We start from the raw sequence: 56,717 nt of genomic DNA on the forward strand, positions 1-56,717 counted from the left end.
GGTTGCCATATCGACTCCTGTCGATCGGAGCGGGCGCTGAAAAGCCCACTTCGATCCCATGCACGGCGGATTGAGCATAGTGCGTGGGTGCCGTGTCTCCTATCGCCAGCGCTATAGGAGAATCAACGGCCAACGGCACCCGCTGCGTTACACCCGACCCTTACGAGATCTTCTTGGCCTTTTCGAAGGCTTCGTCGATCGTGCCGACCATGTAGAACGCCTGTTCCGGCAGGTGGTCGCACTCGCCGTCGACGATCATCTTGAAGCCGCGGATCGTTTCCTTCAGCGGCACGTACTTGCCCGGCGAGCCCGTGAACACTTCAGCAACGTGGAACGGCTGCGACAGGAAACGCTGGATCTTACGCGCGCGCGCGACCGACAGCTTGTCTTCCGGCGACAGTTCGTCCATGCCCAGAATCGCGATGATGTCGCGCAGTTCCTTGTAGCGCTGCAGCGTCTGCTGAACGCGACGGGTGATCGAGTAGTGCTCTTCACCGATCACGTTCGGGTCGATCTGGCGCGACGTCGAGTCGAGCGGGTCGACCGCCGGGTAGATACCCAGCGAAGCGATGTCACGCGACAGAACGACGGTTGCGTCCAGGTGGCCGAAGGTCGTAGCCGGCGACGGGTCGGTCAAGTCATCCGCAGGGACGTACACGGCCTGGACCGACGTAATCGAGCCCTTCTTGGTCGACGTGATGCGCTCTTGCAGCTTGCCCATTTCTTCAGCCAGCGTCGGCTGATAGCCCACTGCCGACGGCATACGGCCGAGCAGTGCCGACACTTCGGTACCGGCCAGCGTGAAACGGTAGATGTTGTCGACGAAGAACAGCACGTCGAGGCCTTCGTCACGGAAGTGCTCGGCCATCGTCAGGCCGGTCAGCGCGACGCGCAGACGGTTGCCCGGCGGCTCGTTCATCTGGCCGTACACCAGCGCGACCTTGTCGAGAACGTTCGAGTCCTTCATTTCGTGGTAGAAGTCGTTCCCTTCACGGGTACGCTCGCCCACGCCCGCGAACACGGAGTAACCGCCGTGTTCCTTCGCGATGTTGTTGATGAGCTCCATCATGTTGACGGTCTTGCCCACACCAGCACCGCCGAACAGGCCCACCTTGCCGCCCTTTGCGAACGGGCAGATCAGGTCGATGACCTTGATACCCGTTTCGAGCAGTTCGGTCGACGGCGACAGTTCGTCGAACGCCGGCGCCTTCTGGTGGATCGAACGCGTCGTTTCGCTTTCGATCGGGCCAGCTTCGTCGATCGGACGGCCAAGCACGTCCATGATTCGGCCGAGGGTCGGCTTGCCGACCGGCACCGAGATCGGCTTTGCCGTGTTCTTCACGGTCAGACCGCGGCGCAGGCCGTCGGATGCACCCAGACAGATGGTACGGACAACGCCGTCGCCCAGCTGCTGCTGGACTTCGAGCGTCAGTTCCGAGCCATCGAGAATGAGCGCGTCGTAGATCTTCGGCATGCTGTCGCGCGGGAATTCCACGTCGATAACGGCGCCGATGCACTGTACGATCTTGCCTTCTACCAAAGCAGCAGTACTCATCGCTTTTCCTTTAAATACCTGATTCTTTACTCGCGCAAAGGCGCAGTTGTCGTCCCGGGCGCGCGCTTAAACAGCGGCTGCGCCGCCGACGATCTCCGACAGTTCTTTCGTGATCGCGGCCTGACGGCTCTTGTTGTATACGAGCTGCAGTTCGCTGATCACCGTCTTCGCGTTGTCGGACGCGGCCTTCATCGCGACCATGCGCGCCGATTGCTCGGACGCCATGTTTTCCGCGACGGCCTGGTACACCAGCGCCTCGACGTAACGCACGAGCAGTTCGTCGACGACTGCCTGCGCGTCCGGCTCGTAGATGTAGTCCCACGACGTGGCCGGCGTACCATCGTCGGCTTCGAAGTGTTCCGACGACAGCGGCAGCAGCTGCTCGATCACGGCTTCCTGCTTCATCGTGTTGACGAAGCGCGTGTAAGCGATATAAACCGCCGACAGCTTGCCTTCCGAGTACAGGTCGAGCTGCGTCTTCACGGCGCCGATCAGCTTGTCCAGATGCGGGGTGTCGCCGAGGTGCACGACCTGCGACATCACCTTCGCGCCGAAGCGGTTCAGGAACCCGAGGCCCTTGCTACCGATCGCGGTGGCTTCGACCTTCTGGCCCTTCTCTTCCAGCTCCTTGAACTTCTGCACCGTCGCACGCAGCACGTTGGTGTTCAGACCACCGCACAGCCCCTTGTCCGTCGTGACGAGGATGATGCCGGCCGTCTTCGCATCTTCGTTCGCCACCATGAACGGGTGGCGGTACTCCGGGTTCGCGCGGCTCATGTGCGCGGCGATGGCACGGACCTTGTCCGCATACGGACGAGCGGCGCGCATGCGTTCCTGCGCGCGGCGCATCTTCGATGCGGCCACCATTTCCATCGCCTTCGTGATCTTGCGCGTGTTCTGCACGCTCTTGATCTTGCCGCGAATTTCCTTCATTCCAGCCATAGCTTGCTCCTTGACCGAAGCGGCGCGGGCGCATCAGCACCCGCGCGGCCTCAGTGTGTCACTCGCGGATCAATAGGCACCGGACTTCTTGAAGGATTCGATCGCCGAGCGCAGTGCGCCTTCGTCGTCCTTCGAGAGATCCTTGGTGTCTTCGATGCGCTTGATGAGGTCAGCGTGGCTGGTCTTCAGGTTTTCGCGCAGGCCCTTCTCGAACGACAGCACTTGCTTGACGTCGAGGTCGTCGAGGTAGCCGTTGTTGGCGGCGTACAGCGACACGGCCAGTTCCCACACCTGCAGCGGCTGGTACTGCGGCTGCTTCAGCAGTTCCGTCACGCGGCGGCCGCGCTCGAGCTGCTTGCGGGTCGCTTCGTCGAGGTCCGATGCGAACTGGGCGAATGCCGCCAGTTCACGATACTGCGCGAGGTCGGTACGGATACCGCCCGACAGCTTCTTCACGACCTTCGTCTGCGCGGCGCCACCGACTCGCGACACCGACACGCCGGCGTTGATTGCCGGGCGGATGCCTGCGTTGAACAGGTCGGTTTCCAGGAAGATCTGGCCGTCGGTAATCGAGATCACGTTCGTCGGAACGAACGCGGTCACGTCGCCAGCCTGCGTTTCGATGACCGGCAGTGCCGTCAGCGAGCCACTCTTGCCCTTCACTTCGCCGTTCGTGAACTTCTCGACATACTCTTCCGACACGCGAGCAGCACGCTCGAGCAGACGCGAGTGGAGATAGAACACGTCGCCCGGGTACGCTTCACGGCCCGGCGGGCGGCGCAGCAGCAGCGAGATCTGACGGTATGCCCAAGCTTGCTTGGTCAAGTCGTCATAGATGATCAGCGCGTCCTGGCCGCGGTCGCGGAAGTATTCGCCCATCGTGCAGCCGGCGTACGGTGCGAGGTACTGCATCGCGGCCGAATCCGAAGCCGAAGCGGCGACGACGATCGTGTATTCCATCGCGCCCGTTTCTTCGAGCTTGCGAACCACGTTCATGATCGACGAAGCCTTCTGGCCGATCGCGACGTAGATACAGATCAGGTCCTTGCCCTTCTGGTTGATGATCGCGTCGAGCGCCACCGCGGTCTTGCCGCACTGACGGTCGCCGATGATCAGCTCGCGCTGGCCACGGCCGATCGGCACCATTGCGTCGATCGACTTGATGCCCGTCTGCACCGGCTGCGACACCGACTTACGCCAGATCACGCCCGGGGCGATCTTTTCGATCGCGTCGGTCAGCTTGGCGTTGACCGGGCCCTTGCCGTCGATCGGGTTGCCGAGCGCATCGACCACGCGGCCGACGAGTTCCGGACCAACCGGGACTCCGAGAATGCGGCCCGTCGTCTTGACGATGTCGCCTTCCGAGATGTGTTCGTATTCGCCGAGAATCACCGCGCCGACCGAGTCGCGCTCGAGGTTCAGCGCGAGGCCGAACGTGTTGCCCGGAAACTCGAGCATTTCGCCCTGCATCACGTCCGACAGGCCGTGGATACGCACGATACCGTCGGTCACGGAGATCACGGTGCCCTGGTTGCGAACGTCTGCGCTCGCTTCAAGGCCCTGGATCCGGCTCTTGATCAGCTCGCTGATCTCAGAGGGATTGAGTTGCATTATTCGCTCCTGATAGTCAATTCTGTTGCGTGCCGGCGTGGCGCTCAGGCGGTCAACGCAGCCTGCATCGATGCGAGGCGCGCGCGAACCGAGGTGTCGAGCACTTCGTCGCCGACCGTCACGCGCACGCCGCCAATCAGCGACGAATCGACTGCGACCGTCGGTTTCAGCTTGCGCTTGAACTTGCGTTCGAGGCCCGAGACGAGACTCTCGAGATCCGCGCCGTTCAGCGGGAACGCGCTCACGATCTCGGCGTCGGCTGCACCTTCACGTTCGTTCTTGAGCGCCTCGAACTGCTCGGCGATTTCCGGCAGCAGCGCGATGCGATGATTGTCGACCAGCATCTGCACGAAGTTCTTCGCTTCGGCGCCAGCTCCGAGCGGCGACTTCACCGCAGCAAGCAGCAACTCGGCTACTTGCGTGCGCGTCACCTTCGGGCTCGACGCGACCGACAGGACTTCCGGCAGACGCGCAACCTGGGCCAGCTCTTGCACGAGCGTGGACCAGGCGGCGATGTCACCGCCCTCGGCCACGCGGAACAGCGCTTCTGCGTAAGGGCGGGCGATGGTTGCAAGTTCGGCCATGATCAGAGCTCGGCTTTCAGTTGATTCAGCAGTTGGGCGTGGGCCGTTTGATCGACTTCGCGCTTCAGGATCTGCTCGGCGCCCTTCACGGCCAGCGTGGCGACTTCACCACGCAGCGCTTCGCGCGCCTTCACGATTTGCTGTTCTGCTTCCGCCTTCGCCTGGGCGATGATGCGGGCGGCTTCAGCCTGGGCGTTGGCCTTGATTTCCTCGGCGACCGCCTGGGCACGCTTTTCAGCGTCGGCGATGCGCTGCTGGCCGTCATTGCGGGCCTGCGCGAGTTCCTGGTCCACGCGCTTGTGCGCTGCGTCGAGTTCTGCCTTGCCCTTCTCGGCGGCGGCGAGGCCGTCGGCGATCTTCTTCGAACGTTCGTCGAGGGCGTTGATCAACGGCGGCCACACGAATTTCATCGTGAACCACGCGAGGACCAGGAACACGACCATTTGCGCAAACAGAGTTGCGTTGAGATTCACGGTGTTTCCTTATCTGCTATTCCGGAAAAATGAAACGGTAAGGCGCTCATCGAGTTGCATTCGATCAGCGCCCCAAGTCTCCGTTCCGCCCTGCGCCGGCTTGCGCCGGACGCATATTTCCGAGGAACCTTAGCCTGCGAGCTTCGACAGGAGCGGGTTCGCGAACGCGAACAGCATTGCAACACCCACGCCGATCAGGAATGCCGCGTCGATCAGACCAGCCAGCAGGAACATCTTCGTTTGCAGCGGGTTGATGAGTTCCGGCTGACGTGCGCAGGCTTCGATGTACTTACCACCCATCAGCGCGATACCGATACAGGCGCCGATTGCACCCAGGCCGATGATGATGCCGATACCGATGGCGGTCAGACCCTGGATGTTGGCGATGTAAGCTTGCATGATCACTCCTTTGTGAAAAGACTTGGAACTGAGATTTAAAAAACTAAAACGGAAACTCTTTGTTGCACGCCGCGCTTAGTGCTTGTCGTGCGCCTGGCCGAGATACACCAGCGTCAGCATCATGAAAATGAATGCCTGCAACAGAACAATCAGGATGTGGAAGATTGCCCAGACGCTACCCGCGATCACATGACCAACGAAGCCGAGGAACGTTGCGTCGCCACCGAAGCTCCACATGCTGCCGAGCAGGGCGATCAACAGGAACAACAGCTCACCCGCGTACATGTTGCCGAACAGCCGCATACCGAGGGAGACGGTCTTCGCGAGATATTCGACGATGTTGAGCGCGAGGTTCGGGATCCACAGCAGCGGGTGGGCGCCAAACGGTGCCGACAGCAGCTCATGCACAAAGCCGCCCGCGCCCTTGATCTTGATGCTGTAGTAGATCATCAGGACGAACACGCCGAGCGCGATGCCGAGCGTGCCGTTCAGGTCGGCCGTCGGGACGATGCGATGGTGGGAAATCACGTCCGACAGACCGAGCAGGCCGATCACGCGGCCCGGCAGGTCGACCGGGAGGAAGTCGAGGGAGTTCATCAGCGCGACCCACACGAACACCGTGAGTGCGAGCGGGGCGATGAAGGCACGATTGCCGTGAACGATGGCCTTCGATTGGTCTTCGACCATCTCGACGAGCATCTCGATCGCGCACTGGAAACGGCCCGGCACGCCCGACGTCGCCTTGCGGGCGGCCAGACGCAGCACGATGATCGTCACGATGCCGCAAACGATCGACCAGAACAGCGTGTCGAGATTCCAGACGTGGATGTCGAAAATCGACGTCTGATGCGAGGTGGAGAAATTCTGCAAGTGGTGCGCAATGTACTCGGACGGATCCGGACCGCGCGTGCCTTCGCTAGCTGCCATATCGTTAATGCCACCCAAATTGTCGAAAATCGTTTTGCCTGTTCCGCAACACGCTATTGCGGGAACGGGCTGGTGCGGTTCGTTGTCGAAACCGCACGCTGCTTGTTCCTTACCGCCAGGCCAGCGCGATCCAGTACGTCTTCAGCACGACGAGGTACGTGACGAGGAACGGCACCCAGTGCACGCCGGACCAGCCGAACGCCACTGCAGTGAACATCCCGATCGTTAGAGCGAGCTTCAGGGCTTCGCCCATCACCCAGCTCATCACGGTGGCCGAGCCACCTGCCTTCAGTCGTGCCACGAATACCGCACTGGGCACCCAGCCGATCGCTCCGCCCAGAAACGCGGATTGCGCAGCGGCGCCCGGCGACTTTGAAAACAGCCACCACGCCAGCGTTGCAACCAGGGACAGAACCACTTGCGCGAGCACCACCTTATAGGGGGTCACGCGCGAGGGCTTGCTCACGTTCGGGCCGAACAGCTTTTCGGCGTCTGCCCGCGTGAGCGGAACGATGTTGTTATCTTGTTGCTCGGCATCCCAGTCATCGTCGAATTCGCGCCGCTCGCCGGCCGCTGAAGCGGTGCGTTGCGTACGCTGATCATCGTGCCTGTCGTCCGGCGCCTGACCCGCCATCGCAATCTTCCGCAAAATCCTTGAACCCGGCCCCAAGCTTTCTGAAAGCTTTCAGGGGTGCCTAGCTAACAAATCCGGGCGATTGTAAGCGATAGTTGCAAGTGATTCAAGGCTTTAGACGCGACAAAAACCTGCGTAAAACGACGCCTCATCATGTGAAAAAACGGGCGATTCGACGACGTACGATGACAGTTGTAAGGTCGCTTTTTTGCACCGGTATTTCTTGCCCGAAAAAATCCGGCGACGACGGAATGGCGAGGAAACGACGCCCGGCGCAGGCACCGTCGGGGCGGCACGATCACCACCCAGAACCCGCGCTGTGACGCGGCTCCGGCCTCAGGCTCGGCACGAAGCCCCGAACAGCCGAAACACTGTGATCACCGGGCCACGTCCGATGCACGAAATCCGGACTGACGCTGACGCGGCGAATTATCCAATCAGTTGTCATGCCACCACAGTCGAACGACTGTGGATTGCGACACTTATCAACAGGCCGCACCAGCGCGAATGCTGTGCCCCCTCCCCGCCACCCGAATGGCACGCCTGTGCCACACGCATCACGTCGTTCAACCGTGAACGAGCAGCCACGCGCCGAGTGCCGCGCTCACGAGCGCGAACGGAATCGAGACCAGGTGGAACGGCAACCACATGCGCGGCTCCTTCGCGAGACGCACCGCGATCAGGTTCGCCAGCGAGCCGATCGCGAAACCGAAGCCGCCGACCGATACGCCGAACGCGAGCGCGCGCCAGTCATGCGTGAACTCCGACAGCAGGATCGCGGCCGGCACGTTGCTGATGCCCTGCGACAGCACGGCGCCGGCCGCAAAGATGCGCAGCGGTGAATCGAGATTCGCATGCGCAATCGCGTCATGAATGACGGGCAGCGCAGCCGCACTGCGCAGCACGACGAACATCAGCACGAAGATCAGCAGCAGCAGCCAGTCGATCTTCAGGACTGCGTCACGTTTGACGACGAGCAGCACGATCGCGACGGCAAGCAGGCCCGGCAGCGGATGGTGCGCATCGGCGAGCAGCACGAAGGCCGCGAACAGCGCCGCCGCGATCAGCGCGTGCAGGCGTTGCACGGGAATGGCGACGACGTCGCCGGACAGGTCGAGCGGTTTCGCGCGAAACGCGCACGCGGTCAGCACGAGCAGCAACGCCATCAGCGCGATCGCGAGCGGCCCGAGCGTGACCACGAAGCGGCCGAACGACACGCCGCTCAACTGCCACAGGAAAAGATTCTGGGGATTGCCGAGCGGCGTCGCGACGGACCCCGCGTTGACGGCCAGCGCGACGACGATCACGAGCCGCCGGAACGGCAGCGGCGTCAGCGCACGCAGCGACACCATCAGCGGCACGACGACGAACAGCGCGACGTCGTTGGTGAGCCACATCGACAGCAACGCGGCGAATCCGACGAGCAGCATCGCGAGCCCGCGCTCGGAGTGCACGTGATGCACGATGCGGTGGGCGAGCCACATCAGGCAGCCGGACAACTCGAGCGCCTTGGTCAGCATCAGCAGGCCCGCGAGCGTCGCGACCGTCTGCCAGTCCACGCGATCGGCCAAAACGGAAAATGGTTGCGGACGCACCCATTGCAGCACAATCAGCCCAACCACGAGCACCGATAGCACGGGCTCCTGCGCAAGCCATCCCCACCACCGGCGCGGCGCCGGTGCGTCCGTCTCCGCCATGCGCCGCCCTTTACTCTTCGGTTGCGACGTTGCCGCGCAGTCGCACGAGAATGCCTTCGAGTGCGTCGAGGTTGCCGAAGTCGATCGTCACCTGCCCTCGCCCGCGGCGGCCAAGCTTGATCTTCACCGTCGACGCGAGCAGGTCTGACAACTCCTCCTCGAGACGGCGCGTATCGCGACCGCCATCGTCCTTCGCGCGCGCCTTCACCGCCGGCGCTTCCTTCGTCGTGTGCGTGACGAGCTTCTCGGTCTCACGCACCGACATGCGCTTGTTGACGACCTGATGGGCAAGCGTGATCTGCGTGGCCGCATCGACGGCGAGCAGCGCGCGCGCATGCCCCATGTCGAGATCACCGGCCAGCAGCATCGTCTGCACCGGCGAGGCCAGGTTCAGCAGGCGCAGCAGGTTCGACACCGCGCTGCGCGAACGGCCGACCGATTCGGCCGCCTGTTCGTGCGTGAAACCGAACTCGTCGAGCAGGCGCTGGATGCCGTGCGCTTCTTCAAGCGGGTTCAGATCCTCGCGCTGGATGTTCTCGATCAGCGCCATCGCCGCGGCGGCCTGATCCGATACGTCCTTCACGAGCACCGGCACTTCATCGAGACCCGCCAGGCGCGCCGCACGGAAACGGCGCTCGCCCGCGATGATCTCGTATTTGTCTGATGAAATGGGCCGTACCAGGATCGGCTGCATCACGCCCTGTGCGCGAATGCTCGCCGCGAGCTCCTGCAGGCTGCCTTCGTCCATCCGCGTACGCGGCTGGTACTTGCCGGCCTGCAGCTTGCCGAGCGCGAGCGTGTTCGGTGCCCCTTCGATCTTCACCGCTTCGGTGATATCGGCACTGCCGCCGAGCAGCGCTTCGAGGCCACGTCCCAAGCCCTTCTTCTTTGGTACCGCGTTCATGTCTTTCTTCCTCGCTTCGCTCATGTCCGGATCACGACACCTCGAACGCGCGAACGCGGTCGATCATCTCGGCTCCGAACTGGAGATACGCTTGCGCACCGCGCGAGCTGCGGTCGAACACCACGCCCGGCAGCCCGTAACTCGGCGCTTCCGCCAGGCGCACGTTACGCGGAATCACCGCGTCGAACACCTTGTCGCCGAAGTGCGCTTTCAGTTGATCGGAGACTTGCTGCTGCAGCGTGATGCGCGGATCGAACATCACGCGCAGCAAGCCGATGATCTTCAGGTCGCGGTTCATGTTCGCGTGAACCTGCTTGATCGTGTTGACGAGGTCCGACAACCCTTCCAGTGCGAAGTACTCGCACTGCATCGGGATCACGACGCCGTGCGCCGCGCACAGCCCGTTCAGCGTCAGCAGCGACAGCGTCGGCGGACAATCGATCAGCACGAAGTCGTAGTCGTCGGACACGTGCTCGAGCGCAGCCTTCAGCCGGCGCTCGCGGTTGTCGATGCTGATCAGTTCGATCTCGGCGCCGGACAGCTCGCGATTCGCGGGCAGCACGTCATACGTGACGCCGTCCGGACGGATGCGCGCGTCGGTCACCGACACGCCGTCGACCAGCACCTCGTACACGGTCGCTTCGCAAGCAGCCTTGTCGATCCCGCTGCCCATCGTCGCATTACCCTGCGGGTCGAGATCGATCAGCAGGACTCGTTGCTCCTGCGCTGCAAGGCTTGCGGCGAGATTGACCGATGTCGTCGTCTTGCCGACGCCCCCCTTCTGGTTCGCAACGCAGAAGATCTTTGCCATCGTTGGTGTGTTCCCTTTACCTTCAAACAAACGGCGCGCTACCGCGCGCCTGCCCTTCAATTCGCTTCGTCGACGGCCACTTCGATCAGATGCCGTTCGGCATCGAGCATCGGCACCGCCAGCCGTATCGTCTGCTTCACGCGGCTGCCTTCCGGCAATCGCGCAATCTCGTCGTCCGGGTGGACGCCCTTCATCGCCCAGATCGATCCGCCCGGCGCGACCAGATGTCGAGCAAGTTTAACGAAGTCGGATAGATCCGCGAAAGCGCGGGATACGATCATGTCGAATTTATCCGGCACTTCGACACCCGGCTGCAGCGATTCGACCCGGCCGGTGACCACCGACAGGTTCGCGAGCTTCAACTCCGCGCGCATCTGAGTCTGGAAGGCAGACTTCTTCTGCACGGTATCGTTCAGCGTGACCTGCCAGTCCGGCTCGACGATCGCCAGCACGATACCCGGCAACCCGCCGCCCGAACCGACGTCGAGCACGCGGGCCGATGCACGGCCGCGCAGATGCGGGACGATGGAAAGCGAATCGAGGATGTGCTGGATCAGCATCTGCTTCGGGTCGCGGATCGCGGTCAGGTTGTAGACCGCGTTCCACTTGCCGAGCAGCGCGACGTAGTCGAGCAGCTGGTTGAGCTGTGCATCCGTCAGCGTGAGGTCGAGCGCCGTCGTGCCTTCGACGAGCATCTGTTCCAGTACGTCCCGATTAACCGCCGGCGCGCGACGCGCCGTCATTGTTGCGTCGGGACGGCGCCGTCCCCCTGCTCCGTTGCCTCTGCGGCAGTGCCATTACGGCGCCCCAGGCCGCGGCGCTTCAGGTGCACCATCAGCAGCGAGATCGCAGCCGGCGTGACGCCCGAGATGCGCGATGCCTGCCCGATCGTTTCCGGCCGGAACTCGTTGAGCTTCTGGCTCACCTCGAACGACAGGCCGCGGACTTCGCGGTAATCGATACCGTCCGGCAGGCGCGTGTTCTCGTTCGCGTCGTTGCGTTCGATCTCGGAGGCCTGACGCTCGATATAGCCCTGATACTTGATGCCGATCTCGACCTGCTCCTTGATCTGCTCGAGCATCACCGGATCGTCGGCCAGCGGCTCTGCGGGGCCGCATTCCCCACCCTTCAGTCCACACACGCCGTCATAGCTGATACCCGGGCGGCGCAGCAGCTCGGCGAGGCTGTATTCGTGGTCGATCGCCTTGCCGAGGAGCGCGGTCGCCTCTTCCGGAGGCAACGTCTTGGGCGTAACCCACGTCGACTTCAAGCGTTCGGTTTCACGTGAAACAGCGTCGCGCTTCCGGCTGAATGCATCCCAGCGCACGTCGTCGACGAGCCCCAGTTCGCGGCCGATCTCGGTCAGGCGCATGTCGGCATTGTCTTCACGCAGGCTGAGGCGATACTCGGCGCGGCTCGTGAACATCCGGTACGGCTCGGCCACGCCCCGCGTCACGAGATCGTCGACCAGCACGCCGAGGTAGGCCTGGTCACGACGCGGGCACCACGCGTCCTTCTCTTGCACGTAGCGGCCTGCATTGAGCCCGGCCAGCAAACCCTGCGCGGCCGCTTCTTCGTAGCCGGTCGTCCCGTTGATCTGGCCCGCAAAGAACAGGCCGTTGATCGCCTTCGTCTCGAGCGACGCCTTCAGCGCACGCGGATCGAAGTAGTCGTATTCGATCGCGTAGCCGGGGCGCAGGATATGCGCGTTCTCGAGGCCGCGCATCGAATGTACGAGCTCGAGCTGGACATCAAACGGCAGGCTCGTCGAGATCCCGTTCGGGTAGAACTCGTTGGTTGTCAGCCCTTCCGGCTCCAGGAAGATCTGGTGCGATTCCTTCGACGCGAACCGGTGAATCTTGTCCTCGATCGACGGGCAATAGCGCGGCCCGACGCCTTCGATCACGCCTGTATACATAGGCGATCGGTCGAGACCGCCACGAATGATGTCGTGCGTGCGCTCGTTCGTGTGCGTGACCCAGCACGGCAACTGCTGCGGATGCTGCTCCGCGCGGCCCAGGAACGAGAAGACGGGGATCGGATCGAGATCGCCCGGCTGTTCGGTCAGCTGCGAGAAATCGATCGAGCGGCCATCGATACGCGGCGGCGTACCGGTCTTCAGGCGGCCCTGCGGCAGCTTCAGCTCCTTCAGGCGCGACGACAGCGACACAGCCGCCGGATCGCCCGCACGGCCGCCTGTGTAGTTGTTCAGGCCGACGTGGATCTTGCCGTCGAGGAACGTGCCAGCGGTCAGCACGACCGCACGGGCGCGGAAGCGGATGCCGATCTGCGTGACGGCGCCCACCACACGGTCGCCTTCGACCATCAAGTCGTCGACAGCCTGCTGGAACAGCCAGAGGTTCGGCTGGTTCTCGAGCCGGTGGCGGATCGCGGCCTTGTACAGGATACGGTCGGCCTGCGCACGCGTCGCGCGCACGGCCGGACCCTTCGACGAATTGAGGATCCGGAACTGAATACCGCTCTCGTCCGTCGCGGCTGCCATTGCGCCGCCCAGCGCATCGACTTCCTTGACCAGATGGCCCTTGCCAATGCCGCCGATCGACGGATTGCAGCTCATCTGCCCAAGCGTTTCGATGTTGTGGGTCAGCAGCAGTGTCTTTGCGCCCATGCGGGCGGACGCCAGTGCGGCTTCCGTGCCGGCATGACCGCCACCGACGACGATGACGTCAAATTCTGTGGGAAAAAGCATGGTGGATTCCGTACGCAGGGCTGCGCACGAACCTATCAGAGAAATGTATGGGGCGAATTATAGCGGGTTCGCTTTTCACCCGAATGCCGTCCGAATGGTAGGGTCTGTGCATTTCGTCGATTTTTCGACGTCGGACCGATGAATCTGTGGTTCAGCGCCCATGCCTGCGAAGCTTCCGGGCCATCCCGCCGCACATCGTTGCGCCTGTGCAGAGATCCATGTGCCGGGAAATTTCACGTGGAACATACAACCCGTTCGAGGCCTGTGTCCCGCCCAACACCCGGGCGAAACACCCTGCACCTCTTCCTCACAGAATTTCCGTCGGTTCGCTCGACACTTATCCCCTCTGACCCGGCACATCATCATTCTGTGGAACGCGTGGCAAACTACCCCGACCGACAAACCAGATCGCCATCTGCACGGTGGATGCCTCCACCTGCCGCCACTGCACAGCACTTTCGATTGTTCCTCCGGTACTTATCCCCTGATTGTTAACCGCCGATGCATTGGAGGTCGGATCTCGACCCAAAACAAAAGCGGCGTGTTTCACGTGAAACACGCCGCCCGTTTCCCTCCCACCGAGCCACCGATCAAGCCGTTTTCTTCGCCAGCCCGAGGTAGGTTTCGATCACGCGCGGATTCCGCGCGAGGTCGGCTGCCGGCCCCTCCAGCGCAAACTCGCCCGTCTCCAGCACGTAGCCGTAGTCGGAGATCTGCAGCGCTGCCCGCGCATTCTGCTCGATCAGCAGCGTCGCCACGCCCGTCCCGCGCAACGCGCTGATGATATGAAAGATCTCCTTCACGATCAGCGGCGCCAGCCCGAGGCTCGGCTCGTCGAGCATCAGCAGGTCGGGCTTGCCCATCAGCGCCCGGCCAACCGCGAGCATCTGCCGCTCCCCGCCGGATAGCGTGCCGGCCGCCTGCTTGCGCCGCTCCTTCAGCCGAGGAAACAGCGCAAACACGTGATCGAGCTGGTCGAGGAAGTTCGCTTCACCTGCCAGCTTGCGCCGATACGCGCCCAGCACGAGGTTGTCCTCAACCGTCATCGTGCTGAACAGCTCACGCTTTTCCGGCACGAGGCACATCCCGCGTGCGACGCGCTGCTCGACCGGCAATGCACCGACATCGTGACCGCGATACACGATCGCGCCCGACGCATGCCCAGTTACCGGCAGCGCGCCCATGATCGCGTTCAGCAGCGTCGACTTGCCGGCTCCGTTCGGCCCGATCACGCTGACAATCTGCCCCGCACCGACCTTGATCGCCGCGCCGTGCAGCGCCTCCACCTTCCCGTACCGGACCGCCAGCCCGCGCACGTCGAGAATTGGCATCGTCGTGTCTGTCATCACTCCACCCCGCCCAGATACGCTTCGAGCACCGCCGGATCCTGCTGCACGTCCTGCGGCAGCCCTTCCGCGATCCGTGTGCCGAATTCCATCACCACCAGCCGGTCGGTGAGATTCATCACGAAATCCATGTCGTGTTCCACGAGCAACACGCTCATGCCCTCCGCCTTCAGCCGCCGCAGCAAGTCGGCGAGTTGCTGCTTCTCCTGGTAACGCAGCCCGGCGGCCGGCTCGTCGAGCAGCAGCAGCGTCGGGTCGCAGCACAACGCCCGCGCGATTTCGAGAATCCGCTGCTGGCCCAGCGCGAGGCTGCCCGCTTCGTCGTACATGTGCTTCTCTAGCCCGACGCGGCGGATCTGCTGGGCGGCCTCGGCGAGCAGCTGCGCCTCCTCGTGGGCATTGAGCCGCGCGACGCTACGCCACACGCCGGTATGGCCACGCAGGTGCGCGCCGATCGCGACGTTCTCGAGCACCGTCATCGCCGGCAACAGCTTCACGTGCTGGAACGTCCGACCGATGCCGCGGCGGACGATCTGGCGCGAGGTGAGCCCGTCGATGCGCTCGCCACGGAACGTGATCGTGCCGCCCGTCGGCTTCAGCACGCCCGTCACGAGGTTGAACGTGGTCGACTTGCCCGCGCCGTTCGGGCCGATCAGCCCGATGATCTGCCCCGCTTTCACGTCGAAGCTGACGTCGTTGACGGCCACGAGCCCGCCGAACTGCTTGCGTGCGTTGTCGACGACGAGCAGCGGCTCGCCAGCCACGGGCTTCGCGCGTAGCGGCAACGGGTCGGCGTGCTCGGGCACATGCGACCGCGGCCCGCGCGGGAACAGCCTGGCGACGAACGGCCACACGCCCTGGCGCGCGTACTGCAGCAGCAGCACCATCAGCACGCCGAACACGATGATCTCGAAGTTGCCTTCCGAACCGAGCAGCTTCGGCAGCAGCGTCTGCAGGTAGTCCTGCAGCACGGTCAGGATCGCCGCGCCGAGCACGGCGCCCCACACGTGCGACACGCCGCCGACCACAGCCATGAACAGGAACTCGATCCCGTGGTTCAGCCCGAACGGTGTCGGGTTCACCGCACGCTGCAGGTGTGCGTACAGGAAGCCCGAGATGGCCGCGAGCACGGCCGCGTAGACGAAGATCACGACGCGCATCCAAGCGGTGTTCACGCCCATCGCCTCGGCCATCACGCCGCCGCCGCGCAGCGCACGAATCGCGCGGCCCGGACGGCTGTTCAGCAGGTTTTGCACCGACACGATCGCGGCCAGCACGACGGCCCAGATCAGGAAATACAGGCTGCGGCCGCTGTCGAGCGTGATGCCGAACAGGTTCAGCGCCGGAATCCCGTTGATCCCGTCGTACTTGCCGAGCAGTTCAAGGTTGCCGAACAGGTAGAACAACGCGAGGCCCCACGCGATCGTGCCAAGCGGCAGGAAGTGGCCGGACAGCCGCATCGTGACCGCACCGAGCACGAGCGCGACGAGCGCCGTCAGCACGACGCCGACGATCAGCGCGAGCCACGGCGATACGCCATAGCGCGTCGTCAGGAACGCGGTCGCGTAGGCGCCGATGCCGACGAACGCGGCCTGCCCGAAGCTCGTCATCCCACCGACGCCCGTGAGCAGCACGAGCCCGATCGCGACGATCGCGTAGAGGCCGATGTAGTTCAGCAGCGTGATCCAGTATTCAGGCACCTGCAGCGCGCCCGGCAGCACCGGCAGCGCGAACAGCACCACGAGAAACACCCAGAAGGTCTTGTTGCGTACCATCGTCTTCATCGTGTCACTCCTCTTCGTCTTCCGCGTGCGGCGTGACGAAGCTCCGCCACAGCAGCACCGGAATGATCAGCGTGAACACGATCACCTCCTTGTACGCGCTCGCCCAGAACGACGAATACGATTCGAGCACGCCGACGAGCAGCGAGCCGGCGGCCGCGAGCGGATAGCTGACGAGCCCGCCGATGATCGCGCCGACGAAACCCTTCAGGCCGATCAGGAAGCCCGAGTCGTAGTAGATCGTCGTCAACGGGCCGACGAGGATCCCGGACAGCACGCCGAGCCCTGCCGCGAACGTGAACGCGAGCCGCCCGGCCTCGGTCGTGCCGATGCCGACGAGCCGCGCGCCGAGCCGGTTCACCGACGTCGCGCGCAGCGCCTTGCCGGCGATCGTGCGGCCGAAGTACACGTAGAGCGCGCCGATCAGCACGAGCGCCGTCACGACGACCAGGATGCTCTGCACCGACACGGTCATGCTGCCGATCGACAGCGACGCATCCGAGAAGCCATTGGTGCGCGAGCCTTCGGCGCCGAACATCACGAGCCCCAACCCGACCATCGCGAAGTGGACGGCGACCGACACGATCAGCAGCAGCAGCGTCGTGCCTTCGGCGATCGGCTGGTAGACGAGCCGGTAGACGAACGGCCCCATCGGCACGACGATCGCGAGCGTCAGCGCGATCTGCGCGAGCATCGGCAGCGGCTGCATCGCGAAGCTGCGCGTGATCGCGAACACCGCGAGCGGCAGCAGGACGTAGCGGCTGCCGAGCGTCGCGAGCGTGCGGCCGAGCTGATGGCGCCGTTCGCGATGCCGGATCAGGCCGCCGACTTCGAGCACGAAGCACGCGATGCCCATCACGAACAGCAGCCAGCAGGTGGCGGGAAATTTCTGCGCCTGCAACGCGGCAAGCGTCAGCGCACCGTAGGCGACGAATTCGCCCTGGGGAATGAAGATCACCCGCGTGACGGAAAACACCAGCACGAGCGCCAGCGACAGCAATGCATATATGGCGCCGGTCGTGATGCCGTCTTGCGCGAGGATCGCTGCAATCGAGAGATCCATACGTTTCGTGTATCGAGAAGGCTGCGGAGAAACGAAAGACAGGAACGGCCGGGGCGCACGGGCCGCAAGATCGGCGCGTCGGGCGCCACGCAGCGAGCCCCTGCGGTTCCACACGACATGGGCATGGTCGCGGCCCGTCGGGCCCGGCGCCCTGTCGACGGCATGCACGGCGCCTGTCGCGCCGCGCACGCCGGTTTCACGTGATGCTTACTCGGCCTGCAGCTTCCACTTGCCGTCGACGATCTGCACCATCACGCGCGCACGCGTGTCGAAGCCGTTGTGGTCGGTCGGCGTCATGTTGATCACGCCGTGCGACACGGGCAGGTCCTTCACGTTCTCGATCGACGCGCGCAGCGCCTCGCGGAACGCCTCGGTGCCCGGCTGGCCCTTCTTCAGCGCGTCCGGAATCGCACGCTGCAGCAGCAGCCCGGCATCCCACGCATGGCCGCCGAACGTCGCCAGCGAGCCCGCGCCGTACGCCTTCTCGTACGCAGCCTTGTAGCCGAGCGCCGGCTTCTTCACCGGGTTCGAATCGGGCAACTGGTCGGTCACGAGCACCGGGCCGGCGGGCAGGATCTCGCCTTCGCAATCCTTGCCGCACACGCGCAGGAAGTCGTTGTTCGCGACGCCGTGCGTCTGGTACACCTTGCCCTTGTAGCCGCGCTCCTTCAGCGTCTTCGCCGGCAGCGCCGCCGGCGTGCCGGAGCCGGCGATCAGCACCGCATCCGGATTCGAGCCCATCAGCTTCAGCACCTGCCCCATCACCGACGCGTCGGTGCGGTTGTAGCGCTCGTTCGACACCAGCTTCAGCCCGTTCTTGGCGGCCGCCGCATCGAACGTCTTGTACCAGCTGTCGCCGTACGCATCGGCGAAACCGATGAAGCCGACCGTCTTCACGCCGTGCTTCGCCATGTAGCCGGCGATCGCGTCGGCCATCAGCTGGTCGTTCTGCGGCACCTTGAACATCCATGCGCGTTTCGCGTCCATCGGCGAGATGATCTGGGCGCTCGCCGCGAGCGAGATCGTCGGCGTCTTGCCCTGCGACACGGGGTCGAGCATCGCGAGCGAGTTCGGCGTGACCGACGAGCCGATAATCGCGTCGACGTGATCTTCATCGATCAGCTTGCGCACGTTCTGCACCGCGCGGCTCGTGTCGGAGGCGTCGTCGAGCACGATGTACTGCACGCTCTTGCCGGCGATTTCCTTCGGCAGCAGCGCGATCGTGTTCTTCTCCGGGATCCCGAGCGACGCGGCCGGCCCGGTGGCCGACAGCGTCACGCCGATCTTCACCTGCGCCGACGCCGTTGCCGCCGCGCACACGAGGCCTGCGGCGAGCACGGCCTCCATCCATCGATTCATCTTCATTTACGTTGTCTCCAAACGCTGCTCGAAAAATCCGCGGGTCGCTCGGGCGGCTCCCGGTCCTCAAACAAGTTAATAAATTAACTATCTCGCCATACCGCGTCTACGCTCGTTTTCCCGTGAAACACCTCATCTTCAACGGCACCCGGACGGAACCACGCACGGACGCACCGGCCGGCAGTCGAAACGGTCGTTCGACCGTCACGATGCGCAGCGGCGGTGTCGTCTGGATGAAGAAGGTGGAGAAAGGCGGAATCGTGTGCGCAATCGATGTATGCACAACGATCAAGGAAAGGCACGTCGATCCGGCCTGATGCGGCCAGGCCCACGCGCGGCACATGATCGGAAAGCCGGCCGCTCATGCGAATACGGTTGCGAATATCGATACGGATGCGCACGCAACGACTGGCAACGGCGCCGGAACGCGTCTACCGGCCGCAGAACGGCTCGGGAAGGCCGCGGCGACAGCAGCCCAACCCCACGACGAACGAACGGCACCTGCCGCCCTTCCTGCCCCGATCCATCGTCCTGCGCTGCTCATCCAACCGTACTCCCTCTTCTGCATTCTGCTTGTAGGAGAACTGCCGACCGATTTTCCCGACCGCGCGGTCGGCGAAAGCTGAGTGTAACGGACGCGTTTTGCGCACGCCAACCGGGTTAGCCCGAACGGCCGGGGCAAGGCTGAGCATCGTCTGCGAACGAATCGAGGGAAAGCGGAAAACGAGAAAACAGGGGGACGCGGCGAAGCGCGGAAGAAACGCGGGGCGAACGCAGGCGCGGAATACGGCCACTGCGCAGGCCGATGCACCAACAGCGGAAATCCGTGCACGCAAATGAAAAAGCGCTGTTGGATTCCGTCCAACAGCGCTTTGGGGTCCGGGCACTTTGTGCCTCGATTGTCTCCTCGTTCTCCACCTGCAAATTCGTTTCGCGGTGCATCAGAACTAGAGTGAATCTTAAAGAGGCTTAAGCACCACGGCAACTTAGCATTTACCCCTATGGTGCATTGCCGCACGAAAATGGGGCACCAGCCTGCCGCGCGGCGTCGGCGCGAACCCGCTCCTGCGCCCTTCCCGAGCATGCCGGATGGTGCTTCGCATCAACGCCCGGTGACGCACGCCGTCGCATTCAGGACGCCCTGAGCGGCTTGATCCGCGCAACCATCTCGCCGACGATGCCGCGCCGGAATGCGAGCACGCATGCGATGAAGATCAGCCCGGTGACGATCGTCGCCGATTCGCCGAGCGAATGAAACCACGCGACGCCCGTCGTCGACGCGAGCCATTCGCCGATGTCGCCGAGCCGGTCTTCCAGCGCGACGATCAGCGCCGCGCCCAGCAGCGGCCCGAACAGCGTGCCCATTCCGCCGACGAGCGTCATCAGCACGACGAGGCCCGACATCGTCCAGTAGGCGTCCGACAGCGTCTCGAAGCCAAGCACGAGCACCTTCAGCGAGCCGGCCAGCCCCGCGATGCCGGCCGACAGGATGAACGCGAGCAGCTTGAAGCGGTCGGTGTCGTAACCGAGCGAGATTGCGCGCGCTTCGTTCTCCTTGATCGCGACGAGCACCTGGCCGAACGGCGAATGCACGACCCGCACGATGAACGCGCACGCGGCGACCACCACGGCCAGCACGACGTAGTACAGCGCGACGTCGTTCGACAAGTCGAGCAGCCCGAACAGATGGCCGCGCGGCACGCCCTGCAGCCCGTCCTCGCCATGCGTGAACGGCGCCTGCAGGTAGATGAAGTAGACCATCTGCGCGAATGCGAGCGTGATCATCGCGAAGTAAATGCCCTGCCGCCGGATCGCGAACAGCCCGACGACGAGCCCGAGCAGCGTCGCGGCAACGGTGCCGACCAGCACGCCGAGCTCCGGCGTGAAGCCGAGCGTCTGCATCGAATAACCGGTCGCATAGCCGGCAGTCGCGAGGAACATCGCATGGCCGAACGACAGCAGCCCCGTATAGCCGATCAGCAGGTTGAACGCGGCCGCGAACAAAGCGAACGTGAGCACCTTCATCACGAACACCGGATACGCGCCGATGAACGGCGCGGCGAGCAGTGCGGCGAGCAGCACGCCGTAGAGCACTTTTCTCTGCATCATTTTTCCTTGCCGAAGAGGCCCGCCGGGCGGAACAGCAGCACGATCGCCATGATCACGAACACGACCGTGGCCGACGCTTCGGGGTAGAACACGCGCGTGAAGCCCTCGATCACGCCGAGCAGCAGGCCCGTGACGATCGAGCCGAGGATCGAGCCCATCCCGCCGATCACGACCACCGCGAACACGGTGATGATCATCGGCTGGCCCATCAGCGGCGACACCTGGATCACCGGCGCGGCCAGCACGCCCGCGAACGCGGCGAGCGCGACGCCGAAGCCGTAGGTGAGCGTGATCATCATCGGCACGTTCACGCCGAACGCCTCGACGAGCTTCGGGTTCTCGGTGCCCGCCCGCAGGTAGGCGCCCAGGCGCGTCTTCTCGATCACGAACCACGTCGCGAGACACACCGCGAGCGACGCGACCACCACCCACGCGCGGTAGTTCGGCAGGAACATGAAGCCGAGGTTGGTGGCGCCGGACAGCTGCGACGGCACGTCGTACGGCTGGCCGGACGAGCCGTAGATCGACCGGAACACGCCTTCGACGACCAGCGTGAGCCCGAACGTGAGCAGCAGCCCGTACAGGTGATCGAGCTTGTACAGCCAGCGCAGCATCGAGCGCTCGATCAGGATCCCGAACGCGCCGACGACCAGCGGCGCGATCACGAGCATCGCCCAGTACGGCAGCCCGAAATACGACAGGCCCATCCACGCAAGCATCGCGCCCAGCATGAACAGCGCGCCGTGCGCGAAGTTGATCACGTTGAGCAGCCCGAAGATCACCGCGAGCCCGAGGCTCAGGATCGCGTAGAACGAGCCGTTGACGAGCCCGAGCAGCAACTGGCTCAGCATCGCCGGCAACGGAATGCCAAAGATTTCCATCGACTTAGCCGTCAGAATGAGTTTCGTTGCGTGCGCAACCTTCATGCGTCGCACGCGCGGGCGGCGCAGCGGGCACATCGCTGCAGCCGCCACCGAGCGGCGCGCCCGCGCGCGCCGCTACGCCCTGCCTACTTCCACAACGCGCAGCGCGTTTCCTGCTTGGTCCCGAACGCCTGCTCGCCCGGAATCGTCGCGAGCACCTTGTAGTAATCCCACGGCTCCTTCGATTCCGCCGGCTTCTTCACTTCCATCAGGTACATGTCGTGGATCATGCTGCCGTCCGTGCGGATGTAGCCCTTTGCATAGAAGTCGTTGATCTTGATCTTCTTCAGCTCGGCCATCACCTTGTCGGAATCGGTCGTGCCGGCGGCCTGGACGGCCTTCAGGTAGGTCGTCACCGACGAGTAGTCCGCCGCCTGCAGGCTCGACGGCATCTTCTTCATCTTGCCGAAGTAGCGCTGCGCCCACTGGCGCGACGCCGCATCGCGGTTCCAGTACCAGCTGTCGGTCAGCACCAGGCCCTGGGTCGTCTCGAGGCCGAGGCTGTGCACGTCGTCGATGAACATCAGCAGCGCGGCGAGCTTCATCGTCTTCGTGATGCCGAACTCCTTCGCGGCCTTGATCGAGTTGATCGTGTCACCGCCCGCATTCGCGAGGCCGAGGATCTGCGCCTTCGACGATTGCGCCTGCAGCAGGAACGACGAGAAGTCCGACGCGGACAGCGGGTGGCGCACCGCGCCGAGCACCTGGCCGCCGTTCGCCTTCACGACGTCCGACGTGTTCTTCTCGAGCGCCTTGCCGAACGCATAGTCGGCCGTCAGGAAGAACCACGACTTGCCGCCCTGCTTCACCACCGCCGAACCGGTGCCCTTCGCGAGCGCCATCGTGTCGTACGCGTAGTGGACCGTGTACGGCGTGCACTGCTCGTTGGTCAGCGTGTCGGCGCCCGCGCCGATGTTGATGTAGACCTTCTTCTTCTCGGCCGCGACCTGGTTCATCGACAGCGCGGTGGCGGAGTTCGTGCCGCCGACCAGCAGGTCGAGCCCGCCGCGGTCCATCCATTCGCGCGCCTTCGACGCGGCGATGTCGGCCTTGTTCTGGTGATCGGCATAGACGACCTCGATCGGCTTGCCGAGCACCTTGCCGCCGAAGTCGGCCACTGCCATGCGGATCGCCTCGAGGCCGCCCTGCCCGTCGATATCCGCGTAAAGCCCCGACATGTCGGTGATGAAGCCGATCTTCACGGTATCCGCCGCGTGTGCGGCGCCGGCGGTGAACGCGGCAGTCGCGAGCGCGAGACAGGCCTGTGCGAGGGTCTTCATTTTCATTGACGTCTCCTGTTGTTCTGATGCGTTGTGGTTGTTCGAGGGCCGCCACGGCTAGCGGCAAGGGAAACGGGGCGGCGTCACACCCCGAGCAGGTCGTGCAGGGTCGGCATCTTGCTTTCCAGTTCGGCCGCCTGGAAATGCTCGACGATGCTGCCGTGCTCCATCACGTAGAAGCGGTCGGCGAGCGGCGCGGCGAAGCGGAAATTCTGTTCGACCATCACGATCGTGTAGCCGCGCGCCTTCAGCGCGACGATCATCCGCGCGAGCGCCTGCACGATCACCGGGGCGAGGCCTTCGGAAATCTCGTCGAGCAGCAGCAGGTTCGCGCCGGTGCGCAGGATCCGCGCGACCGCGAGCATCTGCTGCTCGCCGCCGGACAGACGCGTGCCCTGGCTCTGCCGGCGCGACGCGAGGTTCGGGAACATCGCGTAGATCTCGTCGATCGGCATCGCGTGCTCGCGCGGCCCGATCAACGGCGGCAGCATCAGGTTCTCCTCGCACGACAGGCTCGAGAAGATCCCGCGCTCCTCCGGGCAGTAGCCGATGCCGTAATGCGCGATGCGGTGCGTCGCGAGGCCGATCGTCTCGTTGCCCGCGACCTTGATCGACCCGCTGCGGCGGCCCGTGAGGCCCATGATCGCGCGCAGCGTCGTCGTGCGGCCCGCGCCGTTGCGGCCGAGCAGCGTGACGACTTCACCGCGATGCACCGTCAGGTCGACACCGTGCAATATGTGGGATTCCCCGTACCAGGCCTCCAGGCCCGTGATCTCCAGCGCGGGCGTACCGCTTTCGACGCCGCTCAATTCGCGTTCCTCCCGTTCGCTGTGCTTCATGCGTGCGCCCCCGCGAGCGCCGCGTCGGCGCTGCCCATGTAGGCCTCGATGACGAGCGGATTCTTCGACACTTCCGCATACGAGCCTTCGGCCAGCACCTCGCCGCGTTGCAGGACGGTGATCGTGTCGGAGATGCCCGCGATCACGTTCATGTTGTGCTCGACCATCAGGATCGTGCGGCCGCTCGCGACCTTCTTGATCAGCGCGGTCACGCGATCGACGTCCTCGTGGCCCATCCCCTGCGTGGGCTCGTCGAGCAGCATCAGTTCGGGCTCCATCGCGAGCGTGGTCGCGATCTCCAGCGCGCGCTTGCGGCCGTACGCGAGCTCGACGGTCGGCACCTGCGCGAAATCGGTGAGGCCGACCTGCGTGAGCAGGTCCATCGCGCGGTCGTCGAGCCGCTTCAGCGTGCGTTCGCTGCGCCAGAAATGGAATTCGGTGCCGAGCGCGCGCTGCAGTCCGATGCGCACGTTCTGCAGCGCGGTCAGGTGCGGGAACACAGCCGAAATCTGGAACGAGCGGATGATGCCGCGCCGCGCGACCTGCGCGGGCCGCTCGTCGGTGATGTCGATGCCGTTGAAGACGATCTGGCCGGCCGTCGGCGTCAGGAATTTGGTGAGGAGGTTGAAGCAGGTGGTCTTGCCCGCGCCGTTCGGTCCGATCAGCGCGTGGATCGCACCGCGACGCACACGCAGGTTCACGCCGTTGACGGCCGTGAAACCCCTGAATTCCTTGGTCAGTCCGCGTGTTTCCAGAATCGTGTCGCCGAGAATCATGTTCCCTTCCGTACGAAGTCAGGCGAAGCACCGGGAAAATTCGCGAGAAGCGTCCGCGAAACAGGTCAGCGGATGAGCGGGCCGCCCCGGGCGCCGTGTTACGCCTCGAGGGTGGTCTCCCGCGCCGACGCGTATGCACACTGCGCCACATTGTCTCGCCGTTGGTGCAGTGCAATCATCGGGATTTGCACTTATAGGGCGGGCCGCCCTGTCGCACGCGGCTGTGCACGGTTTTACACGCCGTTTTTTTGACACGTGCATCATCGTGCGTTGACCTCCTTCGCACGGCCGGCACGCACGCAACAAAAAAGCCGTGCGGCTGCACGGCTTGCATGGATCTTGCGGGACGAACCGGCGTGATTCGCTGCTATCGGCCCCCTCGGCACCGCTGCTGCAACGGCAGTTTGTTTCGCAGATCGAATCAGCGGGTGTCCTCATGACGGCCCGCTGTCGTACGTGTCAGCGTTCCGTCACGCGGCTGTCACCGCCGGCTCCGTGCGCACCGGTGTCGCTTCGCGCGCCGCACGGCGATCGGCACGAATCATGTCGCTCGCGCGCTCGGCGATCATCAGCGTCGGCGAATTGGTGTTGCCCGACGTAATGAACGGCATCACCGATGCATCGACGATTCGCAGCCCGGCGATGCCGCGTACACGCAGCCGGCTGTCGACCACCGCGCGCTCATCGTCGGCACGCCCCATCCGGCAGGTGCCGACCGGATGGAAGATCGTCGTGCCGACGGCGCCGGCCGCCTCGATCAGCTCGGCTTCGCTTCGATACTGCAGGCCCGGCAGGATCTCCTCGGGGCGATAACGCGCGAGCGCCGGCGCCGACGCGATCCGGCGCGTGAGCCGCAGCGCGTTCGCGGCGACGTGGCGATCGTGTTCGGTCGACAGATAGTTCGGCGCAATCGCGGGTGCCGCGCCCGGATCGGCGCTCGCGATATGCACGCTGCCGCGCGACGTCGGCCGCAGATGGCATACAGACGCCGTAAACGCGTTGAAACTGTGCAGCGGCTCGCCGAAGCGCTCGAGCGACAACGGCTGCACGTGGTATTCGAGATCGGGGCGCGTGAGCGCGGGATCGTCGGGATCGGATTTTGCGAATGCGCCGAGCTGCGACGGCGCCATCGACATCGGCCCGCGCTGCAGCAACGCATATTCGGCGCCGATCATCAGCTTGCCCCACCAGTGCGCGGACAGCGTGTTGAGCGTGCGCACGCCTTCGACGCGAAACGCCATCCGCAATTGCAGGTGGTCCTGAAGGTTTTCGCCGACGCCCGGCAGATCCTGCACGACGTCGATGCCGAGCGCCTGCAGCCGCCGGCCGTCGCCGATACCCGAGAGTTCGAGCAGCTGCGGCGAATTCACCGCGCCGGACGTCAGCAGCACCTCCGAACGCGCCCGCGCGACGTAATCCGTGCCGCCGCCGCGGTATTCGACGCCGACCGCGCGCCGCCCGTCGAAGATCACGCGTTGCGCCTGCGCGCCAGTGATCACGGTCAGGTTCGGGCGCGCCATCGCGGGCCGCAGGAACGCCTTCGACGTATTCCAGCGCACGCCGCGCTTCTGGTTCACCTCGAAATAGCCGACCCCGGCATTGTCGCCGCGGTTGAAATCGTCGGTTGCCGGGATGCCGGTCTGCTGCGCGGCCTGCGCGAACGATTCGAGAATCTCCCAGCGCAGCCGCTGCTTCTCGACACGCCAGTAGCCGCCCGCGCCGTGCGCGTCGCTCGCGCCCGCATGGTGATCCTCGCTGCGCTTGAAGATCGGCAGCACGCTGTCCCACGACCAGCCGGCGTCGCCGGTTTCCTGCGCCCAGCTGTCGTAATCCTCGCGCTGGCCGCGCATGTAGATCATCCCGTTGATCGACGAGCAGCCGCCGAGCACCCGGCCCCGCGGATACGACAGCGCACGGCCGTTGAGCGCGGCTTCGGGTTGCGTCTTGTACAGCCAGTCGGTGCGCGGGTTGCCGATGCAATACAGATAGCCGACCGGGATGTGGATCCAGTGATAGTCGTCCTTGCCACCCGCTTCGAGCAGCAGCACGTGGATGTCGGGATCCTCGGTCAGGCGGTTCGCGAGCACGCAGCCCGCGGTGCCCGCGCCGACGATCACGTAATCGAATTCGCCTTCTAGCGTGCGTTGGGTAGTCACGGTTTGTCTCCTGTCACGCGGCGCAACGCCGCGCGTCATTTTCAGCATAGTGCGTCGCGCGCCGCGCTTGCGGCCCCGCGCCGCGACCGATGAAGCGTACTCCGGCCGCCGGCCGCCGATCCAATGAGTTATGCTGAACTGCGTTATAAGCTGCACTCATATCACGACGATGGATCTCACCCTGCTCCGCGCGTTCGCGACGGTCGCGCGCGAAGGCAACCTGACGCGCGCCGCCGTGCAGCTGCACCTGACGCAACCGGCGGTCAGCCTGCAGATCAAGCATCTGCAGGAAACGCTCGGCGTCACGTTGTTTACGCGCACATCGCGCGGCCTCGCCCTCACGCGCGACGGCCAGACGCTGCTGCCGCATGCGGAACGCGCGCTCGCCGCGGCTGCCGACGTGCAGCGCGCCGCTGCTGCGCTGCGGCACGAGGTGCGCGGCCGGCTGCGGATCGGCACGATCCTCGACCCGGGCTTCCTGCGGCTCGGCGGCTTCCTGCGCGCGCTCGTCGAAACCCATCCGCAGATCGAGACGGCGCTGCGGCACGGGATGTCGGGCTGGGTGATCGAACAGGTGCGCACGCGGGCGCTCGACGTCGGCTACTACATCGGCCGGCCGGGCGAAGACGATCCGCTCGACGGCGCGCTGTTTCACACCGTCACGCTCACGCATTTCCAGTACCGCGTGCTCGCGCCGGCCGGCTGGAAGGAGCGCGTGCAGCGCGCCCACGACTGGCGCGCGCTTGCCGCGCTGCCGTGGATCTGGACGCCGCCGGCGTCCGCGCATCACCGGCTGCTGTCGCGACGCTTCGCGGAGGCCGGCGCGCAGCCGCTCAAGGTGGCCGAGGTCGACCAGGAGCAGTCGATGCTCGACCTCGTCAAATCGGGGATCGGGTTGACGCTCGCGCGCGACTCGACCGCGCTGGCCGAAGCGCATGCGCATGCGCTGACGATCGTCGAGCCGGTGACGGTGCCCACCGAGCTGACGTTCGTGACGCTCGCCGAGCGGCGCGACGAACCGGCGATCGCGGCCGCGCTGCGGCTGATCGAAGCGCAGTGGGCAATATGAGTGCTGCTGATAGCGCGGGGGCTGGCCGCGCACCGGGCGTCAACGCCTGACACGTCGCCGGTCGGCAGCCGGCGACCGTACGGGCGATCACGCGCGCGTGAATGGGGAAATCACCGGAGCCGAACCTCCCGGCCGCGGCGTGTCGCCGCGTCGCGCCGGTCGTCACGCCACCTTCGCGGGCTTTTTGCTAGATTGTGCGTTCGCACACCGCGAGACCCCGATTGAAGGAGACCCGCATGGCCCGCAACATCGAGATCAAAGCCCGCGCCCGCGAATTCGACCAGCTGCGCGAACAGGCGGCCAGGCTCGCGACCGAAGCGCCGCTGTTCTATCGCCAGCAGGATTTCTTCTATGACGTGCCGCGCGGCCGGCTGAAGCTGCGCCGCTTCGAGGATGGCACGCCGGCCGAACTGATCTTCTACCAGCGCGACGACCGCGACGGCCCGAAGGCGTCGTACTACACGCGCAGCCCGGTGACGAACCCCGACGCGATGCACGCGCTGCTCGCCACCGCGCTGACCACGCGCGGCATCGTGACGAAGGAACGGCACGTGTACCTCGCGGGCCGCACGCGCATCCACCTCGACCGCGTCGACGGCCTCGGCGATTTCATCGAACTGGAAGTCGTGCTCGGCCCCGATGACGACGAAGCCGGTGGCGAAGCCGAAGCGCACGACGTGTTTGCGAAGCTCGGCGTGTCGCAGGACGACCTCGTCGCCGTTGCGTACGTCGACCTGCTGAACGCCGACACGCCGCACGAAGCGGCCTGATCCGGCCCTGCCCCGAGGCGGCGCAACCCGCGCCGCCTTCCCCCCTGCCGCCGCGCGGTGGCCGCGTCAGGCGGCGCCGGGCGCCAGGTGCGCGAGCGGCAGCGCGCCGTTGCGCTTGAAGGTCGTCAGCACGATGTTCGAGCGCACGCTGTCGACACCCGGCACGCGCATCAGCTTCTTCATCACGAACTGCGACAGCGCGTTCAGGTCGGGCGCGACGATCCGCAGCAGGTAGTCGGCATCGCCCACCACCGCATGGCATTCGAGCACCTCGGGCAGCACGTCGATCTGCTGCTGGAACTGCTCGATGATCGAATCGCCGTGGTGCTTGAGCTTGAGGCTCGTGAACGCGGTGACGCCGAGCCCGAGCTTTTCGGGGCGCAGCATCACGCGGTAGCCTTCGATCACGCCGGCCGCCTCGAGCCGCTGCAGCCGCCGGCCGATCTGCGACGGCGACAGCGGCACCTCCTCGCCGAGCTGCTGATGCGTCGCGCGGCCGAAGCGCTGCAGCACGTCCAGTAGCGCGAGATCGAAGTGATCGAGTTCCAGCATGAGTATTCTCCGCATTGATTCGTGATTTGATGCGAGATTATCGCATCATCGAGCAAATCAACGCCAACTATGCGCCCATTCCGCGCGCAGCCCGCTCTACACTTGCATGGTTCCCAACCGCCACGTGCAGAGCCAGATCATGTCCACCGTCGTCACCGCGAAACTGCAGGAGCAGTTCGATGCGGGCCTCGAAACCCGCGCCGATTTCACCATCGACCAGCCGCTCGCGCGTTACGGCCAGGTCGACCACGCGGTGTGGAAGCAGCTCTATGCACGCCAGTCGGCGCTGCTGCGCGGGCGTGCCTGCGACGCGTTCGTCGCGGGGCTCGGGAAGATCGACCTGCCAGCCGACCGCGTACCGTCGTTCGCCGACGTGAACCGTCAGTTGAAACCGGCGACGGGCTGGGAGATCGTCGCGGTGCCGGGCCTCGTGCCCGATCGTGTGTTCTTCGAGCATCTCGCGAACCGGCGCTTCCCCGTCACCTGGTGGATGCGCCGCCCCGACCAGCTCGACTACCTGCAGGAACCCGACTGCTTCCACGACCTGTTCGGCCACGTGCCGCTGCTGATCGACCCGGTGTTCGCCGACTACATGCAGGCATACGGCCGCACCGCGCTCGCGGTCGCCGACGATGAAGCGGCGCTGGCGCGCCTCGCGCGGCTCTACTGGTATACGGTGGAATTCGGGCTGATCCGCGATGCGCGCGGCACGAACGGGCTGTCGATCTATGGCGCCGGGATCGTGTCGAGCAAGGGCGAAAGCCTGTACAGCCTCGAAAGCGCGGCGCCGAACCGGCTCGGCTTCGACCTCGAGCGCGTGATGCGCACGAAGTACCGGATCGACACGTTCCAGAAGACCTACTTCGTGATCGACGATTTCGCGCAGCTGTTCGCGCTCGCCGACGTCGACGGCCGTGCGCTGGCCGACCGGCTGGCGGCGTTGCCGGAGTTCGCGGCCGGCGCGGTGCTCGATACCGATCGCGTGCTGCATCGCGGCACGGGCGACGGCTGGCCCGACGCCGCGGACGCGTGACGCTCGAGGGTGCCGGGACGCGCCGCTGGCGGTCTCCCGACGGCCGTCCCCGGATGCCCGTCGCCGGATGGCCGTCCCACAACTATGAAACAATGACCGATGCCGGCTTCGCCGCGCGGCGCAGCCGCGCGCGGGCGCCGTTACCGACCGAGAGGTGCAAGATGATCCACAAGCTCACATCAGAAGAACGCAAGACCCGGCTCGAAGGCCTGCCGCTCTGGACGGCCGTCCCGGGCCGCGATGCGATCCAGCGCAGCCTGCGCTTCGCCGATTTCAACGAAGCGTTCGGCTTCATGACGCGCGTCGCGATCAAGGCGCAGGAAATGAACCACCATCCGGAATGGTTCAACGTGTACAACCGCGTCGACATCACGCTGTCGACCCACGATGCCGACGGCCTGACCGAACGCGACATCGAACTGGCGCTGTTCATCGACCGTGCCGGCGCGCACGCGCAACCGGCCGCCTGAGGCCTTCCTCTACCGCCGCGCGTCTTTCGATGCGCGGCGCGTCAACTTTTCATTTCGATGAACGTTTTCTAGGATGTAGTCAGCGAAAGCCTTCAGCTTTCCAAGCCATCCTTAAGGCGCACGTAAGTCTCGTACGCATTCCGTGCCTTGGGGTCCAATCCTTCCAGTTGTAGCGCGCTTTGGCGCTGTACAATCAGCAGCGCATACGGCTTGGAAAGCGCGCTGGCCTCTTCGCAGAGTTTGAGTTCGTCGCCGCTCGACGGCGAGCGGGCGCGCCAGAAATTGATCGCGGCTTCTAGGTCGTTGATCGAAATATCGGACATGTTTGGATTTAAACGTTCGCTGGCCGCCATGCTTGATGTCAGGTGTTGCGGCGCCCCTGTGGAAACGGCGTCGTGCTGTCCGCGTGCCTGAACCGCCAACCCATTGTACTTGAGCGAACTTCATGCGACTCCTTCTGATCGAAGACGACCGCCCCATCGCACGCGGTATCCAGAGCAGCCTCGAGCAGGCTGGCTTCACCGTCGACATGGTGCATGACGGCATCTTTGCCGAACAGGCGCTGGCACAGAACCGCCACGAACTCGTGATCCTCGACCTCGGCCTGCCGGGCATCGACGGGATGACGCTGCTCACGCGCTTCCGCCAGACCAACCGCCACACGCCCGTCATCGTGCTGACCGCACGCGACGAGCTGAACGACCGGATCCAGGGCCTGAACTCCGGCGCCGACGACTACATGCTCAAGCCGTTCGAGCCGGCCGAGCTCGAAGCGCGCATCCGCGCGGTGATGCGCCGCAGCGGCCCGCACAGCGACATGCCGCGTCCGGAAGTGTCGCTCGGCGGCGTCCGCCTGTCGGGCGTCGATCGCCGCATCTTCAACGACGACAAGCCGCTCGAACTGTCGCCGCGTGAATTCGCGGTGCTCGAGATGCTGCTGCTGCGTCACGGCCGCGTGGTCAGCAAGGCCCAGCTGCAGGATCACCTCACGCACTTCGGCGGCGATCTCGGCGACACCGCGATCGAAGTCTACGTCCACCGCGTGCGCAAGAAACTCGAGCAGTGCCGTGTCGAAATCGTCACGGTGCGCGGCTTCGGCTACCTGCTGCAGGAAATCCGCCAGACGGCGAGCGTCTGAGCGGCAGTGCCCGCGCGCCGGCCGGCCTCGTGCGCCGGCGTGCCGCCCTGCCCGCGTCGCCGCCCGGCGCACGACCGCGCCGCTCCTCGTGAGCGGCGCTTATCCATTTGCCCGTCGAAATGTCTCCTGATCCGGCTGTGACCACCAGCCTGCGCCGCTCGCTGCTACGGCGCCTCGCCGCCCCGCTGTCGATGCTCGCGCTGATGAGCGGCCTGATCGCCTACTGGCTCGCGTGGCAATACACGCAGCACGTGATCGACCGCTCGCTCGCCGATCTCGCGACCGCCATCTCCAAACAGATCCAGATCGCCGGCCCCGACGCACCGTTCACGGTGCCGCCGCTCGCGCAGGCGATGTTCTCCGATCCCGCAGAAGCGCTGATCTACCGGATCAGCGACGGCGAACAGGAACTCGCCGGCGATCCGAAGCTGCCGCTGCAGGGCATCAACGTGCGTCGCATGCATCACGCATACGTGTTCGAGGCCGAATACGACAACCGCGCGGTGCGGGTGGCGCAGGTGCGCGTCGACGACGTCGAAGGCGGCAAGCCGATGGTCGTCGAGGTCGCGCAGCCGGTGCGGCACCGCTACCGGATCGCGGCCGAATTCCTCGTCGCGATCATGATGCCGCTGCTGCTGCTGCTGCTCGCGGGATGGGGCATCGTGTGGCGCGTCGTGAACCAGCAGCTCGGCCCGCTCACGCACCTGGCCGATTCGCTGAACCGGCAGACCCACACGTCGCTGGAACCGGTCGACGAAACCGAGGTGCCGCTGGAAATCCGGCCGCTGACGAGCGCGATGAACGCGCTGCTCGGCCGCCTGAAGACCGCGCTCGACGCGCAGCGCAAGTTCATCGCCGATGCCGCGCACCAGTTGCGCACGCCGCTCACGGCCGTGAAGCTGCACGCGGAGCAGGCAGCCGTCGCGCGCGACCCGCACCAGACCTTCGCCGCGGTGCGCGAGCTGCGCGCGGCCGCCGACCGTGCGGTGCGGCTGTCCAACCAGTTGCTGTCGCTCGCCCGTGCGGAGCCCGGCGAACAGGCCGCGCGATTCGTCGACGTCGACCTCGCGGCGATGGCGTTCGAGACGGGCGCCGAGTGGGTGCCGCGCGCGCTTGCGACGCACGTCGACCTCGGCTTCCAGCGCACCGACGATCCGGGTGACGACGAGAAGCTGGTCGTGCGCGGCAACCCGGTGCTGTTGCGCGAGGTGATCGCGAACCTGCTCGACAATGCGCTGAAGTACGTGCCGCTCGCGCGGCCGGACGGCGCACGGATCACGGTGAACGTTGCGCGCGGCGCACTCGAGGACGGTCAGCCGGCCGCCGAGATCGTCGTCGAGGACAACGGCCCCGGCGTGCCCGCCAACCAGCAGGCCGACCTGTTCAAGCGCTTCTTCCGCGGCGACGCGCAAAGCGGCAACGGCGTCGAGACAGGCGCCGGGCTCGGCCTCGCGATCGTGCACGACATCATCGCGATGCACGGCGGCACCGTCTCGTACGAGGATGCATCGGAAGGCGGCTCGCGCTTCGTGGTGAGGGTGCCGCTGGTTGCGCACACCGAGCAGCCGGCCAGCGAAACACCGGCCGCAGCGTCGACGCACTGAGGGATCGAGGGACTCGCGGCGGCCGGCCGCTGAGCAGGCCGCGCGCCGGATGAGGGAAGCAGAAAACACGGCCGCGCGACGCGTGCAGTCATCCGCTGAAACAACAACGGCAGCGCACGATGCGCTGCCGCCTGCATTACTTCTTGCTTTTCTTGTCCTTCGACCGGGACTCGGACTTGCCGTCCTTCTTGTCCTTCTTCTTTTTCTTCTTGCCGCCCTCGTCGGACGTCGCGAGCAGCGTCCCGCGGCACGACGCCGCGCCGCAATGGCACGCGTACTCGCGCTTGAGCTTCTTCGTCAGCTTCGCGTCGATCACGAGGCCGTAGTCGTAGAACAATTCCTCTTCCGGCCCGATGTCGCGCAGCGCGTGGATGTATACGCGGCCTTTGACCTCCTCGGCTTCGCAGTTCGGCGCGCACGAGTGGTTGATCCAGCGCGCGCTGTTGCCGTCGATCTTGCCGTCGATCACCCCGCCCTCGTCCAGTGCGAAGTAGAACGTATGGTTCGGTTCGCTCGGGTCGTGCGGGTGGCGGCGCAGCGCTTCCTTCCACGAAATTCGTTCGCCCTTGTATTCCACTACGCGCTCACCGGCCTTGATCGGCGCCACGGCGAACACGCCCTTGCCGTGTACTCCCGAGCGGCGCACCGCGATCCTGCGTGAACTCATCGAACGAATCCTTGTGAAGACGACTTGAATGGAAGACGGCCGTGGTCACGGCCCGGCGCCGCGCAAAACGAAAAACGCGGCACCGGTGGGTGCCGCGTCGGGGCATGCGGCGAATCACCCGCATCCTACACGTTCACGATTGCTTCGTTCAACATCACGCGCAATATTGCGCGCGCGGTGCTCAACGCTGGCCGAATGCGATGTCGCCGAACAACGCCTTGTGCTCGCGCGGCTGCGAGCGCCAGTATTGCGGCGGCGCCGTCACCTGCGCGCCGAGCTCGGCCGCCGCATGCCACGGCCAGCGCGGGTCGTACAGCATCGCACGCGCCATCGCGACGAAATCGGCATCGCCGGCCTCGATGAGCCGGTTCGCATGCGCGGGCTCGTTGATCAGGCCGACGGCGATCGTCGGCATGCCGACCGCACGCTTCACGGCCTGCGCGAACGGCACCTGGTAGCCGGGCGACAGCGGAATCTTCTGCAGCGGCGACACGCCGCCGGACGACACGTCGATCCAGTCGCAGCCGCGGCGCTTCAGTTCGTGCGCGAACGCGATCGTATCGTCGAGCTCCCAGCCGCCTTCGACCCAGTCGGTCGCGGACACGCGCACCCCGACCGGCCGGTCTTCCGGAAACGCCGCGCGCACGATCTCGAAGATCTCGAGCGGAAAGCGCATGCGGTTTTCGAGCGAGCCGCCGTATTCGTCGGTGCGCTGGTTCGCGAGCGGCGACAGGAACTGGTGCAGCAGGTAGCCGTGGGCCGCGTGCACCTCGATCGCGTCGATGCCGAGCCGTGCGACCCGCTTCGCCGACGCCGCGAACGCTTCGCGGATCCGGTTCAGGCCCGCGGCATCCAGTGCGAGCGGCGGCGTCTCGCCCTCCTTGTGCGGCACGGCCGACGGCGCATGCGGCAACCAGCCGCCGTCGGCGACGGACACGAGCTGGCCGCCCTGCCACGGCACGTCGCTCGACGCCTTGCGCCCCGCATGCGACAACTGCATCGCGATGCGGACCGGCGAATGCTTGCGGATCGCGGCCAGCACCGGCTTCAGCGCGGCTTCGGTCGCGTCGTCCCAGAGGCCGAGGTCGCCATGCGTGATGCGCCCGTCGGGTTCCACCGCGGTCGCCTCGATGCAGAGCAGCCCTGCGCCCGACAGCGCGAGATGGCCGAGGTGAATCATGTGCCAGTCGGTCGCTTCACCGCGTTCGGCCGAATACTGGCACATCGGGGAGATCACGATCCGGTTCGGAAGGGTCACGCCGCGCAGCGTGAACGGGGAAAACAGCGCAGTCATGGAAGCCGCTCGCCTGGAAGGGAAAGAGCGAACGAGCGTAGCACGCAGGCGGCAAGCGTGCAGACGGCGCGTTCGGCAGTAAGCGGATGGTCAGGTACGGCGCGCGGCAGGTTGCCGGCAATGGAGAAAAGGCGGCGCATACGGCGAGGCGCCGGCCTGCAACGAATGCGGGCCGGGCATCCTGTTCGCGGCGAGCGGCGGCGCCGCTGGCGGCGTCAGAGCCCGACGCTGTCGAGCCACTCCGCGAACATGCGTCGCGCGGCCGCCTCGAGCGCGGGGCCGTGCTGCGCGGTATCGGCGCGCAACTGGCGCGCGTCGATGCCGGGCGTCGCCGCGATTTCGCCGGCGTTCGCGATCAGCCACGGTTCGAAACGGTCGGTGCGGATTTCCGGATGGCATTGCAGCGCCAGCACGTGCCGGCCCCAGGCGAATGCCTGATGACGGCAGGCCGGGGTCGACGCAAGATGAATCGCGCCGCCCGGCAGGTCGAACGTGTCGCCATGCCAGTGCAGCATCGACGTCGCCGCACCATCGAGATGGCGTAGCGGCGACGCGCGGCCGGCATCGGTGAGCGTCAGCGGCGTCCAGCCGAGTTCGTGCTGGGCAGCCGGATAGACGCGCGCACCGAGCGCCCGGGCGATGAACTGCGAACCGAGACAGATCCCGAGGATCGGCAACCCGGCGTCGATGCGCTTGCGCACGAGCGCCGCGAGCGGCGCGATCGTCGGATACTGCGCATCGTCGTACACGCTGAGCGGCCCGCCGAGCACGACGAGCAGCGACGGCTCGAGCACATCGAGCACCTCGACCCGCGACGACCCGACGTCGACGTAGCGCACCCGCCGGCCCCGTTCGCCGAGCACCTGCTCGAAGCTCCCGAGATCCTCGAAATGCACGTGGCGGATCGCCACGACTTCAGCGTTCATCATCGGCCTCCCGGTCGATCGACGGACGTCAGCCGGCGAAAATCTTCCAGGTCTTCTTCTGCGTTGCCGCGTCGGCCTCTTCCTGCACCGAGCAGTCGAGACGCAGATCGCTGTCGGACATCGAGATGTCGAGCGCCGCGCAGTGATGCACGGTCTTCTTCGACAGCTTGCCCGGCTGGAAGTGAGCGCACGTCAGGCACATGCGCTGCGGCGGCGTCGCACCGGCCACCTGCAGTTCGCGCAGCGTCTTCAGCAGTGCGCGATACAGTGCGCCCTGCTCGTCCGCGCCGAGCTTGCCGACCGCTTTCGTCAGGAATTCAGGCCATTGCAGCGCCTTCTTCGCGGCTGTGCGGCCACGAGCCGACAGGCGCACGGCCAGTGCGCGGCCGTCGTCCAGCGCACGGCGCTTCTCGACGAGACCCTTCGTCTCGAGCGTGCTCACCGCATCGCTCGTGGTCGCCGCGGTCAGCTGCGTCTCGCGCGCGATCTCGCCGAGCCGCATCGGGCCCTTGCGCTGCAGCAGCAGCACGAGAATCTCGCCCTGCGTCGGCGTGAGGCCTGCGCCTTCCGCCCAATCCCATGCCTGGCTTCGCATGGCCGTACTCAACCGCAGCAGGCTGTGGGTCACACGTCCCGAAGCCTGATTCCCGTAAACGCCTTCGCTCATAGTCTTTTCGCTTTGCCGCCGCCCGGTTTGCCGAGCGGCCGTAGTGTGGAGATCGAATGTCTATCTCAAAACAGACATGCTCTTGCGAGTATGTCAGCACGGCCGTCGCGAGGGCACACGCGGCGGTCGCGTTCGCGGCGACCGGTAAGACACTCGACGTTCCGGTGTCCGCAAAGCCGACATTCTAAGCGAGAGCGGAAAATCGCACAGCTAAGTTATCCCCTTCATTCTGTGGAAAATCACTGGATAACCAGAATTTTTCGTTGTGCCAGCAATGTCGAACGACCGCCAAGCGGTGCGCCGGGGCATTTTCCTGTTCGGATCGGCCATCGGGCCAACCGCAATGATCCACCGGGTTATCCCGTGCACAGATCGTTGACTTTGCAGCGGAATATCAGGTTATCCACAGATTTTCAGGACAACCGGCAACGATTTCGGCGGCAATCGGGGCCGCCGGCCGTTCAGCGAATCGCGACTCGGTCGACCCCGTAATCTGCAAAACATTTTTTCACTCGCGCCAACGTAAGCACTGCTGGCGGACCGTCTCATTGAGCGATTTTTCCTGTTTGAAAACGGTTCTCAACCACGATGCGTCGTTCACGCGCGCCTTCGCGAGCGCGCCGATCTCGTCGAGCGCCGCGCGCGAACCGAGCGCGGCCGCATGCGGCGCGATCCGGTCGAGCGTGTCGAGGATGTCTTCGGCGATCGTGCGGCGCTCACCCGTCTGAGGATTCACGCAGGTGCCCTCTAGCCCGAAGCGGCACGCCTCGAAACGGTTGAACGTGTAGACGAGGTAGTCGTCCTCGGACAGCTTCAGCGGCCGGTCGGTCAGCAGGTAGCGCGCGAGCGTCTGGATGTAGCAGGCGATCGCCGCCGCGCGGTCGACCGACAGCGGCGTGTCCATCACGCGCACCTCGATCGTCCCGTAGCCGGGCTTCGGCCGGATGTCCCAGTAGAAGTCCTTCATCGAGTTGACGACGCCGGTGTTCACCATCTTCGTGAAGTACTCCTCGAAGCTGTCCCAGGTCAGCACGAACGGCGCGCGGCCCGACAGCGGGAACGCGAACACCGAATTCAGGCGTGCCGAATGGAAGCCGGTGTCGACGTTCTGCACGAACGGCGACGACGCGGACAGCGCGATGAAGTGCGGAATGAAGCGCGACATCGAGTGCAGCAGGAACAGCGCGCTGTCGGGATCGGGGCAGCCGATGTGCACGTGCTGGCCGAACACGGTGAACTGCTTGGCGAGATAGCCGTACAGCTCGGAGATGTACTGGAAGCGCGGCGCATCGTAGATCTGCCGGTCGCTCCATTGCTGGAACGCATGCGTGCCGCCGCCGGCCAGCCCGACGTTGAGCTGGTCGGCCGCCTTCACGAGCACGTCGCGGATCGCATGCAGCTCGCTCACCGCCTGCTCGTGCGAATGGCAGATGCCGGTCGACAGCTCGATCATGCTCTCGGTGATTTCCGGCGTGATGTTGCCCGGGAAGGTCTCGCCCTGGATCAGGCGCATCAGGTCGGAGGCCGCTTTGGTCAGGTCGTAGTTGTGCGTGTTGACGACCTGGATCTCCAGTTCGACGCCGAACGTAAACGGCTCGGAATTGACGAAGGTTTCGAGTGCCATGGCAGGTTCCGGAATCAGTTGCCGTCGCTGCGTTCACCGACCGCCGACAGGCAGCGGTACACGATGAACGGGCTGACGAGCTGCAGGATCACGATCGTGCACATCACGATCGCGCGCAGGTGCGGGTCGAAATTCGGATAGAGCTGGTAGGTGTCGTCGACGAGCAGGTACGACAGCGCGGACATCGGCGTGAGCGCGATGCCGAGCGCGACGCCCTGCTTCATGCCGATGCCGCTCGGCTTCGCGAACGCGACGACGCCGGCCAGCTTCGCAACGAGCCGCGTGACGATCAGCACGATCGCGAGCAGCCCGCCGAGCGCGATGTCGCCCCACGTGAACGACGTGAGCGTGAGCACGAACAGCGTCACCGTCAGCAGCCAGCCGGCCGTGCCGAAGTGCTCGGGCCACAGTTGCGGGCGCGCCTCGAGGTTCTTCACGATGATGCCGGCGAGCAGCAGCGTGAGCAGCGTCGACAGCTTCAGCGCCTGGGCGACGGCGATCGCGAGCATCACGAGCCCGAACAACGCGACGAACGAATGCTCGTCGCGCATCGTCGCGGTCATGTGGCGGAACAGGTAGTTGCACGAACGCGCGACGACATACGCGACGATGAACGACCCCGCGAGCAGGTAGAGCGGCTGCAGGATCGTCGCGAAAACGTTGCCGTACGCTTCCTGGTGGAGCCAGCTCGTCACGAGCTTGGTCAGCACGATCGCATAGACGCTGTTGAGCGCGGTGAGCGTGATGAGGCGTTGCGACACCTGCCCTTCCGCGCGCAGTTCGGTCTTCAGCTGGATCACCATCGATGGCGACGTCGCGATCGCGATCGCCGACAGCACCAACGCGACCATCCCCGACACCCCGAGCGCAAGCATCACGAACAGCACCAGCACGAACGTCAGCGTGGCTTCGGCGAGGCTCGACGCGATGAGCCACGGATTGCGCCGGATCCAGCGCAGGTCGAGACGGCTGCCGAGCTCGAACAGCAAGAGGCCGAGTGCGACGTCGATCAGTAACCGGGATGTTTCGTCGGTGCTGGCATCGATCACGCCGAAGCCGAACGACCCGGCGATGAGACCGATCACCGCATAGCCGGTGATGCGAGGCAGACGCCATGCGCGATAGCAAAGCTCACCGCACAGGCCGGCCGCGAACAACGCGAGCCCGGCCCAGAACACGGCATCCGGCGTGAGCGGCCAGTTGGGCAGGAATGAGAACGCCGACTTCATCGTGGTGACTTCTCCTTTGGAAGCGACCGCCAGCGACGCGGGGTCAAGCGTCAGAAATGGAATGCGCGCCGGCTGGGTATCGCCCCGAATGTGATTGTTGTGTCGACGACGGCGGGACATGGGATCCGCCTTTTCCACCACAGGGCGGAAAGTCGTTCAGGTTGCCGATCTGGATTGTCGGCCTGGTGTGTGAACGGACTGCGCAGTCTCGAAGATTCAGATTCGAAATCGTGCCGACCGTTCCATTGAAGCATGTCCGGCGCCTGGCCGGATGAACGCGAAGGAAACCGATTGTGCCACAGCTTTTTCGGTCTGGAACCCATTGAATCGACTCGCGGCGCTGTGCGGCACCACAGGTCTTTGGTTTCAAAGGTTTACTTGTATATATACGTAGTAGAAGTTAACAAAGGACGCACAGTTCTGTGGATAACTTCGGTTTACGTCGACAGATCAAGGTGTTGCAGAACCCATAACCCGTTGCACAGACTGTTCGTGCACAGAGGTTTGAGTTGAGCAACTTTTGGGCCGCCTCACAGCTGTGCCGAGTTGCCCAGTTTACGTCCACTGTGATTACACACGAAGTGCGCGCGGATTTCGCGCGGTTATCCACAGCGTCGAGTGGATAACCTTGCGCGAAAAAGTCGGGAAACTGTGAGCGACTCGGGTGAGCGGTCAGCCGGCCTGGCCGACGCGGCGCGCGCGCAACGCGCGGATCAGGAAGCGTGCGGGGTCGACGGCATCGGCAAGTTCGCGCTCGAGCGGCCAAGGCTCGCCTTCGAGTTGCGACGCGATCAGTTCCGCGCCGAGCGCCGCCCATACGAGGCCGCGCGAGCCGAAGCCGAATGCGCCGTAGAGCCCGGGCATGCGCGGCAGGTCGCGCGCCTGCGCACCGCTCAGCGCGCGGGCATGGGCGACGGCGCCTGCTTCGTCCGCGAGCGGGCCGAGCAGCGGCAGGCGGTCGCCGACGACCCAGCGAAACGCAACGCGGCCGCGCAGTGTGGCGGCGTCCGGCAGGTCGCCGATCAGGCCCGGTAGCAGATGCCGTACGCGCTCGATGTTTTCGAGGTGGCCGGCTTCACGCATCGCGGGATCGACGTCGTCGGGTTCGAAGGTTGCGCCGATCAGCAGCGTGCCGTCGTCGAGCGGCACCGCGTAACCGTCGCCGATCGTCGGGCATGGCAGCGGCGCCGTGCTGCCGGCCGGCAGCAACGTGAGCTGGCCGCGCACCGGTTGCAGCGCGACATGTTGCAGCCCGGCAAGACGCGCGGCGTCGCCGGCATTCGCGAGCACGACGACGGGCGCCTCTGCCAGCGTGCCGCCCGCATCGTCGAGTGCATGCCATGCGTCGCCCCGCCGTTCGAGTTTGGCAACGCGGGTGGACGCGAGCAGGCGCACGCGCTCGCCGGCCGCCGCATATTGGGCCGCGCACAGCCCGGCCGGCCAGACGGCGCCGCCGTGCGGAAACAGCAGGCCGCCCTGCGCGACCGGCAGGTTCAGATGCGCGCGCGCGGCCTCGACGTCGAGCAGCGAGACGTAGTCGGACGGCGCACCGAACGCATCGAATGCGTCGCGCATCCGCTCGAAGTCGCCGGCCGATTCGGCGAGATGGATCATTCCGTGCGTGCTGCGCGCGAATGCGTGGCCTGCACGTTCGAGTGCCTGCCAGCGTGCGATCGCGTGCAGGAAGCCGCCGCGCGTGAGCCGGCTCGCGACGTTGTCGTCGCGTGTCATCAGCGGATGGAATACGCCGGCCGGATTGCCCGACGCGTCGCTCGCGATCCGCTCGTGCCGCTCGATCAGCGTGACATCCCAGCCGCGCGCGGCCAGACGTTCGACGACCGCGCAGCCCGCCAGCCCCGCGCCGATCACGATCGCACGGCGTGTCGCAACGGGCAGTGGGAGCGGCGGCTCGTGCCGGCGCGCGCGCCAGCGCGGCGCATATTCGCCGACGAGCAGATCGTCGACCTCGCGATACGTGAAACCCGATGTGTCGAGCGCGTGTTTCAACGCGTCCGATCTCGCATGCGCTGCAAAGGTGGCGTGTTCGCCGGCGATTTTCGAGAGCGTGCGGACCACGTCGGCCGATCGGAGATCTGCGTCGTTCGATGCCGCGAAGCGGTCGAGACAGAACGCATCGGCGCGCGCGACGATCTTCCCCAGCATGTCGATCGCATCGCCGAATGCAAGCGTGAGCACCACGCGCCCTGCGTCGAATTCGAGCCGATGAAGGCCCGGTACGCGCATCGGCCATGCGTCGGCAAGTGCATCGACATCCGCCGATATGGTTGTGTCCGCAACGATATGGGAAGCTGCGCGGCGCAGGTCGTCGCGTGAAAACGGATGCGGTTCGACTGCGACGAAATGCAGCCGCTCGCAGCGCGCGGGATCGTCGCGCCAGGCGGCCCAGGCCGCGAGAAAGCTGCCGCCCGCGCCGAATCCGGTCGCCACGATCGTGAACGTGCGGCGGCCCTGCCAGCGCGCCGGCAGCCCGTTGCCCGCGACGAACACGCGATGCGCGAGCGCGCCGGATGCGCCGCGATGGAGATCGCCGAACTCGGGCGAGACGAGCGTGCCGTCGTCGCGAAGCGCGAGCGTGGCGGGAACAAGTCGGTCGGTCATGCGAAACAAAAAACGTGGCAGCCAAGCCTGGCAAGGGATTGCGCCGGGCCGTCCGACCGGTCGTTGGAAAAAGCCAACGGCGCGGCGCACGGGCGGACCGCGCTGCGTATCCTGTCCGGTTGGCGCTGGTCAAAAAACGGGCAGTCGATGATTCATTCGGCGAAATACCGATGAAAATCTTTGAAACCCTTGTCGTTATTGGGTTTGCGCTGCGCTATCATAGCAACGCCGTACCGCGGGGTGGCCACCGGCTCACCGGAGGGCGCGTCGCGCGGGCCAGGATTCGGCGCTGTGTCGTCGGAGTCTGACTCTCGACGGCACGGTTCGCGCACGTATAATCGGCGCGTTCGCGCTGTTCGTGTCAACCTAACCTGATAAAGGAACCTTAATGAACAAACAGGAACTGATCGACGCCGTCGCCGCCCAAACGGGCGCCAGCAAGGCTCAAACCGGCGAAACGCTGGACACGCTGCTCGAAGTCATCAAGAAGGCCGTGTCGAAGGGTGATGCGGTTCAGCTGATCGGCTTCGGCAGCTTCGGTTCGGGCAAGCGCGCAGCACGTACGGGCCGCAACCCGAAGACCGGCGAAACCATCAAGATCCCGGCAGCCAAGACGGTCAAGTTCACGGCTGGCAAGGCGTTCAAGGACGCCGTCAACAAGCGTTAAACCAGCGCCTGTTCCAAGAAAAACCCGCCTTTCGGCGGGTTTTTTGTTGGGCGCGCGCAGCATTTTCGCCACAGTCCGCGCCCCTCTTGCAAGATTTAACGGTTCTTTTTACAACGCGTTACGCGTGCACGATCTGCGTGTCGCCGTGATCGTCGTCGTCGTGCGAATCGATATCCCACGCCGGGAACGGATCGTCGAACCCGTGCCATCCGGCCGCGCCGAGCGCGAATTCCGCATCGGTCAGCAGGCACGCATCGAGCTTCGCGCGCCAGGCCTCCGCGTCGAGCGCGATGCCGATCAGCACGAGTTCCTGCCGGCGGTCGCCCACCGCGCGATCATCGATGTCGCCGTGCCATTCGGCGCGGATTTCACCGAGCAACTCGTCGTCGTCCGGCCATTCGGCGCGATCCTGCGCTGCCCACCAAAGCCCCGCCGGGCCATGTCGGCATACGCCGCCCGCCTGCGACAGCGAACCCGCGATGTCGTTGCGCGTCGCGAGCCAGAAGAAGCCCTTGCTGCGCAGCACCCCCGGCCACTCCTGATGCAGCAGCGCCCAGAGTCGCGCCGGATGAAACGGCCGGCGCGCGCGGTAAACAAAATTGCCGATCCCGAATTCGTCGGCTTCGCCGTGCACGTGCGCATGATGTTCGTCATGGCAGTCGGGGTCGTCGCAATGCGTGTGATCGTGATCGAGCGACGCGAGCCAGCCCGGAGCGTTCGCGGCCTCGTCGAAATCGAAGCGGCCCGTGTTCAGCACTTCGTCGAGCGGCACGTTGCCGAACGTCGACACGACCTGGTGCGCGCGCGGGTTGAGTCGCGCGAGGATGTGCTGCAGGCGGGCAAGGTCGTCCGCGGCGACGAGGTCGGCCTTGTTGATCACCAGCACGTCGCAGAATTCGATCTGCTCGATCAGCAGCTCAACGAGCGTGCGGTCGTCCTCTTCCGACGCGGCGATGCCGCGCGTCGCGAGCGCATCGTCCGAGCCGTAGTCGCGCAGGAAGTTGTACGCGTCGACCACGGTGACGAGCGTGTCGAGCCGCGCGATGGTTGACAGCGACGTGCCGTCATCGTCGACGAACGTGAACGTTTCGGCGATCGGCATCGGCTCCGCGATGCCGGTCGATTCGATCATGATCGCGTCGAAGCGGCCTTCGGATGCGAGCGTGCGGATCTCGACGAGCAGGTCGTCGCGCAGCGTGCAGCAGATGCAGCCGTTCGACATCTCGACGAGGCGTTCCTCGACGTGCGACAGCGCCTGCGCGTCGCGCACGAGCGACGCGTCGATGTTGACCGCCGCGAGATCGTTGACGATCACGGCGACTTTCAGGCCCGCGCGATTCGCGAGGATGTGATTGAGCAGCGTGGTCTTGCCGGCGCCGAGGAAGCCGGACAGCACGGTGACGGGCAACGGCTGGTTCATTGCCGGATTCATAGCGATATGCACCAACGGAAAAATTGAAAAAGCGGCCGCGACGCCCTTCCGGGGCGCGATCGTCCCGCGGACGGGCGAAATTGCGGCGTGAGATCCGCATTGTGCATCAAACGCGCGCCGGCCGGCCGGTACGGCATCCGGCCGCGCTGCGGCGCGGCGTCACTGCACGGGCGGCAGCAGCTTCCACTGCGTCAGGATGCCGGCGATCTGCCGTGCATACTTGTCGCGCAGCGACGGGGTTTCCGAATGATAGGCGCCGACCGCCTGCCACGTGTTGCCGTAACGGTTCATCTTCTGCTTCAGATGCCACGCGGCGATATAGACGTTCTTGCACGGCTCCATCAGCGTGTCGCGGCCGATTCCATAGCGCGACAGCGTCGGCAGGTGGATCGAATTGATCTGCATCAGGCCGTAGTCGACCGAGCCGTTCGTGTTCTTGTTCAGCGCGCCGGGCCGGTTGCGCGACTCTTGCCACGCGATCGCGCGCAGGATCAGCGGATTGACCTGCTGATATTTAGCGGCCTCGTCGAAACAGTCCGCGCGAGCGTTCGCGCTGGCGAAATACCCGCCGGCGGCGATCAACACGATCGAAACGAACCGTCTGTTCATGGTGCGAAATCGACAAGAAATTGCGTGAGGGTCGGGAAAACCCGTGCCTGTTATTCGTGCGACGAGAATCGTGCCGCCCGTATCATACCGACAGTCCGTCAGCTTGCGACATACAGGAATACGGCCGCCCGGTTATACCGCACTTCCGTGTCGGTTCATCTCGAAACGGGGGCGACGGCCGCATGCCGAGAATAATGCCGAATCTTACAGATTGCATACGATTCGCCGGACACATGTCGTATGTGAGACAGTCCTCGGATCAATGTGATATTTCGGACATGAAAAACTGCTAATGTCGCCTCTTTCGGACTTGGATCCCAGCACTACCGCCGGAAGTGGCCTGAGCCGGCATCGACCCATTCATCCATGACAAGAAATCGCTTCGTTATGCGGCGTGTCGCCACGACTCTGCTCGTCGCCGGCATCATCGTCTCCCAGGCCGCCTACGCTCAGGTCACGCTCAATTTCGTGAATGCGGATATCGACCAGGTCGCCAAGGCGATCGGCGCCGCAACCGGCAAGACCATCATCGTCGACCCTCGTGTGAAGGGGCAGCTCAACCTCGTGGCCGAACGGCCGGTGCCGGAAGACCAGGCGCTGAAGACGCTGCAGTCGGCGCTGCGCATGCAGGGCTTCGCACTCGTGCAGGATCACGGCGTGCTGAAGGTCGTGCCCGAGGCCGACGCGAAACTGCAGGGCGTGCCGACCTACGTCGGCAATGCGCCGCAGGCGCGCGGCGACCAGGTGATCACGCAGGTGTTCGAGCTGCACAACGAATCGGCGAACAACCTGCTGCCCGTGCTGCGGCCGCTGATCTCGCCGAACAACACGGTCACCGCGTACCCGGCGAACAACACGATCGTCGTGACCGACTACGCTGACAACGTGCGGCGCATCGCGCAGATCATCGCCGGCGTGGACAGCGCCGCGGGCGCGCAGGTGCAGGTCGTTGCGCTGCGCAACGCGAACGCGATCGACCTCGCCCAGCAGTTGCAGAAAATGCTCGACCCGGGCGCGATCGGCAACAGCGACGCGACGCTGAAGGTGTCGGTCACGGCCGACCCGCGCACCAACTCGCTGCTGCTGCGCGCGTCGAGCGCGTCGCGCCTCGCGGCCGCGAAGCGCCTCGTGCAGCAGCTCGATGCGCCGAGCGCGGTGCCCGGCAACATGCATGTCGTGCCGCTGCGCAACGCCGATGCGGTGAAGCTCGCGAAGACGCTGCGCGGGATGCTCGGCAAGGGTAGCGGCAGCGACAGCGGCTCGTCGGCGTCGTCCAACGATGCGAACAGCTTCAACCAGAACGGCGGCTCGTCGTCGAGCGGCAACTTCTCGACCGGTACCTCCGGCACGCCGCCGCTGCCGTCGGGCGGCCTCGGCGGCTCGTCGTCCTCGTCGTCGTACGGCGGCTCGTCCGGCAGCGGCGGGCTCGGCAGTGGCGGCCTGCTCGGCGGCGACAAGGACAAGGGCGACGACAACCAGCCCGGCGGCATGATCCAGGCCGATGCGGCGACCAACTCGCTGATCATCACCGCGTCGGATCCGGTTTACCGGAACCTGCGCTCGGTGATCGACCAGCTCGACGCGCGGCGTGCGCAGGTCTATATCGAGGCGCTGATCGTCGAGCTGAACTCGAACACGCAGGGCAACCTCGGCATCCAGTGGCAGGTGGCGAGCGGCCAGTTCCTCGGCGGCACGAACCTGAATCCCACGGCCGGCCTGGGCAACAGCATCGTCAACCTGACGGCGGGCGGTGTGACCAACGCTGCCGGCGGCATCACCGGAGGCGGTCTGGCCGCCAACCTCGGCTCGCTGACCCAAGGGCTCAACATCGGCTGGCTGCACAACATGTTCGGCGTGCAGGGGCTCGGTGCGCTGCTGCAGTATTTCGCGGGCGTGAGCGACGCGAACGTGCTGTCGACGCCGAACCTGGTCACGCTCGACAACGAGGAAGCGAAGATCGTCGTCGGCCAGAACGTGCCGATCGCGACCGGCTCGTATTCGAACCTGACGAGCGGCACGACGAGCAATGCGTTCAATACCTACGATCGCCGCGACGTCGGCCTGACGCTGCACGTGAAGCCGCAGATCACCGACGGCGGGATCCTGAAGCTGCAGCTCTACACCGAGGACTCGGCGGTCGTCGCGGGCACCACGAGCGCGCAGACCGGGCCGACTTTCACGAAGCGCTCGATCCAGTCGACGATCCTGGCCGACAACGGCGAGATCATCGTGCTCGGCGGCCTGATGCAGGACAACTACCAGGTGTCGAACAGCAAGGTGCCGCTGCTCGGTGACATCCCGTGGATCGGCCAGCTGTTCCGTTCCGAATCGAAGATCCGCGCGAAAACCAACCTGATGGTGTTCCTGCGCCCGGTGATCATCTCCGATCGCAGTACCGCGCAGGAAGTCACGTCCAACCGCTATGACTACATCCAGGGTGTGACGGGCGCGTACAAGTCGGACAACAACGTGATCCGCGACAAGGACGATCCGGTCGTCCCGCCGATGCCAATCGGCCCGAGCCAGGGCGGCACGGCCGCGGGCAACCTGTTCGATCTCGACAAGATGCGTCGCCAGCAGCTGCAGCGCCAGGTCGCGCCGGTGCCGGCCCAGCCGTTGCCGGAAGCGACGCCCGCGCAGCCGCAGAGCGTGCCGCAACAAGCCGTGCCGCAACAGCCGTTGACGGCCACGCCGGGAGCGTCGCAGTGAGCGACGTGCACGCCTCTTCCACTCACGACGGCGCGCCGGGCGAACGGCAGCCGCCGTCGCCGCTCGCCGCGCGACTGTTGCCGTACGGCTTCGCGAAGAGCGGCCAGGTGCTGATCGCGCACCAGCTCGACGACACGCTCGAGGTGTGGATCAGCGAACGCACGAGTGACGCCGCGCTCGCGGAAATCGCGCGCAACTTCGGCTCGATCGCCGTGCATCGCGTGCCGGCCGACGAGCTCGCGCAGGCGATCAACCATGCGTACGCACGCCAGGACGGCAGCGCCGCGCAGGTGGTCGGCGAAGTCGAGGGCGAAGTCGACCTGTCGCGGCTGATGCAGGACATCCCCGAAGTCGAGGATCTGCTCGAATCGGAAGACGACGCGCCGATCATCCGGATGATCAACGCGCTGCTCACGCAAGCGGCACGCGAACAGGCGTCGGACATCCACATCGAGCCGTTCGAGAACGCGTCGGTCGTGCGCTTTCGCGTCGACGGCACGCTGCGCGACGTCGTGCGGCCGAAGAAGGCGCTGCACGGCGCGCTGATCTCGCGGATCAAGATCATGGCGCAGCTCGACATCGCCGAGAAGCGCCTGCCGCAGGACGGCCGCATCACGCTGCGCGTCGGCGGCCGGCCGGTCGACGTGCGGGTGTCGACGCTGCCGACCGGGCACGGCGAGCGCGCGGTGCTGCGTCTGCTGGAAAAGGATGCGCAGCGCCTGAATCTCGAGGCGCTCGGGATGGGCCGCGACACGCTCGTGCAATTCGACAAGCTGATCGCGCGCCCGCACGGCATCGTGCTCGTCACGGGCCCGACGGGTTCGGGCAAGACGACCACGCTGTATGCGTCGATGTCGCGGCTCGAAACCGCGACGACGAACATCATGACCGTCGAGGACCCGATCGAATACGACCTCGGCGGTATCGGCCAGACGCAGGTGAACGAGCGGATCGGGATGACCTTTGCCCGTGCGCTGCGCTCGATCCTGCGCCAGGATCCGGACGTGATCATGATCGGCGAAATCCGCGACCTCGAAACCGCGCAGATCGCGGTGCAGGCATCGCTGACGGGCCACCTCGTGCTCGCGACGCTGCACACGAACGATGCGGCCTCGGCCGTCACGCGCCTGACCGACATGGGCGTCGAGCCCTACCTGCTTGCGTCGTCGCTGCTCGGCGTGCTCGCGCAGCGGCTGGTGCGGCAGCTCTGCCCCGTCTGCAAGGAAGAACGCCAGGAAGAAGGCCGCACCGTGTGGCATCCGGTCGGCTGCGACAAGTGCGGGCATTCGGGGTATTCGGGCCGGCGCGGCGTATACGAACTGCTGCTGGTCGACGAGTCGATCCGCTCGCTGATCCACCGCAACGCGGCCGATGCGGAGATTCTCGCCGCCGGCCGGGCGGAAGGGATGCGCACGCTGCGCGACGACGCCGAGCGCTGGCTCGCGTCGGGCGCGACGTCGCTCGAGGAAGTGCTGCGCGTGACGGGAGGCGCATAGCGCGATGCCGGCATTCCGTTTCGAAGCAATCGATTCGGCGGGACGCGCGCAGAAAGGCGTCATCGACGCCGACAGCGCACGTGCCGCGCGCGGCCAGCTGCGTACGCAGGGGCTCACGCCGCTCGTCGTCGAGCCGGCCGCCAGCGCGACGCGCGGGGCGCGGTCGCAGCGGCTCGCGTTCGGCCGCAAGCTGTCGCAGCGCGAACAGGCGATCCTCACGCGCCAGCTCGCGAGCCTCTTGATCGCCGGGCTGCCGCTCGACGAGGCGCTCGGCGTGCTGACCGAGCAGGCCGAGCGCGACTACATCCGCGAACTGATGGCCGCGATCCGCGCCGAGGTGCTCGGCGGCCATTCGCTCGCGAATGCGCTGGGCCAGCATCCGCGCGACTTCCCGGAAATCTATCGTGCACTCGTCGCCGCGGGCGAGCACACCGGCAAGCTCGGCATCGTGCTGTCGCGCCTGGCCGACTACATCGAGCAGAGCAACGCGCTGAAGCAGAAGATCCTGCTCGCGTTCACGTATCCGGGGATCGTCACGCTGATCGCCTTCGGCATCGTCACGTTCCTGCTGAGCTACGTCGTGCCGCAGGTCGTCAACGTGTTCGCGAGCACGAAGCAGCAGTTGCCCGTGCTGACGATCGTGATGATGGCGCTGTCGGATTTCGTGCGGCACTGGTGGTGGGCGATCCTGATCGCCGTCGTGCTCGTCGTGTGGTTCGTGAAGGCGACGCTGTCGCGCGACGGGCCGCGCCTCGCATTCGACCGCTGGGTGCTCACCGCGCCGCTCGCGGGCAAGCTCGTGCGCGGCTACAACACGGTGCGCTTCGCGAGCACGCTCGGCATCCTCACAGCGGCGGGCGTGCCGATCCTGCGCGCGTTGCAGGCGGCCGGCGAGACGCTGTCGAACCGCGCGATGCGCGCGAACATCGACGACGCGATCGTGCGCGTGCGCGAAGGCTCCGCACTGTCGCGCGCGCTGAACAACGTGAAGACGTTTCCGCCGGTGCTCGTGCACCTGATCCGTTCCGGTGAAGCGACGGGTGACGTGACGACGATGCTGGATCGTGCGGCCGAAGGCGAGGCGCGCGAGCTCGAGCGTCGCACGATGTTCCTGACGAGCCTGCTCGAGCCGCTGCTGATCCTGGCGATGGGCGGCATCGTGCTCGTGATCGTGCTGGCCGTGATGCTGCCGATCATCGAGCTGAACAACATGGTGCAGTGACGGCCTGACCGCGGGTCGGGCCGTCGCCTTCGGCTTCAGCGCACGTAGATCGCCGGGGACGGCGTGTTGGCGGGCAGCTGGACTTCGGTGCGGGCGCCGTTGCGCTCGACGATGATCGAGCGGGGGCGGACTTCGGCGAGCTTCGCGCCGGACGTGACGTCCGCGCCGAGCGACACGGCACGCGGCGGTTCGCCACCGACACCGATGATCGCGGCGCCGCCGTGGTCGAGCGCGAGGATGCCGAACAGGTGGATGTCCTGCACGGCATTCTTGTCGAGCTGACCGCCGAAGAGCGCCGCGGCGTCCTCGGTGCGGATCGGCAGCCGCGCGGCGGCGGCGGGCAGCGGCGCTTCACGGGCGGACAGCGTGACGACCCAGTAAGTGGCCGTCGCGCACAAACCTGCGAAGAGGGCTAGGGAGAGGATCCGGATCGAGAGCGCGTTCATGCGCGCTATTGTACGGATGTATATGAAATTTGCGTTGGGTGAAAGCCCTCGGCAATGCGCGCCTTACAATGCGTGCTCCGCGCCCGCGGGTTCGGAAGGTTGCCGTCAGGCAATCGTCCGATGCGCCGGGTGCGTCACCCGACCAACGACATTTTTTGGAAAGAGGTAGTCAGTCATGCAAACGTGGATCACTCGCCGCAACGCGGCCGTGCGTCGTCAGCGCGGTTTCACGCTGATCGAGATCATGGTGGTGGTCGCGATCCTCGGGATCCTGGCGGCGCTCATCGTGCCGAAGATCATGAGCCGCCCGGACGAGGCACGCCGCATCGCCGCGAAGCAGGACATCGGCACGATCATGCAGGCGCTCAAGCTGTACCGTCTCGACAACGGCCGCTACCCGACCCAGGAGCAGGGCCTGAACGCGCTGATCCAGAAGCCGTCCACCGATCCGATCCCGAACAACTGGAAGGACGGCGGCTATCTCGAGCGCCTGCCGAACGATCCGTGGGGTAACGGCTACAAGTACCTGAACCCGGGCGTGCACGGCGAGATCGACGTGTTCAGCTATGGCGCCGACGGCAAGGAAGGCGGCGAAGGCAACGATTCCGACATCGGTTCGTGGCAATAAGCGCTCGCTGACCGGCCCGACGCTTCGTTCCCTTCTTCATGCTCGCCACTCGCACGACCTTCCGCTGCGGCCGCGATTGCCGTGTGCGTCGCGGCGCGGCTTCGTCCGCGCCGGTGCGTGCCGACGGCGGGCAAGCGAAGCGTTGCGCGCGGCGTCATCGCGCGCGCGGCTTCACGCTGCTCGAAATGCTGGTCGTGCTCGTGATCGCGGGGTTGCTCGTGTCGCTCGCGTCGCTGTCGCTCACGCGCAATCCGCGCACCGACCTGCGCGAGGAAGCGCAGCGCATCGCGCTGCTGTTCGAGACGGCCGGCGACGAAGCGCAGGTGCGTGCCCGGCCGATCGCGTGGCAGCCGACCGCGCACGGCTTCCGTTTCGACGTGAGCTCGCCCGACGGCTGGCGCACGCTGCGCGACGACCTGCTGCGCCCGCGCGACTGGGACGGCGGCGTCACGGGCGCCGACATCGACTATCCGGGGTCGGACACGCATGCGAATCGCGTCGTGTTCGGTACCGAGAGCATCGACACGCCCGTGCGCGTGACGCTGCATTCGGCGGTCGGCAGCGCGACGATCGTCGGCACCGGCAACGGCCGCTACGAGGTGCAATGACGATGCGTCGTCGCCCGCCCTCTTCCGTTTCTTCATCGCGCGGTTTCACGATGATCGAGGTGCTGGTCGCGCTCGCGATCATCGCGGTCGCGCTCGCCGCGTCGATCCGCGCGGTCGGCACGATGGCGAACAACGCGTCCGATCTTCATCGCCGGCTGCTCGCCGGCTGGAGCGCCGACAACGCGCTCGCGCAGATGCGGCTCACGCACGCGTGGCCGGAGATCGGCGAACAGAGCTTCGACTGCTCGCAAGGCAACGTGCAGCTCGTCTGCACGCAGCGCGTGAGCACCACGCCCAACCCGGTGTTCCGGCGCGTGCGGATTTCGGTGAGCATGCCCGGGCAAACCGGCGTGCTCGCGCAAATGGTGACGGTGGTCGCGAATGAAACCAGCCGTCCGCTCTGACGCGCCGATGCGACGCCCGCTCGCGCGCCCCGCCCGCGGCTTCACGCTGATCGAGCTGATGATCGCGATCGCGATCCTCGCGGTGGTCGCGATCCTCGCATGGCGCGGGCTCGACCAGATCATGCGCGGTCGCGACAAGGTCGCGGCCGCGATGGAAGACGAGCGCGTGTTCGCGCAGATGTTCGACCAGATGCGCATCGACGCGCGGCTCGCCGCGACCGACGACGAGGCCGGCCAGCCGGCGATCGGCGTTGCCGGCAATACGCTGCAGATCGTCCGCGAACTCGAGGTGCCGGGCGTCGCGCCGCGGCTGCAGGTGGTGCGCTACCGGATCGCCGGCGGGCGCGTCGTGCGCTATGCATCGCCGCCGATCGACGACGCGAACCGGCTGCGCAACATGCTGAAGGACAGCAGCGTCGAAGGCTGGAGCTGGGTCGCGCTGATGGGCGGCGTCGGCGCGATCGACGCGAAGCTGTACGTGCCGCGCGTGGGCTGGACCACCAACCTGCAGACGGCCAACGACGCGCTCGCGCAGAACAACGATGCGCTCAAGGTGCCGCAGATCGGCAACGCGCCGCCCGCACGCGCGGTGACGGGGCTGCAGGTCAGCATCGGCGCGACGTCGCTGCGCGTGCCGGTCACGCGTATCTTCCTCGTCGGGGAATGACGATGCGCGCGCGCCCCCACCGCTCATTATTGGTTGCCCGCGCCGCCGGTCGCGCACGGGCACGCGGCCGCCAGCGCGGCGCGGCGATCATCACCGCGCTGCTGGTCGTCGCGCTGTCGGCGATCCTCGTCTCGGGGATGCTGTGGCGCCAGCAGGTGCAGATCCGCCGGATCGAGAACCAGCGCGTGATCGCGCAGGCGCAGTGGGTCGCGCGCGGCGCGCTCGACTGGACGCGGATGATCCTGCGTTCCGAAGGCGATACGGCGCCCGGCATCACGTATCTCGGCGGCATCTGGGGCGTGCCGATCGCGAAGACGAAACTGTCGGACTTCCTCGGCCGGATCGGTGCGCCCAACGAGACCGGCGGCGAAGACACCTATCTGTCCGGCTCGATCGAGGACGCGCAGGCGAAGTTCAACCTGCGCAACCTCGTGGCGTCGCCGGCGCCCGGCGTGCTGCAGTTGAACGTCACGCAGGTCCAGGCGTTCCAGCGCCTGCTGACGACGCTCGGCTACGACGGCGCGTTCGCGAAGCGCATCGCGCTGCAGGTGCGCGCGAGCCTGCTGAATTCGGCGACGCGTTTCCAGATGCCGACGCTGCCGGGCGGCGGCACGGCGCCGCCGGTCACCGCGCCGGTGACGACCGATCAGCAAGGCGGCGGCTTCACCGACGATCCCGGCATGACGGGCGGCGATCGCGGGCCCGCGCCGCTGATGATGACGGGCGTCGACAGCCTGCTCGACGTCGACGGCGTGACGCCCGAGATGGTCGCGCGGCTGCGCCCGTTCGTCACCGTGTTGCCGACCACGACGCCCGTGAACATGAACACGGCGCCGGCCGAGGTGATCGCGGCGCTGATGCCGGGGATGAGCGTGTCGTCCGCGCAGGCGCTCGTGTCGCGCCGCGAGACCGTGTTTTTCCGCCACGTCGGCGACGTGCAGCTCGCGCTGCGCGGCGCCGGTGCGCCGAACGTGACGCTCGACTCGAGCGTCATCGACGTCAATTCGAGCTATTTCATCGTGCATGGCCGGATCCAGCACGAACGCGCGGAGGTCGATCGCACCTCGCTCGTGTATCGTGATCCGACCACGCACTCGACACGGGTCGTGCGCATTCGCGACCAGCTATAACGACGCCAATCGGGAGAGGAGCTCTTGTGAGCACGTTGATTGTTTCTTTGCCGCCGCGCGAGCCTGCCGTGCCGTTGCAGGAATGGCAGTGGCCCGAGCTGCCGTTCACGCTCGTCGACAAGGCCGGCCACGTGCAGCGCGCCGGCCGCGCCGCGCTTGCGCTGCTGCCGCGCGCGAACGCGACCGTGCTGATCGTCGCCGCGCGCGACGTGCTGCTGCTGGCCGCGACCGTGCCGCCGCTGAAGGGACCGAAGCTGCGCCAGGCCCTGCCCAACATCGTCGAGGATCAGCTGATCCAGGATCCGCTCGGCTGCCATATCGCGCTCGATCCGGACCCGCTGCCCGACGGGCGCCGCGTGCTGGCGGTCGTCGATCGCGCGTGGTTCCGCACCATCTGCGATGCGTTCACGGCGGCCGGCCATCGGCACCTGAGCGCGGTGCCCGCGACCCGCTGCCTGCCGGCGCCGCACGTCACCGCCGCGCCGGCCGACAGTGAGGTCGATGCCGCCGCGGTGGTTGCGGACGCCGTCGAGGCGCCGCCCGCCCGTCCGGCGACGGTGGCTGCGGTGCTTGGGCTTGCGGCATCGGTCGAACCGGTGCTCGTCGAAGCCGGCGCGCTGCCGGCTGCAGCCGGTGCGCCGCGCCTCGAACTCGCGGTCGCGCGTGATGCGCTCGGCGAAGGCTTCGCGGCGCCCGCGTCGCGCGCGGCCGGCACGCTGGCCGCGCTTGCGGGCGGGGGTGACGTCGAACTGTACGAACTCGGCGAACCGGGCGCGGAGCCGCGGCTCGCATCGGTCGGCCGCACCGACGGCGGCCCGCTGCTGCCGGGTGCCGCGCCGCTGTCGTTCGACGCGTTCGCACGGCGCGCGCTGACCGAGAAGTTCGACCTGTGCCAGTTCGAATTCGAATCGCAGCCGTGGCGCTTCGACCGCGCAACGGTGAAACGTCTGCGCGTGCCGCTGGCGCTCGCCGCGGCGACGCTTGGCGTGGCGGTGATCGGGATGAACCTGCACTGGTGGAAGCTGTCGCGCGAGCGCGATGCGCTGTCCGCGCAGATCACCGAGACGCTGTTGTCCGCATTCCCGAAGACGACGACGGTGCTCGACCCGCCCGCGCAGATGCAGCGCCAGCTCGACCAGTTGCGTCTCGCGGCCGGCGAGCTGTCGCCGAACGATTTCCTCGCGCTGGCGAGCGGGCTGTCGCGCTCGATGGGCGCGCTGCCGCTGAACGGCATCGCGTCGCTCGACTATCACGACCGGCGGCTCGACGTCGGCTTCAAGCCCGAGGTCAAGGTCGATCCCGATTTCACGCAGCGCCTCGCGCGTAACGGACTGTCCGGCGAAGTCGACAGCAATACGGGCAAATGGACGATCCGGAGCCGCTCATGAATACGGAACAACTGAACCAGACGCTGGCCCAGTTCTGGGGCGAGCGCTCCCAGCGCGAAAAGATGCTGCTCGGCTGGGGCGGCGCCGTGCTGGCGGTCGCGATCGCGTATTCGGTGCTGTGGTCGCCCGCGCAGGAAGGGCGTGCGCGGATCCAGCGCGAGCTGCCGACGATGCGCCGCGAGCTGGCGCAGATGACCGCGCAGGCGAACGAGGCGAAGTCGCTGGCGGCCGCCGCGCAGGGCGTGGCACCGACCGGCCTCGCGCTGAAGGACGCGCTGACCGCGTCGCTGTCCGATCACGGGCTGCAGGGCGCGCAGGTGCAGATCGTCGGCAACGGCGTGCAGATCCAGATGAAGAACGTGTCGTTCCCGGCGTGGACGCAGTGGCTCGACGATGCGCGCCGGCAGTTCAAGGTGCAGGTCGGCGAGGCGCATGCCACTGCGCTGAAGGACGATGGCCAGGTCGACCTGACGGCCGTGATGCAACCGTCTACGCAGAAATGACGCAGTTGGACGACGCAAGTGGCGGTCGGCCGATGAGGCCGGGATTGAGGCGGCTCGCCACCGCATTGCCGTGGGTACTGGCGGGTGGCCTGGCGACGGCGTTGACGCTCGTCGCACTTGCGCCGGCCGCGTGGATCGCGCCGCAGTTCGCGCGCGCGACCGGCGGGCACGTGAATCTCGTCGATCCCGACGGGTCGCTGTGGCACGGCTCGGGCACGCTGATGCTCGCGCCGGGGGCCGACCAGAGCGCGGCGACGCTGCTGCCCG

At 65.9% G+C, this 56,717-nt stretch carries 54 protein-coding genes (2 of these 54 cut by a window edge); 18 read left to right on the top strand and 36 right to left on the bottom strand.

Annotation, left to right across the window (positions count from 1 at the left end; translation table 11 throughout):
- From CFB34_RS23620 to CFB34_RS23735, 24 genes are all read right to left on the bottom strand, one after another.
- On the bottom strand, positions 1-9 hold the 5' portion of the coding sequence (locus tag CFB34_RS23620; RefSeq protein ID WP_006477288.1) for a F0F1 ATP synthase subunit epsilon. The gene continues 417 nt to the left of window position 1, outside the view; only the first 9 of its 426 coding nucleotides appear in the window; its start codon is at positions 7-9; its stop codon lies off the left edge, out of view.
- Positions 10-160: 151 nt separating this feature from the next.
- Entirely contained in the window at positions 161-1,555 is a 1,395-nt protein-coding gene (gene atpD, locus CFB34_RS23625) for a F0F1 ATP synthase subunit beta (protein ID WP_011350527.1), read from the bottom strand.
- A 66-nt stretch (positions 1,556-1,621) separates the two neighbouring features.
- Positions 1,622-2,497: a F0F1 ATP synthase subunit gamma gene (gene atpG, locus CFB34_RS23630; RefSeq protein ID WP_089438921.1), complete on the bottom strand. Its 876-nt coding sequence runs from the start codon at positions 2,495-2,497 to the stop codon at positions 1,622-1,624.
- Positions 2,498-2,566: 69 nt separating this feature from the next.
- Positions 2,567-4,108: a F0F1 ATP synthase subunit alpha gene (gene atpA, locus CFB34_RS23635; RefSeq protein WP_089438920.1), complete on the bottom strand. Its 1,542-nt coding sequence runs from the start codon at positions 4,106-4,108 to the stop codon at positions 2,567-2,569.
- Between the two features lie 44 nt (positions 4,109-4,152).
- Positions 4,153-4,692 (bottom strand): F0F1 ATP synthase subunit delta, encoded by a 540-nt coding sequence (locus CFB34_RS23640; RefSeq protein ID WP_011350524.1) that lies wholly within the window; start codon positions 4,690-4,692, stop codon positions 4,153-4,155.
- Between the two features lie 2 nt (positions 4,693-4,694).
- Positions 4,695-5,165, bottom strand: coding sequence for a F0F1 ATP synthase subunit B (locus CFB34_RS23645; RefSeq protein WP_039351436.1), 471 nt, complete (start codon positions 5,163-5,165; stop codon positions 4,695-4,697).
- Between the two features lie 129 nt (positions 5,166-5,294).
- Positions 5,295-5,564, bottom strand: a complete 270-nt coding sequence (gene atpE / locus CFB34_RS23650; protein WP_006482730.1) for a F0F1 ATP synthase subunit C — start codon at positions 5,562-5,564, stop codon at positions 5,295-5,297.
- A gap of 75 nt (positions 5,565-5,639) precedes the next feature.
- Positions 5,640-6,491, bottom strand: a complete 852-nt coding sequence (gene atpB, locus CFB34_RS23655; protein ID WP_089438919.1) for a F0F1 ATP synthase subunit A — start codon at positions 6,489-6,491, stop codon at positions 5,640-5,642.
- A gap of 109 nt (positions 6,492-6,600) precedes the next feature.
- On the bottom strand, positions 6,601-7,125 hold the full coding sequence (locus tag CFB34_RS23660) for an ATP synthase subunit I (RefSeq protein WP_089438918.1): 525 nt from the start codon (positions 7,123-7,125) through the stop codon (positions 6,601-6,603).
- Between the two features lie 566 nt (positions 7,126-7,691).
- The gene (locus tag CFB34_RS23665; RefSeq protein ID WP_089438917.1) at positions 7,692-8,822 is read right to left on the bottom strand and encodes an SLC13 family permease; all 1,131 of its coding nucleotides are present in this window, start codon (positions 8,820-8,822) and stop codon (positions 7,692-7,694) included.
- Positions 8,823-8,832: 10 nt separating this feature from the next.
- On the bottom strand, positions 8,833-9,726 hold the full coding sequence (locus CFB34_RS23670; protein WP_027788713.1) for a ParB/RepB/Spo0J family partition protein: 894 nt from the start codon (positions 9,724-9,726) through the stop codon (positions 8,833-8,835).
- 31 nt (positions 9,727-9,757) lie between these two features.
- Positions 9,758-10,537, bottom strand: coding sequence for a ParA family protein (locus tag CFB34_RS23675; protein ID WP_089438916.1), 780 nt, complete (start codon positions 10,535-10,537; stop codon positions 9,758-9,760).
- Between the two features lie 56 nt (positions 10,538-10,593).
- On the bottom strand, positions 10,594-11,280 hold the full coding sequence (gene rsmG / locus CFB34_RS23680) for a 16S rRNA (guanine(527)-N(7))-methyltransferase RsmG (RefSeq protein WP_089438915.1): 687 nt from the start codon (positions 11,278-11,280) through the stop codon (positions 10,594-10,596).
- Positions 11,277-13,247 carry a tRNA uridine-5-carboxymethylaminomethyl(34) synthesis enzyme MnmG gene (gene mnmG / locus CFB34_RS23685; protein WP_089438914.1) on the bottom strand — a complete coding sequence of 657 codons (1,971 nt, stop codon included), beginning with the start codon at positions 13,245-13,247 and terminating at the stop codon, positions 11,277-11,279. The genes rsmG and mnmG overlap by 4 nt, the downstream gene beginning before the upstream one ends.
- A gap of 590 nt (positions 13,248-13,837) precedes the next feature.
- Positions 13,838-14,593, bottom strand: coding sequence for an ABC transporter ATP-binding protein (locus tag CFB34_RS23690; protein ID WP_089438913.1), 756 nt, complete (start codon positions 14,591-14,593; stop codon positions 13,838-13,840).
- Complete coding sequence (locus CFB34_RS23695; protein ID WP_089438912.1) at positions 14,593-16,377, bottom strand: branched-chain amino acid ABC transporter ATP-binding protein/permease; 1,785 nt, start codon at positions 16,375-16,377, stop codon at positions 14,593-14,595. Before CFB34_RS23695 ends, CFB34_RS23690 begins: the two co-directional genes overlap by 1 nt.
- Positions 16,378-16,381: 4 nt before the next feature.
- On the bottom strand, positions 16,382-17,437 hold the full coding sequence (locus CFB34_RS23700) for a branched-chain amino acid ABC transporter permease (RefSeq protein ID WP_089438911.1): 1,056 nt from the start codon (positions 17,435-17,437) through the stop codon (positions 16,382-16,384).
- 207 nt (positions 17,438-17,644) lie between these two features.
- Positions 17,645-18,802, bottom strand: a complete 1,158-nt coding sequence (locus tag CFB34_RS23705; RefSeq protein ID WP_089438910.1) for an ABC transporter substrate-binding protein — start codon at positions 18,800-18,802, stop codon at positions 17,645-17,647.
- Positions 18,803-19,927: 1,125 nt separating this feature from the next.
- Complete coding sequence (locus tag CFB34_RS23710; RefSeq protein WP_039351467.1) at positions 19,928-20,902, bottom strand: branched-chain amino acid ABC transporter permease; 975 nt, start codon at positions 20,900-20,902, stop codon at positions 19,928-19,930.
- Positions 20,902-21,786, bottom strand: coding sequence for a branched-chain amino acid ABC transporter permease (locus CFB34_RS23715; RefSeq protein ID WP_011350508.1), 885 nt, complete (start codon positions 21,784-21,786; stop codon positions 20,902-20,904). The genes CFB34_RS23710 and CFB34_RS23715 overlap by 1 nt, the downstream gene beginning before the upstream one ends.
- Positions 21,787-21,914: 128 nt before the next feature.
- Positions 21,915-23,114, bottom strand: coding sequence for an ABC transporter substrate-binding protein (locus CFB34_RS23720; RefSeq protein WP_089438907.1), 1,200 nt, complete (start codon positions 23,112-23,114; stop codon positions 21,915-21,917).
- 77 nt (positions 23,115-23,191) lie between these two features.
- Positions 23,192-23,947 carry an ABC transporter ATP-binding protein gene (locus CFB34_RS23725; RefSeq protein ID WP_039351472.1) on the bottom strand — a complete coding sequence of 252 codons (756 nt, stop codon included), beginning with the start codon at positions 23,945-23,947 and terminating at the stop codon, positions 23,192-23,194.
- Entirely contained in the window at positions 23,944-24,723 is a 780-nt protein-coding gene (locus CFB34_RS23730; RefSeq protein WP_021160426.1) for an ABC transporter ATP-binding protein, read from the bottom strand. Before CFB34_RS23730 ends, CFB34_RS23725 begins: the two co-directional genes overlap by 4 nt.
- Positions 24,724-25,193: 470 nt before the next feature.
- Complete coding sequence (locus CFB34_RS23735) at positions 25,194-26,879, bottom strand: choline dehydrogenase (RefSeq protein ID WP_089438906.1); 1,686 nt, start codon at positions 26,877-26,879, stop codon at positions 25,194-25,196.
- 169 nt (positions 26,880-27,048) lie between these two features.
- Here CFB34_RS23735 and CFB34_RS23740 point away from each other — a divergent pair, with 169 nt between their 5' ends.
- A complete protein-coding gene (locus CFB34_RS23740; RefSeq protein WP_089438905.1) occupies positions 27,049-27,948 on the top strand; it encodes a LysR family transcriptional regulator in 900 nt (299 codons plus the stop codon).
- A 236-nt stretch (positions 27,949-28,184) separates the two neighbouring features.
- Complete coding sequence (locus CFB34_RS23745) at positions 28,185-28,718, top strand: class IV adenylate cyclase (RefSeq protein WP_069246759.1); 534 nt, start codon at positions 28,185-28,187, stop codon at positions 28,716-28,718.
- A gap of 66 nt (positions 28,719-28,784) precedes the next feature.
- Here CFB34_RS23745 and CFB34_RS23750 read toward each other — a convergent pair whose 3' ends face one another.
- A complete protein-coding gene (locus CFB34_RS23750; RefSeq protein ID WP_006408082.1) occupies positions 28,785-29,270 on the bottom strand; it encodes an Lrp/AsnC family transcriptional regulator in 486 nt (161 codons plus the stop codon).
- 139 nt (positions 29,271-29,409) lie between these two features.
- On the opposite strand from CFB34_RS23750, the gene phhA reads away from it, so the two are divergent.
- Positions 29,410-30,303 (top strand): phenylalanine 4-monooxygenase, encoded by an 894-nt coding sequence (phhA, locus tag CFB34_RS23755; protein ID WP_089439031.1) that lies wholly within the window; start codon positions 29,410-29,412, stop codon positions 30,301-30,303.
- A 161-nt stretch (positions 30,304-30,464) separates the two neighbouring features.
- Positions 30,465-30,773: a 4a-hydroxytetrahydrobiopterin dehydratase gene (locus CFB34_RS23760; RefSeq protein ID WP_011350499.1), complete on the top strand. Its 309-nt coding sequence runs from the start codon at positions 30,465-30,467 to the stop codon at positions 30,771-30,773.
- A 92-nt stretch (positions 30,774-30,865) separates the two neighbouring features.
- Here CFB34_RS23760 and CFB34_RS23765 read toward each other — a convergent pair whose 3' ends face one another.
- The gene (locus CFB34_RS23765) at positions 30,866-31,096 is read right to left on the bottom strand and encodes a DUF3717 domain-containing protein (protein ID WP_089438903.1); all 231 of its coding nucleotides are present in this window, start codon (positions 31,094-31,096) and stop codon (positions 30,866-30,868) included.
- A gap of 122 nt (positions 31,097-31,218) precedes the next feature.
- Between CFB34_RS23765 and CFB34_RS23770 the strand changes: the two genes are divergently transcribed.
- The gene (locus CFB34_RS23770) at positions 31,219-31,911 is read left to right on the top strand and encodes a response regulator transcription factor (protein ID WP_006401494.1); all 693 of its coding nucleotides are present in this window, start codon (positions 31,219-31,221) and stop codon (positions 31,909-31,911) included.
- Between the two features lie 119 nt (positions 31,912-32,030).
- Positions 32,031-33,515: a sensor histidine kinase gene (locus tag CFB34_RS23775; protein ID WP_089439030.1), complete on the top strand. Its 1,485-nt coding sequence runs from the start codon at positions 32,031-32,033 to the stop codon at positions 33,513-33,515.
- A 136-nt stretch (positions 33,516-33,651) separates the two neighbouring features.
- Here CFB34_RS23775 and CFB34_RS23780 read toward each other — a convergent pair whose 3' ends face one another.
- From CFB34_RS23780 to mnmC, 7 genes are all read right to left on the bottom strand, one after another.
- Positions 33,652-34,182: an SET domain-containing protein-lysine N-methyltransferase gene (locus CFB34_RS23780; protein WP_089438902.1), complete on the bottom strand. Its 531-nt coding sequence runs from the start codon at positions 34,180-34,182 to the stop codon at positions 33,652-33,654.
- Between the two features lie 181 nt (positions 34,183-34,363).
- The gene (locus CFB34_RS23785; RefSeq protein WP_089438901.1) at positions 34,364-35,476 is read right to left on the bottom strand and encodes an NADH:flavin oxidoreductase/NADH oxidase; all 1,113 of its coding nucleotides are present in this window, start codon (positions 35,474-35,476) and stop codon (positions 34,364-34,366) included.
- Between the two features lie 215 nt (positions 35,477-35,691).
- The gene (locus tag CFB34_RS23790; protein ID WP_089439029.1) at positions 35,692-36,402 is read right to left on the bottom strand and encodes a glutamine amidotransferase; all 711 of its coding nucleotides are present in this window, start codon (positions 36,400-36,402) and stop codon (positions 35,692-35,694) included.
- 28 nt (positions 36,403-36,430) lie between these two features.
- A complete protein-coding gene (locus CFB34_RS23795; protein WP_027788730.1) occupies positions 36,431-37,069 on the bottom strand; it encodes a MarR family winged helix-turn-helix transcriptional regulator in 639 nt (212 codons plus the stop codon).
- 508 nt (positions 37,070-37,577) lie between these two features.
- Positions 37,578-38,693 carry a YbdK family carboxylate-amine ligase gene (locus tag CFB34_RS23800; RefSeq protein ID WP_006490006.1) on the bottom strand — a complete coding sequence of 372 codons (1,116 nt, stop codon included), beginning with the start codon at positions 38,691-38,693 and terminating at the stop codon, positions 37,578-37,580.
- Positions 38,694-38,707: 14 nt separating this feature from the next.
- Positions 38,708-39,922 carry a cation:proton antiporter gene (locus tag CFB34_RS23805; protein WP_089438900.1) on the bottom strand — a complete coding sequence of 405 codons (1,215 nt, stop codon included), beginning with the start codon at positions 39,920-39,922 and terminating at the stop codon, positions 38,708-38,710.
- Between the two features lie 672 nt (positions 39,923-40,594).
- Positions 40,595-42,541 carry a bifunctional tRNA (5-methylaminomethyl-2-thiouridine)(34)-methyltransferase MnmD/FAD-dependent 5-carboxymethylaminomethyl-2-thiouridine(34) oxidoreductase MnmC gene (mnmC, locus tag CFB34_RS23810; protein WP_089438898.1) on the bottom strand — a complete coding sequence of 649 codons (1,947 nt, stop codon included), beginning with the start codon at positions 42,539-42,541 and terminating at the stop codon, positions 40,595-40,597.
- A 388-nt stretch (positions 42,542-42,929) separates the two neighbouring features.
- On the opposite strand from mnmC, the gene CFB34_RS23815 reads away from it, so the two are divergent.
- Entirely contained in the window at positions 42,930-43,208 is a 279-nt protein-coding gene (locus tag CFB34_RS23815; protein ID WP_006401505.1) for an HU family DNA-binding protein, read from the top strand.
- Between the two features lie 118 nt (positions 43,209-43,326).
- On the opposite strand, the gene CFB34_RS23820 is transcribed toward CFB34_RS23815, so the two are convergent.
- Positions 43,327-44,640, bottom strand: coding sequence for a GTP-binding protein (locus CFB34_RS23820; protein ID WP_089438897.1), 1,314 nt, complete (start codon positions 44,638-44,640; stop codon positions 43,327-43,329).
- A 159-nt stretch (positions 44,641-44,799) separates the two neighbouring features.
- Positions 44,800-45,249 (bottom strand): lytic transglycosylase domain-containing protein, encoded by a 450-nt coding sequence (locus CFB34_RS23825; protein WP_069246751.1) that lies wholly within the window; start codon positions 45,247-45,249, stop codon positions 44,800-44,802.
- A gap of 366 nt (positions 45,250-45,615) precedes the next feature.
- Here CFB34_RS23825 and gspD point away from each other — a divergent pair, with 366 nt between their 5' ends.
- From gspD to gspF, 3 genes are read left to right on the top strand one after another with little or no spacing between them, the layout of a single operon-like run.
- Positions 45,616-47,958, top strand: a complete 2,343-nt coding sequence (gene gspD, locus CFB34_RS23830; RefSeq protein WP_089438896.1) for a type II secretion system secretin GspD — start codon at positions 45,616-45,618, stop codon at positions 47,956-47,958.
- Positions 47,955-49,454 carry a type II secretion system ATPase GspE gene (gene gspE, locus CFB34_RS23835; protein ID WP_089438895.1) on the top strand — a complete coding sequence of 500 codons (1,500 nt, stop codon included), beginning with the start codon at positions 47,955-47,957 and terminating at the stop codon, positions 49,452-49,454. Before gspD ends, gspE begins: the two co-directional genes overlap by 4 nt.
- Before the next feature lie 4 nt (positions 49,455-49,458).
- Positions 49,459-50,676: a type II secretion system inner membrane protein GspF gene (gene gspF / locus CFB34_RS23840; protein WP_069246748.1), complete on the top strand. Its 1,218-nt coding sequence runs from the start codon at positions 49,459-49,461 to the stop codon at positions 50,674-50,676.
- 35 nt (positions 50,677-50,711) lie between these two features.
- On the opposite strand, the gene CFB34_RS23845 is transcribed toward gspF, so the two are convergent.
- Positions 50,712-51,122, bottom strand: a complete 411-nt coding sequence (locus tag CFB34_RS23845; RefSeq protein ID WP_039351532.1) for a type II secretion system protein N — start codon at positions 51,120-51,122, stop codon at positions 50,712-50,714.
- A gap of 175 nt (positions 51,123-51,297) precedes the next feature.
- Between CFB34_RS23845 and gspG the strand changes: the two genes are divergently transcribed.
- The 8 genes in view from gspG to CFB34_RS23885 are tightly spaced (at most 38 nt apart) and all read left to right on the top strand, a layout consistent with a single transcriptional unit that may run on beyond the window.
- Positions 51,298-51,750 carry a type II secretion system major pseudopilin GspG gene (gene gspG, locus CFB34_RS23850; RefSeq protein WP_089438894.1) on the top strand — a complete coding sequence of 151 codons (453 nt, stop codon included), beginning with the start codon at positions 51,298-51,300 and terminating at the stop codon, positions 51,748-51,750.
- 38 nt (positions 51,751-51,788) lie between these two features.
- Positions 51,789-52,358 carry a GspH/FimT family pseudopilin gene (locus tag CFB34_RS23855; protein WP_089438893.1) on the top strand — a complete coding sequence of 190 codons (570 nt, stop codon included), beginning with the start codon at positions 51,789-51,791 and terminating at the stop codon, positions 52,356-52,358.
- Positions 52,355-52,762, top strand: a complete 408-nt coding sequence (gene gspI / locus CFB34_RS23860) for a type II secretion system minor pseudopilin GspI (protein ID WP_089438892.1) — start codon at positions 52,355-52,357, stop codon at positions 52,760-52,762. The genes CFB34_RS23855 and gspI overlap by 4 nt, the downstream gene beginning before the upstream one ends.
- Positions 52,740-53,429: a prepilin-type N-terminal cleavage/methylation domain-containing protein gene (locus CFB34_RS23865; RefSeq protein WP_081421161.1), complete on the top strand. Its 690-nt coding sequence runs from the start codon at positions 52,740-52,742 to the stop codon at positions 53,427-53,429. Before gspI ends, CFB34_RS23865 begins: the two co-directional genes overlap by 23 nt.
- A 2-nt stretch (positions 53,430-53,431) precedes the next feature.
- The gene (gene gspK / locus CFB34_RS23870) at positions 53,432-54,559 is read left to right on the top strand and encodes a type II secretion system minor pseudopilin GspK (RefSeq protein ID WP_089438891.1); all 1,128 of its coding nucleotides are present in this window, start codon (positions 53,432-53,434) and stop codon (positions 54,557-54,559) included.
- A 26-nt stretch (positions 54,560-54,585) separates the two neighbouring features.
- The gene (gspL, locus tag CFB34_RS23875) at positions 54,586-55,947 is read left to right on the top strand and encodes a type II secretion system protein GspL (RefSeq protein ID WP_089438890.1); all 1,362 of its coding nucleotides are present in this window, start codon (positions 54,586-54,588) and stop codon (positions 55,945-55,947) included.
- The gene (locus CFB34_RS23880) at positions 55,944-56,450 is read left to right on the top strand and encodes a type II secretion system protein M (protein ID WP_089439028.1); all 507 of its coding nucleotides are present in this window, start codon (positions 55,944-55,946) and stop codon (positions 56,448-56,450) included. The genes gspL and CFB34_RS23880 overlap by 4 nt, the downstream gene beginning before the upstream one ends.
- Before the next feature lie 32 nt (positions 56,451-56,482).
- Positions 56,483-56,717, top strand: partial view of a type II secretion system protein N gene (locus CFB34_RS23885; protein ID WP_089438889.1) — the beginning only. It continues 554 nt past the right edge of the window; only the first 235 of its 789 coding nucleotides appear in the window; its start codon is at positions 56,483-56,485; the stop codon falls past the right edge of the window.

Origin of the sequence: Burkholderia sp. HI4860, from assembly GCF_002223045.2 — a bacterium.
Lineage (GTDB): Bacteria > Pseudomonadota > Gammaproteobacteria > Burkholderiales > Burkholderiaceae > Burkholderia.

Excerpts from the sequence above, each read along its gene's own strand:
- atpD (WP_011350527.1), bottom strand. The coding sequence starts at position 1,555 with ATGAGTACTGCTGCTTTGGTAGAAGGCAAGATCGTACAGTGCATCGGC.
- atpG (WP_089438921.1), bottom strand. The coding sequence starts at position 2,497 with ATGGCTGGAATGAAGGAAATTCGCGGCAAGATCAAGAGCGTGCAGAAC.
- atpA (WP_089438920.1), bottom strand. The coding sequence starts at position 4,108 with ATGCAACTCAATCCCTCTGAGATCAGCGAGCTGATCAAGAGCCGGATC.
- CFB34_RS23640 (WP_011350524.1), bottom strand. The coding sequence starts at position 4,692 with ATGGCCGAACTTGCAACCATCGCCCGCCCTTACGCAGAAGCGCTGTTC.
- atpE (WP_006482730.1), bottom strand. The coding sequence starts at position 5,564 with ATGCAAGCTTACATCGCCAACATCCAGGGTCTGACCGCCATCGGTATC.
- atpB (WP_089438919.1), bottom strand. The coding sequence starts at position 6,491 with ATGGCAGCTAGCGAAGGCACGCGCGGTCCGGATCCGTCCGAGTACATT.
- CFB34_RS23660 (WP_089438918.1), bottom strand. The coding sequence starts at position 7,125 with ATGGCGGGTCAGGCGCCGGACGACAGGCACGATGATCAGCGTACGCAA.
- CFB34_RS23665 (WP_089438917.1), bottom strand. The coding sequence starts at position 8,822 with ATGGCGGAGACGGACGCACCGGCGCCGCGCCGGTGGTGGGGATGGCTT.
- CFB34_RS23670 (WP_027788713.1), bottom strand. The coding sequence starts at position 9,726 with ATGAACGCGGTACCAAAGAAGAAGGGCTTGGGACGTGGCCTCGAAGCG.
- CFB34_RS23675 (WP_089438916.1), bottom strand. The coding sequence starts at position 10,537 with ATGGCAAAGATCTTCTGCGTTGCGAACCAGAAGGGGGGCGTCGGCAAG.
- rsmG (WP_089438915.1), bottom strand. The coding sequence starts at position 11,280 with ATGACGGCGCGTCGCGCGCCGGCGGTTAATCGGGACGTACTGGAACAG.
- mnmG (WP_089438914.1), bottom strand. The coding sequence starts at position 13,247 with ATGCTTTTTCCCACAGAATTTGACGTCATCGTCGTCGGTGGCGGTCAT.
- CFB34_RS23690 (WP_089438913.1), bottom strand. The coding sequence starts at position 14,593 with ATGACAGACACGACGATGCCAATTCTCGACGTGCGCGGGCTGGCGGTC.
- CFB34_RS23695 (WP_089438912.1), bottom strand. The coding sequence starts at position 16,377 with ATGAAGACGATGGTACGCAACAAGACCTTCTGGGTGTTTCTCGTGGTG.
- CFB34_RS23700 (WP_089438911.1), bottom strand. The coding sequence starts at position 17,437 with ATGGATCTCTCGATTGCAGCGATCCTCGCGCAAGACGGCATCACGACC.
- CFB34_RS23705 (WP_089438910.1), bottom strand. The coding sequence starts at position 18,802 with ATGAAGATGAATCGATGGATGGAGGCCGTGCTCGCCGCAGGCCTCGTG.
- CFB34_RS23710 (WP_039351467.1), bottom strand. The coding sequence starts at position 20,902 with ATGCAGAGAAAAGTGCTCTACGGCGTGCTGCTCGCCGCACTGCTCGCC.
- CFB34_RS23715 (WP_011350508.1), bottom strand. The coding sequence starts at position 21,786 with ATGGAAATCTTTGGCATTCCGTTGCCGGCGATGCTGAGCCAGTTGCTG.
- CFB34_RS23720 (WP_089438907.1), bottom strand. The coding sequence starts at position 23,114 with ATGAAAATGAAGACCCTCGCACAGGCCTGTCTCGCGCTCGCGACTGCC.
- CFB34_RS23725 (WP_039351472.1), bottom strand. The coding sequence starts at position 23,947 with ATGAAGCACAGCGAACGGGAGGAACGCGAATTGAGCGGCGTCGAAAGC.
- CFB34_RS23730 (WP_021160426.1), bottom strand. The coding sequence starts at position 24,723 with ATGATTCTCGGCGACACGATTCTGGAAACACGCGGACTGACCAAGGAA.
- CFB34_RS23740 (WP_089438905.1), top strand. The coding sequence starts at position 27,049 with ATGGATCTCACCCTGCTCCGCGCGTTCGCGACGGTCGCGCGCGAAGGC.
- CFB34_RS23745 (WP_069246759.1), top strand. The coding sequence starts at position 28,185 with ATGGCCCGCAACATCGAGATCAAAGCCCGCGCCCGCGAATTCGACCAG.
- CFB34_RS23750 (WP_006408082.1), bottom strand. The coding sequence starts at position 29,270 with ATGCTGGAACTCGATCACTTCGATCTCGCGCTACTGGACGTGCTGCAG.
- phhA (WP_089439031.1), top strand. The coding sequence starts at position 29,410 with ATGTCCACCGTCGTCACCGCGAAACTGCAGGAGCAGTTCGATGCGGGC.
- CFB34_RS23760 (WP_011350499.1), top strand. The coding sequence starts at position 30,465 with ATGATCCACAAGCTCACATCAGAAGAACGCAAGACCCGGCTCGAAGGC.
- CFB34_RS23765 (WP_089438903.1), bottom strand. The coding sequence starts at position 31,096 with ATGTCCGATATTTCGATCAACGACCTAGAAGCCGCGATCAATTTCTGG.
- CFB34_RS23770 (WP_006401494.1), top strand. The coding sequence starts at position 31,219 with ATGCGACTCCTTCTGATCGAAGACGACCGCCCCATCGCACGCGGTATC.
- CFB34_RS23775 (WP_089439030.1), top strand. The coding sequence starts at position 32,031 with ATGTCTCCTGATCCGGCTGTGACCACCAGCCTGCGCCGCTCGCTGCTA.
- CFB34_RS23780 (WP_089438902.1), bottom strand. The coding sequence starts at position 34,182 with ATGAGTTCACGCAGGATCGCGGTGCGCCGCTCGGGAGTACACGGCAAG.
- CFB34_RS23785 (WP_089438901.1), bottom strand. The coding sequence starts at position 35,476 with ATGACTGCGCTGTTTTCCCCGTTCACGCTGCGCGGCGTGACCCTTCCG.
- CFB34_RS23790 (WP_089439029.1), bottom strand. The coding sequence starts at position 36,402 with ATGAACGCTGAAGTCGTGGCGATCCGCCACGTGCATTTCGAGGATCTC.
- CFB34_RS23795 (WP_027788730.1), bottom strand. The coding sequence starts at position 37,069 with ATGAGCGAAGGCGTTTACGGGAATCAGGCTTCGGGACGTGTGACCCAC.
- CFB34_RS23800 (WP_006490006.1), bottom strand. The coding sequence starts at position 38,693 with ATGGCACTCGAAACCTTCGTCAATTCCGAGCCGTTTACGTTCGGCGTC.
- CFB34_RS23805 (WP_089438900.1), bottom strand. The coding sequence starts at position 39,922 with ATGAAGTCGGCGTTCTCATTCCTGCCCAACTGGCCGCTCACGCCGGAT.
- mnmC (WP_089438898.1), bottom strand. The coding sequence starts at position 42,541 with ATGACCGACCGACTTGTTCCCGCCACGCTCGCGCTTCGCGACGACGGC.
- CFB34_RS23815 (WP_006401505.1), top strand. The coding sequence starts at position 42,930 with ATGAACAAACAGGAACTGATCGACGCCGTCGCCGCCCAAACGGGCGCC.
- CFB34_RS23820 (WP_089438897.1), bottom strand. The coding sequence starts at position 44,640 with ATGAATCCGGCAATGAACCAGCCGTTGCCCGTCACCGTGCTGTCCGGC.
- CFB34_RS23825 (WP_069246751.1), bottom strand. The coding sequence starts at position 45,249 with ATGAACAGACGGTTCGTTTCGATCGTGTTGATCGCCGCCGGCGGGTAT.
- gspD (WP_089438896.1), top strand. The coding sequence starts at position 45,616 with ATGACAAGAAATCGCTTCGTTATGCGGCGTGTCGCCACGACTCTGCTC.
- gspF (WP_069246748.1), top strand. The coding sequence starts at position 49,459 with ATGCCGGCATTCCGTTTCGAAGCAATCGATTCGGCGGGACGCGCGCAG.
- CFB34_RS23845 (WP_039351532.1), bottom strand. The coding sequence starts at position 51,122 with ATGAACGCGCTCTCGATCCGGATCCTCTCCCTAGCCCTCTTCGCAGGT.
- gspG (WP_089438894.1), top strand. The coding sequence starts at position 51,298 with ATGCAAACGTGGATCACTCGCCGCAACGCGGCCGTGCGTCGTCAGCGC.
- CFB34_RS23855 (WP_089438893.1), top strand. The coding sequence starts at position 51,789 with ATGCTCGCCACTCGCACGACCTTCCGCTGCGGCCGCGATTGCCGTGTG.
- gspI (WP_089438892.1), top strand. The coding sequence starts at position 52,355 with ATGACGATGCGTCGTCGCCCGCCCTCTTCCGTTTCTTCATCGCGCGGT.
- CFB34_RS23865 (WP_081421161.1), top strand. The coding sequence starts at position 52,740 with ATGAAACCAGCCGTCCGCTCTGACGCGCCGATGCGACGCCCGCTCGCG.
- gspK (WP_089438891.1), top strand. The coding sequence starts at position 53,432 with ATGCGCGCGCGCCCCCACCGCTCATTATTGGTTGCCCGCGCCGCCGGT.
- CFB34_RS23880 (WP_089439028.1), top strand. The coding sequence starts at position 55,944 with ATGAATACGGAACAACTGAACCAGACGCTGGCCCAGTTCTGGGGCGAG.